A 43,181-nucleotide genomic window follows, 5' to 3' on the forward strand; every position below is an offset into this window, starting at 1 on the left:
GCTTCACAGGCCCCTGCGCCGTCCGGACCTTGCGAATCTCGAAGTCCAATGCATCCCCTGAACTGGGGTGTTGCAACGACTCCTAGAACCCAAGCACCTCCGACCGGCCCTTCGGCGTTCGCGGGGACGGGCGGGTGGTGTGCCGCGCTCCCGGTGTGGATCCATTCTGCCGTGGCCGGCCGCCCCGGGTCACCCTCTCCGGGGATGATCTTCGTCGCGGATTCCCCGCCTAGCGTGGTGGCGGGCGGCCCTCGGCAGGAGGGCCCGGACGCGAGGATCGGATCGGCATGACGCGGGAACGGCGGCTGGACGCACCCATGGGGGAACTGGCCCGGGAGCTGGTGGGGATGATGGCCGAGGACGGTGCGAGCGCCCGGCTGGCGAACAGCCCCGACCTGGCCGAGCAGGCGGCTTGGCGGCGGCTGACCGCCCGGCACGGGGACCGGCTCGCGGAGATCATGGCGGAGCACGGCTGGCCGAGCGAGCGCACCGTCGGCCCCGAGGCCGCCCGGGCCGCCTGGCTGGTGGCGCAGCACGCGGACCGCCGGCTCGACGTGCAGCGGACCGCCGGCTCGACGTGCAGCGGCGGGCGGCGGAGCTGATGGCCGGGGCCGTCGCCCGGGGCGAGGCGAGCGCCCGTGACCTGGCCTTCCTCCAGGACCGGCTGGCGGTCAACGAGGGCCGGGAGCAGCGCTACGGCACGCAGATCGGCGCGGTGGTGGACGACCGCCCGGTGCCGTGGCCGTGCCAGGAGCCGGAGCGGCTGGACGAGCGGCGCGCGGAGGTCGGCATCGAGCCGTTCGACGAGTACACCGCGCGGTTCGCCCCGAAGTAACCGGCAGGTCCGCCGGTCCGGCTTGACTCTTGCGCGCGGCCGCCCGCGCCGCATTGACTGGCCTCCGGCCGGCGCTGCCGGTCGGGGCGGCTGAGCGGATGAAAGGACGATCAGTGCGGCAGTACGCGGAGTACAGCGACCAGTACATCGGCGGCGAGTGGCGGACCTCCGGGGACACCGGCTCGATCACCGTGCTGAACCCGGCGACCGAGCAGGTGCTCGCCACGGTGCCGGCCGGTGGCACGACCGATGTCGACGCGGCGGTGACGGCGGCGCGCCGGTCGGCCCGCGGTTGGGGCGCGACCACCCGCGAGGAGCGGCTGGAGCCGCTGACCCGGCTGCGGGACGGGATCGCCGCCGCGCAGAACGAGATCACCGAGACGGTCGTCGCCGAACTGGGCTCGCCGGTCGGCTTCGCCGGGGCCGTGCACGCCGGGCTGCCGCTGGCCGTGGCCGGCTCCTACGTGACGCTGCTCGCCGATCACGCCTTCGAGGAGCGGATCGGCAACTCGGTGGTGCACGCCGAGCCCGCCGGGGTGGTCGCGGCGATCACGCCGTGGAACTACCCGCTGCACCAGATCGTCGCCAAGGTCGTCCCGGCGCTGGCGGCCGGTTGCCCGGTCGTCCTCAAGCCGGCCGAGGACACCCCGCTGGTGGCCCGGCTGTTCGCCCGGCTGGTGGACGAGGCGGGGTTCCCGGCGGGCGTCTTCAACCTGGTGACCGGCACCGGCGCGGTGGCGGGCGCGGCGCTCGTGGGGCACCGGGAGGTGGACGTGGTCTCGTTCACCGGCTCGACCGCCGTCGGCCGGCAGGTCGCCGAGACGGCGGGCCGGGGGCTCAAGCGGGTCTCCCTGGAGCTGGGCGGCAAGTCGGCCAACGTGGTGCTGCCCGGCGCCGACCTGGCCCGGGCGGTCAAGGCGAACGTCGCCAACGTCTTCGCCAACTCGGGCCAGACCTGCAGCGCGCTGACCCGGCTGCTGGTGCACGAGGACCAGTACGAGGAGGCGGTCGCCCTGGCCGGGCAGGCCGCCGCCCGGTACCTCCCGGGCGACCCGACCGACCCGCAGACCCGGATCGGCCCGCTGGTCAACGCCGGGCAGCTGGCCCGGGTGCGCGGCTACATCGACGGCGCGCTGGCCGAGGGCGCCCGGCTGGTCGTCGGCGGCTCGGAGCCGGTCGACGGGCTGCCCACCGGCTACTACGTCCGCCCGACGGTGCTGGCCGACGTGACCCCGGAGATGACGGTGGCGCAGGAGGAGGTCTTCGGCCCCGTCCTGGCGATCCTCCGCTACCGGGACGAGGACCACGCCGCCGAGCTCGCCAACGGCACCGCGTACGGCCTGGCCGGTGGCGTCTGGGCCCGCGACACCGAGGCGGCCGCCGCCTTCGCCCGCCGCCTCGACACCGGCCAGGTGGACCTCAACGGCGGCCGCTTCAACCCGCTCGCGCCCTTCGGCGGCTACAAGAACTCGGGCCTCGGCCGGGAGCTGGGCCGGCACGGGCTGGAGGAGTTCCTCCAGTACAAGTCGTTGCAGTACTAGGCGGTACCGGGGTGGCGCTGGGTGGGGGTGGCCGGGCGTCGGCGAACAGATGACAGCGAACAGATGACAGATTTCGAAATCTGTCATCTGTTCGCTGTCGTTCGTCCGCTGTCCGCTGTCCGTCCGCCGCCTGCGGTCAGGCCAGGTCGACGCCCGGGTAGAGCGGGTAGGGGGTGAGCAGGTCGGCGGCGCGCTTGGCGATGGCGTCGCGGAGGGCGGTGTCCAGGGCGTAGGAGGCCTTGGACGGGGCGCCGGCCGCGCCGGTGGTGGGAGTGGCGGCGCTCAGGACGGTGTGGATCAGGTCGGCGATCTCGTCCATCTCGGCGGTGCCGAGGCCGCGGGTGGTGAGGGCCGGAGTGCCGAGGCGGACGCCCGAGGTGTACCAGGCGCCGTTCGGGTCCTGCGGGACGGAGTTGCGGTTGGTGACGATGCCCGAGTCCAGCAGGGCCGCCTCGGCCTGGCGGCCGGTCAGGCCGTAGCCGGAGACGTCGGCGAGGACCAGGTGGTTGTCGGTGCCGCCGGTCACCAGCTTGCCGCCGCGGCGCAGCAGTCCCTCGGCGAGGGCCTGGGCGTTGGCGACGACGGCGCGCGCGTAGGCCTGGAACTCGGGGCGGCGGGCCTCCGCGAGGGCGACCGCCTTGGCCGCCATCACGTGCGAGAGCGGGCCGCCGAGCACCAGCGGGCAGCCCCGGTCGACGTGCTCGGCCAGCTCGGACTCGCACAGCACCATGCCGCCGCGCGGGCCGCGCAGGGACTTGTGGGTGGTGGTGGTGACGATGTGGGCGTGCGGGACCGGGTCGTGGTCACCCGTCAGCACCTTGCCCGCCACCAGGCCGGCGAAGTGCGCCATGTCGACCATGAGGGTCGCGCCGACCTCGTCCGCGATCTCGCGCATCCTGCGGAAGTCCACCAGCCGCGGGTACGCGGAGTAGCCCGCCACGATGATCAGCGGGCGGAACTCCCGGGCGCTCTCGCGCAGCGCGTCGTAGTCGATCAGGCCGGTGGCCGGGTCGGTGCCGTAGCTGCGCTGGTCGAACATCTTGCCCGAGATGTTGGGCCGGAAGCCGTGGGTGAGGTGACCGCCGGTGTCCAGGGACATGCCGAGCATGCGCTGGTTGCCGAGCTCCTGGCGCAGCCGCGCCCAGTCCTGCTCCCTGAGGTCGTTGACGTTGCGCACGGCGGCGCGCTCCAGGGCCGGGCTCTCGACCCGCTGGGAGAGGACGGCCCAGAAGGCGGTGAGGTTGGCGTCGATGCCGGAGTGCGGCTGGACGTAGGCGTGGTCGGCGCCGAACAGTTCGCGGGCGTGCTCGGCGGCGATGCTCTCGACGGTGTCGACGTTGCGGCAGCCCGCGTAGAAGCGGCGCCCGACGGTGCCCTCGGCGTACTTGTCGCTGAGCCAGTTGCCCATGGTGAGCAGCACGGCCGGGGAGGCGTAGTTCTCGCTGGCGATCAGCTTGAGCGAGGCGCGCTGGTCGGCCAGTTCCCGGCCGATGGCGTCGGCGATCCGCGGTTCGACGCCGGCGACCACGTCGAGGGCGCTGCGGAAGGCGGTGTCGGCCGCGACGGAGGCGGCGGTGTGGGGCTGCTGCTGGGCCAAGACGGTCTCCTGGTGGGGATGACGGGGCCCAGGCGCTCGGCAAGTTCGCGTGAGGTCCACGGGGCCGCTTCCCGATGGTTGATTCCATCCCTGCGCGCCAGTCACGGCCCACCCGGATCGTACCAATACCGGAAGGACTGTGGCGGAGGTCTCAGAATGCGGGACGCCTGGTCCGGTATGTGCTCGTATGTCCGTTCTTTTGCAACGCCGGTGTTTCAGCGAAATGAAGCCGCCACATTTCCCGAAACAGTTCGGCGGGAATTCTGGGAAGACCCCTCGGAGGTGATTTGCGGAACCTCGGACGCATCCGATCCAATGGCACTCGAACGGCCGCCGGGAAACCCCCGGTGGACGCACCGGAAATGCACACCCGCGCACCCTCATCCATGGGGCGGCGAAGAATTCGGGAGTTACGCCTCATGGCAGTGGCCGACACCGTCCCAGTCCCTGCGGCCGGGCCCTCGCCCACGGCCGGGCCCCCGCCCGCCGCCACCTCGAACCCGCTCCGCCGCGTCCTGCGCGACCGGGTCGGCGCCGCCGCCCTCACCGTGGTGGTGCTCTTCCTGCTGCTCGCCCTCGGCGCCCCGCTGGTCGCCGCCCTGTACGGGAAGAACCCGGTCGACCACTACGGCCAGAACATCCCGGGCCTGCTCAGCGACAACGGCCTGCCGATGCTGCCGAACGGCGGGATCTCCGGCGACTTCTGGTTCGGCCTGGAGCCCGGCCTCGGCCGGGACGTGTTCACCCAGCTACTGTACGGCATCCGCACCTCGCTGCTGATCGCCTTCGCGGCCGCGGCGGTGACCACCGCCCTGGGCGTGCTGGCCGGCGTCGCGGTCGGGTACCTCGGCGGGGTGACGGACCGGCTGTTCGGATTCCTCGCCAATGTGCTGCTGGCCTTTCCGACCCTGCTCCTGCTGCTCGCGCTCAGCCCGGTGATCCAGTCCCGGCTGGTCGATCCGGGCACCGCGGAACCGGAATGGATTCAGTTCCTGGTGCTGATCCTGGTTTTCTCCGCGTTCGGCTGGATTCCGCTGGCGCTTTCCCTGCGGGCCACCGTCCGCTCGCTCCGGGAAAGGGATTTCGTGCAGTCCGCTCGGGCCCAGGGCGCGAGCCGGTTCCACGTCGTCGTCCGCGAACTCCTGCCGAACGTGCGCTCGCAGCTGCTGGTGCACGCCACCATGGCGGTGCCGACCTTCGTCGCCTCCGAGGCCGCGCTGTCCTTCCTCGGCGTCGGCATCACCGAGCCCGTCCCGGACTGGGGGCGGATGATCTCGCGCGGTTCCGAGGTCTTCCGGGCCGACCCCACCTACATGGTGTTCCCGGGGGTGGCGCTGCTGCTGTTCGTCATCGCCTTCAACCTGCTCGGCGACGCCGTCCGGGACGCGCTGGACCCGCGCACCGGCACCGCCCGCTGAACCGTTCCGCCTCCTCCCATCCCCATCCATCACCCCGAGCCCGTCCGGCGCGATCCGCCGGAACGGTCCGCCGGGACAAGGAGAGATTCGCCATGCGCTGGACCAGACCGTCCCTCGCCGTCATCGCCACCGCCCTGCTGGCGACCTCCTGCTCGGCCGGTGCGGGCTCCACCGCCGGCTCCGGGGGCGCCGGCGCCTCCGCCAGGGAGACCTCCCCGCTGACCGCCGCCCTCGGCACCGAGCAGGAGAGCGCCGGGCCGGCCCCGGCCGTCCCCGGCGCCCGGGCGGGCGGCACGGTGAACGTGTACAACAGCGTCGAGTTCCGCCACCTCGACCCGCAGAAGGTCTACGCGGGCGCCACCTACAACGCCTCGCTGCTCTGGGGCCGCCAGCTGACCCAGTACCAGGTCGTGGACGGCAAGGCCAAGCTGGTCGGTGACCTGGCCACCGACACCGGTACCCCGGCGGACGGCGGGCGCACCTGGACGTACCGGCTCAAGCAGGGCGTCGCCTGGGAGGACGGGCAGCCGATCACCTCCCAGGACGTCAAGTACGGCATCGAGCGCACCTTCGGCAAGGGCTACGAGGTCGGCCCCCCGTACTGGCCGCAGTGGCTCACCGGCGAGAGCGACTACGAGGCCGCGCGCGCCAAGTACGCGGGCCCGCAGGCCGGCGACCTGGACGCGATCGAGACGCCGGACGAGCGCACCATCGTCTTCCACTTCCCGCAGCCGCAGGCCGACGTCCCGTACATGGCCGCCCAGTCCTCCTCCTCGCCGGTGCGCCGCGACAAGGACACCGGCACGGAGTACGACCGCCTGCCGTTCGCGACCGGCCCGTACCGGATCGTCGAGCACGTCCAGAACACCCGCATGGTGCTGGAGCGCAACCCCGCCTGGAAGCCCGAGACCGACCCGATCCGCAACCAGTACCCGGAGAAGTTCGTCTTCACGTACGGCAAGGAGGCGCTCAACCTCAACCAGGAGATCCTCTCCGGCCGGGACGGCGGCGCCAACGCCACCACCGCCGCCGACACCCTCTCCGCCGAGCTGTACCAGACCACCGAGACCGACCCGAAGGCGAAGGAGCTGGTGGTCTCCGGCCGGCAGGGCGCCTTCGTCACCCAGCTGATGATCAACAACGAGCGGGTGCCGGACGTCGAGGTCCGCAAGGCGCTGCACCTGGCCTACCCGCGCCAGCAGGCCCGCCAGGTCCAGGGCGGCGCCCGGACCGGCGAGCTGGCCACCACGCTCAGCTCGCCCGCCCTGCTCGACTACCAGAAGTACGACCTCTACCCGGTCAAGCCCGAGGGCGACCCGGAGGCCGCCAAGGCCGCGCTGGCCAAGGCCAAGCAGGCCCCGGCCGGCCTGACGTACGGGTACAAGAACACGCCGACCGGGCAGCGCGTGGCGCAGGTGCTGGTCGAGGGCTTCGGCAAGGCGGGCATCACCGTCGTGCCCAAGCCGATCGACCCCAAGGCCTACCTGGACGAGGTGCACCGCGCGGACTCCCCGTACGACCTGTTCGAGGAGACCAGCTCGGTCGACTGGCCGACCCCGTCCACCCTGATCCCGTTCTCCTTCGACGGCCGGGCCGGCAGCGACATCAACTCCGCGCGCTACCGCAACCCCGAGGTCGACAAGGAGATCGACCGGATCAACCAGATCGGCGAGCCGCGCGCCAAGGCCAAGGAGCTGTACGCGCTGGAGCAGACCGTGATGAAGGACGTGCCGGTGCTGCCGTACGCCTACCCGACGGTCAACCAGCTGCGCGGCAGCAACGTCGGCGGGGCGTTCATCCACCCGATCTACGGGACCGTGTCGCTGGCCTGGCTGTACCTGAAGTCCTGAGTGAAGGGGCCCGCTCCTCGCGTTCTGTGCCCGTTCCATGCCCGTTCTGTGCCCGTTCTCCGCCCGAACGGCGGACGACCGGAAACGACCGGAACGGTCGGAACGGTCGGAACGAGGAGCGGGCCCCTTCCGCCGTCTTCCCCGCCTTCCCCGGCCCCGCCCCGTCTCCCCGTCTTCTCCGCCTCCCCGTCACGTCGACCCCGGATCGGCCATGCTCTCCTTCGTCCTGCGGCGGACCGCCCAGGCCCTCGCGGTCCTGGTCGCGGTCTCCGCCGCCGCCTTCGCCCTCTTCTACGCCGCGCCGGCCGACCCGGCCCGCGCCGCCTGCGGCCCGCGCTGCGACAGCGGGCAGGTCGCGGCGGTGCGCCAGAGCATGGGCCTGGACCAGCCGCTGCTCACCCAGTACACCGACTACCTGGCCGGAGTCGTCGCCGGGCGGGACATCGGCGACGTGGACGGCTCGACCATCCACTGCGACGCGCCCTGCCTCGGCTACTCCTACCGGCTGCACCAGCCGGTCAGCGAGGCCCTGGCGGACCACCTGCCGGTCACCCTGTCGCTGACCGCCGGGGCGCTCGCCGTCCTGCTGGTGTTCGGCCTCGGCACCGGGTTCGTCTCCGCGCTGCGGCACGGGCGGCGCACCGACCGGCTGCTGTCCGCCTTCACCCTGGTCGGCGCCAGCGTGCAGATCTACTTCCTCGGGTACGTGGCCCAGTGGCTGCTGGTGTACTCCACCGGGCTGCTGCCGCTTCCCTCCTACACCTCCCCGGCCGAGGACCTGGCCGCCTGGGCGGGCGGGATGCTGCTCCCCTGGTTCGTCCTCGGCTTCGTCAACTCGGCGGTGTTCGCCCGGCTTTCGCGCTCCCAGCTGCTGGAGACGATGAACGAGGAGTACGTCCGGACCGCCCGCGGCAAGGGGCTGGGACGGTTGCGCGCCCACCTCAAGTACACCTCGCGCGGCGCCGCCGGTCCGCTGGTGCAGCTGATCGGGCTGGAGGCCGGGGCGCTGCTCGGCGGGGCCGTGATCACCGAGACGGTGTTCGGGCTGAACGGGGTCGGGCGGTTCGCCGCGGAGGCCGTCGGCGGGCAGGACCTGCCCGCCGTGGTCGGCGCGGTGCTGCTGGCCGCCTGCTTCGTGGTGCTGTTCGTCGCGCTGGCCGACCTCGCGGTGGCCTGGCTCGACCCGCGTGTCCGGCTGAGCTGAGGGGAGCGTTTCGATGAAGTCCACTGTTCCGGGTGCCGGCGACGGCACCACGCCCGGGGTCGGCGACACCAGGCACGGCGTCGATGGCACCACGCACGGCGTCGATGGCGCCACGCCCGGGGCCGGCGGGAGCGCCGCCGAGCCAGTGCTGAGCGTCCGCGACCTGACCGTCACCTTCGCCGATCCTCGCGGCGGCGCGCCGGTGACCGCCGTCCGGGGGCTCTCCTTCGACCTCGCACCGGGTGAAGTCCTGGGCCTGGTCGGCGAGTCGGGCTCGGGCAAGTCGACCGTCGGGCTCGCCGTCCTCGGGCTCCACGACCCGCGGACCACCACCGTCACCGGCTCGATCCGGCTGGGCGGCCGGGAGTTGGTCGGCGCCGAGGAGTCCCTGCTGCGCGGTGTGCGGGGCGGCGAGGCCGCACTGGTCTTCCAGGACGCGCTCACCTCGCTCAGCCCCTTCCACGGCGTGGGCGCCCAACTCGCCGAGATGTACCGGCTGCACCACCCGGGCGCGGGCCGCGGCGAGGCGGCCCGTCGGGCGGCCGAACTGCTCGACCGGGTCGGCATCCCGGCGGACCGGACCCGCGACTACCCGCACCAGTTCTCCGGCGGCATGCGCCAGCGGGTGATGATCGCGATGGCGCTGATGAACGACCCCCGGGTGCTCATCGCGGACGAGCCGACCACCGCCCTGGACGCCCGGGTTCAGCGCCAAGTCCTCGATCTGCTCGGTGAGTTGCAGCGCGAGCACGGCACGGCGGTCCTGCTGGTCAGCCATGACCTGGGGGTGGTCGCCGGGACGACGGACCGCACGCTGGTGCTGCGCGGCGGGGTCGAGGTCGAATCCGCCCCGACCGCCGAGCTGCTGGCCGCGCCGCGCGAGCCGTACACCCGGGCGCTGGTGGGCGCGGCACTGCGACTGGACTCCGTCCCGGGCACCGCCCTGCCAACGGTCGACGACCCCGCGCCGTCGCGGACCTTCCGGCCGCGCTCCGTCGAGCGGACTGTCGAGCGGGCTGTCGAGCAGTCCGTCGAGCGGGCCGGGCAGCCCGGGCGACCCGGGCGGTGGCTGGTCGAGGTGGACGACCTCTGCGTGCACTTCCCCGGACGGCGGCGCTTTCCCGGGCTGCGGGCCGAACCGGTCCGGGCGGTCGACGGCGTCGGGCTGCGGATCGCGCCCGGCGAGACACTCGGGCTGGTCGGCGAGTCCGGCTCGGGCAAGTCCACCACCTCGCGGGTCCTCGCCGGACTGCAACGCCCCACCGGTGGACGGGTGTTGTACGACGGGCAGGACGCCACCCGGCCGGACCGGGAGCTGCGCAAGCGGCTCAGCCGGGAGATCCAGCTGGTCTTCCAGGACCCGTACGCCTCGCTCAACCCGCGCCGCACCATCGCCCAGACCCTGGACACCCCGCTGCGGCTGCACACCCCGCTGGGCCCGGCCGAACGGCGGGACCGCTCAGCGGAGTTGCTGGAACAGGTCGGGCTGACGGCCGGGCACCTGGACCGCTACCCGCACGAGTTCTCCGGCGGGCAGCGCCAGCGGATCGGCATCGCCCGGGCGCTGGCCCCGCAGCCGCGCCTGATCATCGCCGACGAGCCGGTCTCGGCACTGGACGTCTCGGTGCAGGCACAGGTGCTCAACCTGCTGATGGAGCTGCGCGAACGGCTCGACGTGGCCTTCCTGTTCGTCTCGCACGACCTCGCGGTGGTGCGGCACTTCTGCGACCGGGTGGCGGTGATGCACCGGGGCCGGCTGGTCGAGTCCACCGACCGGGACCGGCTGTTCGAGGCGCCGCACACCGAGTACACGAGGGAGCTGCTGGCCGCGGTGCACTGAGGCGGGTGAGCGGGGCTGGGCTGGGCTGGGCGGGTGACGGGGGCGGCGTGGTGCGGCTTGGTGCGGCGGTCTGGCGGTCTGGTGGTGCGGGGGTGCGGCGGTGCGGTGTAAAGGGTTGGCGCGAGCACGGGGCCGCGGCTCATGATCGAACCCTGACAGGTCCGATCGGAGAGGTGCAGTGGAGATGTCGACCAACGACCGGCCGGCCGTGGACGAGGAGCTCGTCGAGGCGGCCCTGGAGGTGGCCCGGCGGTACGCCCGGGGGGACAACCACACCGTGGCGGCGGCCGGCCGCAACGCCGACGGGCGGATCGTCACCGCGCTGAACGCCTACCACTTCACCGGCGGCCCCTGCGCCGAGCTGGTGCTCATCGGCGCGGCGGCCGGACAGGGGGCGTACGACCTCACCACCGTGGTGGCGGTCGGCGACCGGGAGCGGGGGGTGATCCCGCCCTGCGGACGGTGTCGGCAGGCGCTGCTGGACTACTTCCCGCAGCTGCGGATCATCGTGGCGAAGGGGAGGGAACTGCGCACCGTGCCGGTGCTGGACCTGCTGCCGGAGGCGTACGTCTGGGCCGATCACCAGGACGAGTGAACCGGGGAGGGCGACCCGATCGGCCGACACCGCCGTTCGCGCTTCGTTCGGCTGCGCAAGCGCGGCTCAAGGCGTTAGCGTGCTGGCGATGTGATGTAGGGGACCCATACCTTGCCAGCCGAGGGGACACATTGTCGGACGACCTGCTCATCGCAAAGATCAACCACGGCTTCGACCACCTCGACGCCGACGGCGACGGCCTGCTCACCGAGCGGGACCACGTCCTGATGGGCCAGTCGGTGGCCCGCTCGCTCGGTCACCAGGAGGGCTCGGAGCCGGAGGCCGTGATCGTCCGCGCGTACCTGACGCTCTGGCACGACCTGCACCTCGCCCGGCTGCCCGCCGACACCGAGGCGATCACCCGTGAACAGTTCGTCGCCTCGACCGGGGCACTCGCCGACGACCCGGAGGCGGCGCGCGAGATCCTCGGCGCGCTCGCCGAGGCCTTCCTCACCATCGCCGACACCGACCACAGCGGGACGGTGGACGCCGGCGAGTTCTTCGTCTTCCAGCGCGGCCACTTCGCGGGCCTCTCCCGTGACGACGCCGACGAGGCCTTCCGCCACCTCGACACCGACGGCGACGGCACGCTCTCGGCCCGCGAGTTCACCGACGCGATCATCGAGTACTGGACCAGCCGCGATCCGGACGCGCCCGGCAGCTGGTGGACGGGCAAGCCGCCGCACACGTTCTGAGGCGCGGGCCCGGGGCTCCGCCCGGTGCACGTCCGGTGTCTCGCGTGCCTCCGGCGCCTCCGGGTGTGTCCGACGCGTCCGGTGGGTCCGATGGTGCGATGGTGCCGATGGCCGTCCCCGCGCTCGCGGTTCGCGAGGGGGCGGCCGTCGGGTCCGCTCAGCCGCGGGCGGATGGCTGCGGCGAGCCCGCGTGTGCCTGGCTCGGCGTGCTCGGCGAGCGCCCCGGGCGCCGGCTGACGCTCACCACCAGGCACACGCCCGCCACCACGATCGCGCCGCCCGCGACGGTCGGGCCGGTCAGCGGCTCGGACAGGATCAGCCAGCCCAGCAGCACCGCGACCACCGGGTTCACGTACGCGTAGGTGCCCACCAGGGTCAGCGGGGCGGCGCGCAGCAGCCAGGCGTACGCGGTGAAGGCGAGCAGCGAGCCGAACAGCACCAGGTAGGCGAGGGCCAGCCAGGACCGGCCGGAGATCGTCCCGAGGTCCAGCCCGTGCTGCTCGCCGCGGACCAGTCCGATGAGCAGGTCGCAGAGGCCGCCGGTCAGCATCTGGACGGCGCTCGCGGCGAGCACGTTGCCCGGCATCGGGATCTTCTTGCTCGCGAAGGAGCCGGCGGCCCAGAGCAGGGTGGCCACGAGGATCAGGACCACGCCGACCGGTTTGACGGACCCGCTGATCGCGGGGGCCGACAGGACGCCGAGACCGACCAGCCCGAGCAGCACCCCGGCGAGTTCGGCGGGCTTCGGGCGCTCGCCTCCGCCGAAGGCCGTCAGCACCACCATCCAGAGCGGGACCGCGGCCACCAGCAGGGCGGCCAGGCCGGAGGGGACGGAGGTCTCGCCCAGGACCACCAGGCCGTTGCCGCCGGTCAGCAGCAGCACGCCGACCAGGGCGGCGGAGGCCAGCTGCCGTCCGGTCATCTTCAGACCGGCCGGTCCCTGGCGCACCAGGAGGTAGCCGGTCAGCAGCAGACCGGCGGTGAGGAAGCGGGCGGCGGCGGAGAGGAAGGAGGGCATCGTCTCGACGGCGATCCGGATCGCCAGGTAGGTCGAGCCCCAGACGACGTAGACCACCAGGAGGGCCAGCCAGACCGCGCCGCCGAGGCGAGGGGCCGGGCGGGCGTCGGCGAGCGTGGGTGAGGCGGGGGTGGACTGGGCCCGGGCCCGGGCGTCGGCCCTGGCCGGTCGCGACGAAGCGGATGATGTCATGCGTGTCCCCCTTGGACGGTGCTGGCCGAACATTCGACATGACAGCGTATGAACGGCCCGGTGCGCCAGTCCGTATCGGTGACCGGACCGCAGGACGTACCGTGGGCGCTTCCCTACGAGGAGGTCGAACCCGTGTCCGCATCCGAGGCGCCCCTGCCGTTCTTCGTGTACGGCACGCTCCGCCGTGGTGGCCACAATCACGCCGCCCACCTGGCCGGGCGCTGCGCCGACATCAGGCCGGCGGTGCTGGAGGGAGCCGCGCTGCACGACGGCCCCGGCTTCCCCTACGCCCTGCCGGACGCCACGCCCGGGCGCCGGATCACCGGCGAGCTGGCCACCGTACGCCCGGGCGCGTACGCCGGAGCACTGGAAGCCCTGGACCGGCTGGAGGACTGCCGGGAGGACGGGACCGGGCTGTACGTGCGACGACGGGCGGCGGTGCGGACGGCGACGGGCGAGCTGCGGGAGGCGTGGGTCTACTTCGCCGGGCCTGCCGCCGAGGCCCGGCTGCGGGAGCGGCCGGCGCTGATCGAGTCGGGGGACTGGGCGGAGAGGTGACGGCGGAGAGGTGAGAGGGGGAGGGAAGTGGGGGCAGCGGTGGCGGCGGGGCAGCGGCGACGGACGGGCGGCGACGGACGGCCAACAGCGAACGGATGACAGCAAACAGAAGTTGAAATCTGTTATCTGTTATCTGAAAGTTGTCGACTGTCATTTGTCACCCCGCGAGATCCGGCACCACCCCGCCCACGTACCGCCAGGTAGGCTGCCCCGGCCAGCAGCTTCGCTGGATCACTGGTCCGCAGGATCGAACGACGAGGAGCCACCCGGTGCCCGAGCTGCCACCCCCGATCACCGTCGTCGGGATCGGGGCCGACGGCTGGCCCGGACTCGCCGACACCTCCCGGGCCGCGCTGCGCGCCGCCGAGGTCGTCATCGGCGGCCCCCGCCAACTGGACCTGCTCCCCCGCGACGAGGTCACCGCCGAACCGGTCCCCTGGCCGTCCCCGCTGCGCCCTGCCGTCCCCGGGCTGCTCGCCGCCCACGCCGACCGCCGCGTCGCCGTCCTGGCCAGCGGCGACCCGATGTTCTTCGGCATCGGCCGCACCCTCGCCGAGACCGTCGGCCCCGAGCGCCTGCGCGTGCTGCCGCACCCCTCCTCCGTCTCCTACTCCTGCGCCCGGCTCGGCTGGTCGCTGGAGACCACCGAGGTGGTCAGCCTGGTCGGCCGCCCGCTGGACGCCCTCTCCCTCGCGCTCCACCCGGGCCGCCGCCTGCTGGTGCTCAGCGCCGACGCCGCCACCCCCGCCGCCGTCGCCGCGTTGCTCACCGCCCGCGGCTACGGCACCGCCCGCCTGCGGGTGCTCGAACAGCTCGGTGCCCCCGCCGAACGCCACCTGGACGGCCCCGCCGACGGCTGGCCGCACCCGCCGGGCGACCCGCTGAACGTCATCGCCGTCGAACTCGGCGACGGCCCCCGCAGCTCCCTCGTCCCCGGCCTGCCCGACGCCTCGTACGAGAGCGATGGCCAGCTCACCAAGCGCCACGTACGCGCCGCGACCCTCGCGACCCTCGCTCCCTCCCCCGGCGAACTGCTCTGGGACGTCGGCGGCGGCTCCGGCTCGATCGCCGTCGAGTGGCTGCGCGCCCACCGCGACTGCCAGGCCGTCAGCATCGAGCGCGACCCGGTGCGGGCCGAGCGGATCGCCCGCAACGCCGCCGCGCTCGGCGTGCCCCGGCTCCGCGTGGTGACCGGCCCCGCCCCCGCCGCCCTCGCCGAACTCCCCACCCCGGACGCCGTGTTCATCGGCGGCGGGCTCACCGCACCGGGTCTGCTGGACAGTTGCTGGGACGCGCTGCGCCCGGGCGGCCGGATCGTCGCCAACACCGTGACGCTGGAGTCCGAGGCACTGCTCGCCGAGTGGTACCGGCGCCACGGCGGTGAGCTCGTCAGACTCGCCGTCGCCCACGCCGTCCCGGTGGGCGGCTTCACCGGGTGGCGCCAGGCCATGCCCGTCACCCAGTGGTCCGCCGTCAAGGCCGGTACCCCGCACGACACCCCTCAGGAGAACGTCTCGTGACCGTCCACTTCATCGGAGCCGGCCCGGGTGCCGCCGACCTGATCACCCTGCGCGGCCAGCGCATCCTGGCCCGCGCCGAGGTCTGCCTGTACGCGGGCAGCCTGGTCCCGCGCGAGCTGCTGGACGAGTGCCCGCCCGGTGCCCGGCTGGTCGACACCGCGCAGCTCAACCTGGACCAGATCACCGCCGAGCTGGTCGCCGCGCACGAGGCCGGCCAGGACGTGGCCCGGCTGCACTCCGGCGACCCGTCCGTCTTCTCCGCCGTCGCCGAGCAGATGCGCCGCCTGGACGCGGCCGGTGTGCCGTACGAGGTGGTCCCCGGTGTGCCGGCCTTCGCCGCCGCGGCGGCCGCACTGAAGCGGGAGTTGACCGTCCCGACCGTCGGCCAGACCGTCATCCTCACCCGGATCGCCAAGCGCGCCACCCCGATGCCCGAGGGCGAGGACCTCGCCACCCTGGGCCGCAGCGGCGCCCTGCTGGTGCTGCACCTGGCCGCCGGCTACGTGGACGACGTGGTCGAGCAGTTGCTCCCGCACTACGGCGCCGACTGCCCGGCCGCCGTCGTCGCGATGGCCAGCCGCCCCGACGAGCTGGTGCTGCGCGGCACCGTCGGCGACATCGCGGGGCAGGTCAAGGCGGCGGGCGTGGTCCGCACCGCCGTCATCATCGTCGGCCGCACGCTGGCCGCCGAGCAGTTCCGCGACAGCCACCTCTACTCGGCGGACCGCGAGCGTCCGCACGAGCCCTGCGGCGCCTGATGCGGCACGTCCTGATCCTCGGCGGGACCACCGAGGGGCGGGCCCTGGCCGCCGAACTCGCCCCCACCGCACACCGGGTGACCAGCTCGCTGGCCGGCCGCGTCGCCCGGCCCCGGCTGCCCGCCGGGGAGGTGCGGATCGGCGGCTTCGGCGGACCGGAGGGCCTGGCCGAGTGGCTCCGCGCCGAGCGGGTGGACGCGGTGGTGGACGCCACCCACCCGTTCGCCGCGGGCATCTCGCGGAACGCCGCCCTCGCGGCCGCCGCCACCGGCGTCCCCCTGCTGGTGCTGCGCCGCCCCGGCTTCACCCGGGTCGACGGGGACCGTTGGCTCCCCGTCCCCTCGCTCGCCGCCGCGGCCGAACTGCTGCCCCGGCGCGGGGAGCGGGTCTTCCTCACCATCGGCCGGCAGGGCGTCGCCGCCTTCGCCCACCTCGACGGGGTCCACTTCCTCGCCCGCTCGGTGGATCCGCCCGAGCCTCCGCTGCCGCCCTCCTGCGAAGTCCTGTTGGACCGTGGCCCGTTCACGGTCGAGGGCGAGGAGGCGCTGCTGCGCGAGCACGGCATCGACATGCTGGTCACCAAGGACAGCGGCGGCTCCGCGACCGCCGCCAAGCTGACCGCCGCCCGCGGGCTGCGCCTGCCCGTCGTCATCGTGGAGCGGCCGCCGCTCCCGGAGGACGTTCCGGTCGTCCCGGACGTCCCGGGCGCGCTGCACTGGCTGGGGCAACTGCGGTAACGGGCCCGGTGGTCCCGGTGCCCAGCGGTGCTGGCGGCCGCTCTTCGCCGCGCCTCCCACGCACGACCGGGATATTCGCGGGCAGGCCCGCGAGCGTTCCGGCAGGATGGCCCGATGACCGATGACCAGCGCCCCCAAACCTCCCGCACCGCCGACGAACGCACCACGCTGGCGGGCTTCCTGGACTACCAGCGCGCCACCCTGGCGATGAAGTGCGAGGGCCTCACGGCCGAGCAGCTCCGGACCCCGGTGCTGGCACCCTCCGGACTCACCCTGCTCGGCCTGGTCCGCCACAGCGCCGAGGTGGAGCGCAGCTGGTTCCGCAACGTCCTCAACCAGGAGGACGTACGCGGCTTCTGGGGCCGCCCCGACGGCTCCGTCTCCGAGTTCGACGTCGAGACCGCCGACCCGGACGAGGCCTTCGCCATCTGGCGCCGGGAGTGCGACCACGCCAGGGAACTCGTCGCCGCCGCCGAGTCGTTGGACGTCCTGGGCCACTACGGCGACGAGGTCTTCTCGCTCCGCTGGATCCTGACCCACATGATCGAGGAGTACGCCCGCCACAACGGGCACGCCGACCTCCTGCGCGAGCACCTCGACGGCACCACCGGCGAGTAGCCCGGGCAGGGCCGGTGCGGACAGCGCGCAGAAGGAGTCGACAGGACGTGCGGACCCGCCAGAAGGAACGCGACACCCCCGGGCCGCCGGAGCCCTGGAACGAGATCGTCCCGGGGCTCTGGATGGGCGGTCACTACTACAGGCCGCCCGGCGGCGGGCTGGAACTCGCGGTCGTCCGGCGCGAGTTCGATCTGGTGGTGAGCCTCGTCGGGATTCCCGGGCACGGCCCGGCGCCGGGGGTGGAGCACGTCGTCCGGGAGGTGCCCGACGGCCCGCTCTCGCCCGGTCAGCTGTTCGCCGTCCAGGAGGCGGCCGAGCTCACCGCGGCAGCCGTCGGCCGGGGCCGGCCGACGCTGGTGCGCTGCCACTCGGGCTACAACCGCTCGGGCCTGGTGGTGGCGCAGGCGCTGGTCGACCTCGGGCACGGGCCCGGCGAGGCGGTTCGGCTGGTCAGGGAGCGGCGGTCGCCGTGGGCGCTGAACAACCCGGTGTTCGGGACTACCTGAACACCGGGTTGGCGGTCTCCGCGCTGCTGGCCGGCCTCGAAGGGTGAGGCCGGCCAGCCGAGTGACGATGTGTCAGATGTCGCGGAAGGTCTCGATCTGGGCGCCGATGGAGTTCAGGCGCTCGGCGAGGTCCTCGTAACCGCGGTTGATGACGTAGACGTTGCGCAGGACGGAGGTGCCCTGGGCGGCGAGCATGGCGAGCAGGATGACCACGGCGGGGCGCAGGGCCGGCGGGCACATCATCTCGGCGGCGCGCCAGCGGGTGGGGCCCTGGACCAGCACGCGGTGCGGGTCGAGGAGCTTGACGTCGGCGCCGAGCCGGGTCAGCTCGGTCAGGTAGATCGCGCGGTTGTCGTACACCCAGTCGTGGATCATCGTGGTGCCGTGCGCGGCCGCGGCGATGGCGGCGAAGAACGGCACGTTGTCGATGTTGATGCCGGGGAACGGCATCGGGTGGATGGTGTCGATCGGCGCGGTCAGCTTGGAGGGCCGCACGGTGAGGTCGACCAGCCGGGTGTGGCCGTTGTGCGCCGGGTACTCCGGGGTGCGGTCGTAGTCGAGGCCCATGCCCTCCAGCACGGCGAGCTCGATCTCCAGGAACTCGATCGGCACCCGCCGGATGGTCAGTTCGGAGGAGGTGACGACGGCGGCGGCCAGCAGGCTCATCGCCTCCACCGGGTCCTCGGCCGGGGTGTAGTCGACGTCGCAGGTGATCTCCGGGACGCCGTGCACGGTGAGGGTGGTGGTGCCGATACCCTCGATCCTGACGCCCAGCTCCTCCAGGAAGAAGCAGAGGTCCTGGACCATGTAGTTGGGCGAGGCGTTGCGGATGACACTGACGCCGTCGTGCCGCGCGGCGGCCAGCAGGGCGTTCTCGGTGACGGTGTCCCCGCGCTCGGTCAGCACGATCGGGCGGTCCAGCGGGGCACCGGGCTCGACCGAGGCGTGGTAGGCGCCGCCGGTGGTGGCGACCTCCAGCCCGAAGCGGCGCAGCGCCGTCAGGTGCGGCTGCACGGTACGGGTGCCGAGGTCGCAGCCGCCCGCGTACGGGATGGCGAAACGCTCGGCGCGGTGCATCAGCGGGCCGAGGAACATCAGCACGCTGCGGGTGCGGCGGGCCGCCTCGACATCCATCGCCGCGAGGTCCAGCTCGGCGGGCGGGGTGAGTTCGAGGTCGCGGCCCTCGTTGATCCAGCGGCTCTTGACGCCGATGCTGGTGAGCACCTCAAGGATGCGGTAGACCTCCTCGATCCGGGCGACGCTGCGGATCGTGGTGCGGCCGGTGGTCAGCAGCGAGGCGCAGAGGATCGCCACACAGGCGTTCTTGCTGCTGCGGACGTCGATCGCGCCGGAGAGCCGGGTGCCGCCGGCGACGCGCAGGTGCATCGGGCCGGAGTATCCGAGGGAGACGATCTCGCTGTCGAGGGCTTCGCCGATGCGGGCGATCATCTCAAGGCTGACGTTCTGCTTGCCCTGTTCGATGCGGTTGACCGCGCTCTGGCTGGTTCCGAGGGCCTCTCCGAGCTGCGCCTGGGACCAGCCGCGGTGCTGGCGCGCGGTACGGATGAGGGTGCCGATACGGGTGAGGTAGTCGCCTGTCACTCGCCAGACGATATCTCATGGTTGAGATGACGGCGCACCGAGGGCCCGCCCCGGTGCTCCATTTGTCCGTTTCTCACCCCGTATGGCCGTCAGTTCTTCACATCACCAGGCGATGTTGTCACGCGCCCGTGACACTCGTGACATTGTCACGGCCCGAACCGCCGCCCGCGCGGAGCCCGGCCCGCCGTCACGCCCCCAGCGGCTCCGCCCGGCCGACGACGGTGCCCGCCCGGTCGATGCAGATGACGTCCACCGCGACCGGCGAGCCCCGCAGCACCCCGAGCGCCGTGGCCCGGGCCGCCTCGGCGACCAGGTCCCCGAGCGGCACGCCGGCCGCCCGGCACAACTGCACCGCCTCCAACGCGGTGTTGGCTCCGGCGACCGCCCCTGCCAGCGCCTCGTCCGCCCCGCCGCGGCGGGCCAGTTCGGCCAGGTACCCCTTGTCCACCTGGGAACGCGCCGAGTGCAGGTCCAGGTGGCCGGCCGCGAGTTTGGACAGCTTGGCGAAACCGCCCGCGATGGTCAGCCGGGGCACCGGGTGGCGCTTGAGGTACTTGAGCACGGCGCCGGCGAAGTCGCCCATGTCCAGCAGCGCGTCCTCCGGCAGTGCGTGCTCCGCGACCGCCACCTTCTCCGAGGTCGAACCGGTGCAACCGGCCACGTGGGTGCGGCCCGCCGCCCGGGCCACGTCCACGCCGCGGCGGATCGAGTCGATCCAGGCCGAGCAGGAGTAGGGGACGACGACCCCGGTCGTGCCGAGGATGGACAGGCCGCCGAGGATGCCGAGCCGGGGGTTCCAGGTGGAACGGGCGATCTCCTCGCCGTGGTCGACCGAGATCTCGACCACCACGTCCCCGCTGCCACCGTGCGCGGCGGCCACCTCGGCGACGGCGTCCCGGATCATCTGCCGGGGCATCGGGTTGATCGCGGGCTCTCCGACGGGCAGCGGCAGGCCGGCCTTGGTGACCGTTCCCACCCCGGGGCCGGCCCGGAACACCACCCCGGTGCCGGGTTCGCCGGACCGCACGGTCGAGCGGATCAGGGCGCCGTGGGTGACGTCGGGGTCGTCGCCCGCGTCCTTGACCACCGCCGCCATGGCGGTGGTTCCTCCGCGGCCGCCGGCCCCGATCCGGTCCTCCGCGCCGATCCGGTCCTCCGCGCCGGTCGGTTCCTCCCCGGCGGTCAGGTCCCCGGCGGTCAGGTCCTCGACGGTCAGCGCGTGGGCGGTCAGCTCCTCGGCGGCGAGGGTGAAGGCGGGCTGCTGCCCCTTGGGCAGGGTGATGACCACCGGGTCGGGGAACTCGCCGGTGAGCAGCGCGGTGTAGGCGGCCTTGGTGGCGGCGGTGGCGCAGGCCCCCGTGGTCCAGCCGGGCCGCAGGCCGCTGCTCTTCAACTGGCCCGCCCGGCCTCCCGCTCCGGCCCCGGTTCCGGCTTCCGCCCCGGCTTCCGCTGCGGTCACCTGTGCCCCGTTTCCGACGGCACCCGCGCCGTCCTGCTCCACTCGGGCGACCACGCCGGCCGCCGTCGTCGATCCTCCCCCAGGCGGCCGGGCGGGGAGCGACCGGGGTGGGCCCGTCAGGGCCGGTGGACGGGCTGCGGAGGAACGGTGGCCCGCGTTCCCGAAGAGTTCGCCGCACGGGCCTCGCCCACCGTGCCTACCAGTGAGTAATCTGGCGGTCCGCCAGAAGCGGGTTCATGACACACGTGGGCCCGGCCGGGGGTCGACTGCCCCCGCCGGGCCATCAGTATGTGGGGGTTTTTGTGGCAGGGATGAGTCGGCGTACGTTCCTCACGGGCACGTCGGTGGCCGCCGCCTGGTCGGCCTTGTCGCTGGGCGGCGCGCGGTTCGCCTCGGCAGCGGCGCGCGACCAGGCGCTGGCGACGACCGCCGCACGGGCGGTCACGGTCGCCGGGACCACGCTGGAGCAGGTGGCCACGCCCGTCGGCAGCGGCGGCTACAAGCGCCTGGCGGCCGGACCGGGCTGGCCGCTGGTGGTGCGCGGCGACCTGGCGGCGGGCAGCGCCGGACGGGACGACCGCCGGACCGGCCTGGCCAGCTTCGTCCAGTTCAGCGACCTGCACCTGGTGGACACCGAGTCCCCGGTGCGCTTCGAGTACCTGGCCAAGTTCAACGGCAGCGCGTACCGGCCGCAGGAGGCACTGAACGCGCGCGGCGTCTCGGCCCTCGTCGAGCGGGTCAACTCGCTGGCCGGCGGCCCCTACACCGGCATGCCGTTCAGCATGGTGATGGCCACGGGTGACAACACCGACAACCACGAGCTCGCCGAACTCGACTGGTACCTCAAGGTCATGGGCGGCGGTCGGCTGGCCCAGAACACCGGTGACCCGAGCCGCTACGAGGGTGTGCAGAACTCCGGCAGCGCCACCTACTGGAACCCCGAACTCGCCTACAACGACGGCTACAAGGCGAAGGGCTTCCCGCAGATACCCGGGCTCCTGTCCGCCGCCGGCCGCCCCTTCGACGCGCCGGGCCTGCGCACGCCCTGGTACACGACGGTCGGCAACCACGACGACAGCATCGAGGGCTCCCTGCCGGACCTCGGCCTGCTGAACGACCTGTACGCCGGCCAGTACAAGCTGGAGGGCTGCGACGACGCGACCGCCGCCCAGCTGATGGACTCGCTGCGCCGCGACCCGGCGGGCGCCGTGCTGCTGCTGGCGAAGCTGATCGCCACCGGCGACCTGGTGCGCAAGGTCACCCCGGACGAGCGCCGCCGGCCGTTCACGCTCAAGGAGTTCGCCAAGGCCCACCTGAACCCGGCGGTCACCGGCGCCGGCCCGTACGGGCACGGCTTCACCTCGGACATGGCGAACAGCGGCAAGCTCTACTACACCTTCCGCATCTCGGAGAAGGTGGTCGGCATCAGCCTGGACACCACCAACCAGGCCGGGTTCGCCGACGGTTCGCTGGGCACCGCGCAACTGCGCTGGCTGGAGCAGCAGTTGCAGGCGCACAGCGGGCACTGGTACGACGCCGACGGGCGCAAGGTGACCGGCGGGAGCACGGACGAGCTGATCCTCGTCTTCAGCCACCACACCAGCGGGACGATGGGCAACCTGCTGCCGGACCCTCGCAACATCTTCGAGGGGCGGCACGACGGCAACGAGCTGGTGGCGCTGCTCCAGCGCTACCCGAACGTGGTCGCCTGGGTGAACGGGCACACCCACATGAACAAGATCACGCCACACGGCCACGCGGTGCCGGAGCGGGCGTTCTGGGAGATCAACACCGCCTCGCACATCGACTACCCGCAGCACGGGCGGATCATCGAGATCGCGGACAACGGGGACGGCACGCTCTCGCTGTTCACCACGCTGATCGAGTCCTCCGCGCCGTACGGGACGGACTTCGGCAGCACCTCGGACGCCAACCTCGCGGCGCTCTACCGGGAGCTGTCGTACAACGACCCGAACGGCCGCCCGACGGCGCTGCTGGGCACGGGCGGGGACCACAACACCGAGCTGTTGATCACCAAGCCGACCCGGTGACGGCCGGAGGGAGAAGGCGGGTGACGGCCGAGCGGCGGATGACGACTGACAGCTGACAACTAACAGATGACAGATGACAGATGACAGCGAACAGATTTCATCATCTGTTCGCTGTCGTCTGTTCGCTGTCATCTGTTCCTCGTCAGCCGCTTCCCGTCATCCCTCCGGGTAGCGCCGCGGCGTCCAGACGACCTCCACGCCGCCGCCGCGCTCGACGGCCCGGGTCTGCGAGGAGCCGATCAGCAGGATGGTCCGCATGTCGACCAGCGCCGGGTCCAGCTCGCCGAGCCGGACGATCCGGACCCGCTCGGTCGGACCGCCGACGTCCCGCGCCATCACCACCGGGGTCTGCGGCTCGCGGTACTCCAGCAGCAGGTCCCGGGCGAGTCCGACCTGGGTGGTGCGGGACTTCGAGCCCGGGTTGTACAGCGCGAGCACCAGGTCCGCCTCGGCCGCGGCGCGCAGCCGCTTCGCCACCACGTCCCAGGGCTTGAGCCGGTCCGAGAGGGAGATCGTCGCGTAGTCGTGCCCGAGCGGCGCACCGGCCCGGGAGGCCGCCGCGTGGGCGGCGGTCATCCCCGGGAGCACCCGCACCGGGACGTCCCGGTAGGCCTCCTCGCAGGCGACCTCCAGCACCGCGGTGGCCATCGCGAACACACCCGGATCCCCCGAGGAGACCACCGCGACGCGGTGCCCGCGCCGGGCGAGGTCCAGGGCGAACTCGGCCCGCTCCGACTCCACCTTGTTGTCCGAACCGTGCCGCTGCTGCCCCGGCCGCTCCGGCACCCGGTCCAGGTAGGTGGTGTAGCCGACCAGGTCGGTGGCCTCGGACAGCGCACCGCGCGCCTCGGCGGTCAGCCACAGCGGCCCGGCCGGCCCGGTGCCGACCACGGTCACGCTGCCCATGCCGTCCGACAGCCGGACCTCCGGCTCCAGCGGCGCCACCTTGCTCGGCAGCACCGCGACCGAGAAGTACGGCACCGTCTCCTCGTCGACCTCCGCGAGCGGCGCCACCCGCTCCCCCGCCATGAAGGCCCGCTCCACGTACTGGGCGTCCGCCAGCCGCCCGGCCCGCTCCAGGGCCCGGCGGACGGTCGGGAAGGTGCGCCCCAGCTTCATGACCACGGCGGAGTCGGCGGCCGCGATCCGCGCCGTCAGCTCCTCCTCGGGCAGCGTGCCGGGGATGACGGTGAGCGTCTCCTCGGCCTCGGTCAGCGGGCGGCCCAGCCGGGCGGACGCCGCGCTGAGCGAGGTCACGCCCGGCACCACCTCGGTCGGGTAGCGGTGCGCGAGCCGCTTGTGCATGTGCTGGTAGGAGCCGTAGAAGAGCGGATCGCCCTCGGCGAGGACCACCACGTCGCGCCCGGCGTCCAGGTGGGCGGCCAGCCGGGCGGCGGCCTCCTCGTAGAAGTCGTCCAACGCCCCGCGGTAGCCGCCGGGGTGGTCGGTGGTCTCGACGGTGAGCGGGTAGACCAGCTTCTCCTCGATCTGGCCGCCCGTCAGGTAGCGCTCCGCGATGGAGCGCGCGATGGAGCGGCCGTGCCGGGCGCTGTGGTACGCCACCACGTCGGCCTTGCTGATGAGTTCGGCGGCCCGGACGGTCACCAGCGACGGGTCGCCCGGGCCGAGCCCGACCCCGTACAGCCGGCCCGTGGATTCCTGATCGGCCGTCACTCTTCCTCGCTCGCAATCGCGTTGATGGCGGCTGCGGCGATCGCGCTGCCGCCGCGCCGGCCGCGCACCACCAGGTGCTCCAGGCCGGACGGGTGCTCGGCCAGGGCCTGCTTGGACTCCGCGGCACCGATGAAGCCGACCGGGACGCCGATCACCGCGGCCGGTCGCGGCGCGCCCGCCTCGATCATCTCCAGCAGCCGGAAGAGCGAGGTCGGCGCGTTGCCGACGGCGACCACCGCGCCCTCCAGCCGGGGCAGCCACAGCTCCATGGCCGCGGCGCTGCGGGTGTTGCCCATCGCGCGGGCCAGTTCGGGCACCGACGGGTCGGTGAGGGTGCAGATCACCTCGTTGTCGGCGGGCAGCCGCTTGCGGGTGACACCGCTCGCGACCATGTTGACGTCGCACAGGATCGGCGCACCGGCGCGCAGCGCGGCACGCGCGGAGGCGACCACACCGGGCGAGTACACCAGGTCCTCGACCAGGTCGACCATCCCGCAGGCGTGGATCATCCGCACCGCGACCTGGGAGACGTCCGCCGGGAGGGCGGCCAGATCGGCCTCCGCGCGGATGGTGGCAAAGGACTGGCGGTAGATGGACGCGCCGTCCTTCTCGTACTCGATCACTTCGTGGTCCTCCTGGCCTCGGCTACCGCCTCGGCCATCTCCTCGTTCGTCACGTCGGCGGGCGTCGCACCGACCGCCGCACCGTTCACCGTCACCCGGTAGCCGCGCCCCGTGGCGAGCACGTCCACCCACCGCCCGGCCGGGTGGCCGCAGCGCCGTTCACAGCCCGACCAGTGGACGGGAAGCCGGGCGCCCACGGGATCGGCGGCACCGGCGTCCAGCGCCCGGGCCGCGTCCGCACGGACGTCGGCCAGCGACTTGGCGCAGCCCGGCAGCCCGGTGCAGGCGGTGGCCCGCTCCCACGGCGAGCCGGGCTCGGTGCGGAACCCGGCCTCGGCGAGCGCGGGCAGCCGCTCGGCCGGTGCGCCGGGCAGCACCACGCCGCGCCAGGGCGTCAGCCGCAGTTCACCGGCCGAGGCGGCGACCAGTGCCCGCCACTGTCCGGCGTCCGCCCGGCCGAACCGCAGACCCACCGAGAGCCCGCCGGGCAGCGCGCCGACGGCCGGCGCCGTGCCGGCGAAGGCGGGCAGCGGCACGGAGCCGGCCGGCAGCAGATCGGGCACCTCGCGCAGGTGCCAGGCCTTGCGGGCGTGCGTCCGCAGCGCCGTCAGGAAGGAGCGGGCCGCGTCCAGCACGGCCGTGACCTCCTGCCCGGCCGCGACCGGGTGTCCGCGTTCGTCGCGCCCCAGGCGCAGCAGCCGGGTGCCGTTCGGGCCTGCGATCAATGTCACATCGGCGTCGAGCGCGGCGACGTCGCCCCGCCCGTCGTCCAGCGCGAACAGGAACTTGCCGGAGAGCCCGGCCGCCCAGTCGCTCGCGCACAGCCGGGCGTCCAACTCCCGCACCCAGGAGTGCACATCGGCGTGGCCGGCGGCTCCCTCGGAGGCGACCCCCTCGGCGGCGGCCTCGTCGGTGGTGTCCAGCCCGGCCGTCGGCGAGGCGACGATGTTGCGGACCCGCTCGTGGGTGTCCGAGGGCAGCAGTCCGACGGCGCGCAGCCGGTCGGCGAGCTCGGACGCGCAGTGCGGGGCCAGGCCGCGCAGCTGGACGTTGCCGCGCGAGGTGGTCTCCAGTTCGCCGTCACCGAGGGCCTCGGCCGCCTCGGCGAGCGCGAGCGCCTGACTGTTCGTCAGAAGCCCGCCGGGCAGGCGGATTCGGGCCAGGGAGCCGTCGTCGGCCGCATGCAGACGAAGCGCTCCGGGGCAGGCGTCCGCACGCCCCCGGTCGGGCACCTCCCGGTCGGGTCCTGCGGCGCCCGGCGCGGTGGCGTCGGGTGTCGGTGGCATGGCGGCGAGCATACAGATGATCCGATCGCTTGCCTCCGTTCACCGCGTCACACCCGGGCTCCGCACCGCGCGCGGGTGCCGGAGGTTCCGAAAGCTCGCCCTCCCCCAGCTCAGCCGCAACCCGTACGATGCTGGCGGGCGGTCCCCGCGGACCGTCCGCACGCCAGCGACGGCGCAGGGGAGGAAACCGGTGCGAACCCGGTGCGGTCCCGCCACTGTGACCGCGGTTCACCGGTAGACCGGTCGGCCGCGGGAGCCAGGAACTCCTGCCGTCCTCCACCGGCCCGGGGCGCGGACCCCGAGGAAGGCAGAAATGTCCCAGCGCTGTCGCATGCCCGCGCCCGCGTCCCCGGCCGCCGTCACGGCCGCTCGGGCCGCCGTTCCGACCGCCCCGGTCGGCACCCCGGCGCCGCCGGTCGACCCCTCGGCCGCCCCGGCGTCCGCCCCGGTCCAGTCCCCGGCCACCCTGGCCATCCACGAGGCCGGGAGGGCCTTCGCATGATCCTGCTGCTGTCGACGTCCGACACCGACCTGCTCAGCGCCCGCGCCTCCGAGGGCCCGGTGCGCTACCGGCTCGGCAACCCCGCCCGGCTCGCCCCCGAGGACCTGCCCGGCCTGCTGGAGGGCACCGAACTCGTCGTGGTCCGGCTGCTCGGCGGGCGCCGAGCCTGGCAGGAGGGCCTGGACGCGCTGCTGGCCGGCCCCCGCCCGGTGGTCGTGCTGACGGGTGAGCAGGCCCCCGACGCCCAGCTGATGGAGCTGTCCACCGTCCCGGCCGGCATCGCCGCCGAGGCCCACGCCTACCTGGCCCACGGCGGCGCGGCCAACCTGGCCGAGCTGGGCTCCTTCCTCTCCGACACCGTGCTGCTGACCGGCCACGGTTTCGCCCCGCCCGCCTCCGCCCCGGCCTGGGGCCCGCTGGAGCGCGAAGCCCGTACGTCCGAGGGCCCGACGGTGGCGGTGCTCTACTACCGCGCCCATCACATGAGCGGCAACACCGCCTTCGTGGAGACCCTCTGCCGGGCGATCGAGGACCAGGGCGCCCAGGCCAGGGCCTACTACTGCGCCTCGCTGCGCGGCGCCGAGCCCGAGCTGCTGGCCGCCCTCGGCGAGGCCGACGCGATCGTCACCACCGTGCTCGCCGCCGGCGGCACCCGCCCGGCCGACGCCCAGGCCGGCGGCGACGAGGAGGCCTGGGACGCGGGCGCGCTGGCCGCCCTCGACCGCCCGATCCTCCAGGCCCTGTGCCTGACCTGGTCGCGCGCCCAGTGGGAGGGCAGCGACGACGGCCTGTCCCCGCTGGACACCGCCACCCAGATCGCGGTGCCCGAGTTCGACGGCCGCCTGATCACCGTCCCGTTCTCCTTCAAGGAACTGGACGAGGACGGCCTCACCGTCTACGCCGCCGACCCGGAGCGCGCCGCCCGCGTCGCCGGCACCGCCGTCAAGCACGCCCGGCTCCGGCACGTCCCTGCCGCCGAGCGCCGGCTCGCCCTGGTGCTGTCCGCGTACCCGACCAAGCACGCCCGGGTCGGCAACGCCGTCGGCCTGGACACCCCGGCCAGCGCGGTGCGGCTGCTGGAGCGGCTGCGCGCGGAGGGGATGGACCTCGGGAACGACCTCCCCGCGTTCGACGACGGCGAGGGCGGCCACGAGGGCGACGCCCTGATCCACGCCCTGATCGCGGCCGGCGGCTACGACCAGGACTGGCTCACCGAGGACCAGCTGGCCCGCAACCCGGTGCGCATCCCCGCCGCCGACTACCGCCGCTGGTACGCCACCCTCCCCCAGGGCCTGCGCGAGCAGGTCGAGGAGCACTGGGGCCCGGCGCCCGGCGAGCTGTACGTCGACCGTTCGCAGAACCCGGACGGCGACATCGTGCTGGCCGCGATCCGCTCCGGGAACCTGCTGGTGCTCATCCAGCCGCCGCGCGGCTTCGGCGAGAACCCGGTCGCCATCTACCACGACCCCGACCTGCCGCCGAGCCACCACTACCTGGCCGCGTACCGCTGGATCGAGGCCTCGCGGGAGGACGGCGGCTTCGGCGCCCACGCCGTGATCCACCTCGGCAAGCACGGCAACCTGGAGTGGCTGCCCGGCAAGACCGCCGCGCTGTCCGCCGAGTGCGGCCCGGACGCCGTCCTCGGCGACCTGCCGCTGGTCTACCCCTTCCTGGTCAACGACCCCGGCGAGGGCACCCAGGCCAAGCGCCGCGCCCACGCCACCCTCGTCGACCACCTCGTGCCCCCGATGGCCCGGGCCGACTCCTACGGCGACATCGCGCGCCTGGAGCAGCTGCTGGACGAGCACTCCAACATCGCCGCGATGGACCCGGCCAAGCTGCCCGCGATCCGCGCCCAGATCTGGACCCTGATCCAGGCCGCCAAGCTCGACCACGACCTCGGGCTGGAGGAACGCCCCGAGGACGACGGCTTCGACGACTTCCTGCTGCACGTCGACGGCTGGCTCTGCGAGGTCAAGGACGCCCAGATCCGCGACGGCCTGCACGTCCTCGGCCAGGCCCCGGTCGGCACCGACCGGGTCAACATCGTGCTCGCCATCCTGCGCGCCCGGCAGATCTGGGGCGGCGTCAGCGCGCTGCCCGGCCTGCGCGAGGCGCTCGGCCTGGACGAGGCGGCGCTCACCCTGGGCGCCACCGACGCGGCCGAGGCCGAGGCCCGCGCCCTGGTCGAGGCCATGGAGGCCGCGGACTGGGCGCCCGAGGCGGTCGAGAAGGTCGCCGCGGGCTTCCCGGAGGCCGTCGGCGAGGTGCTGGCCTTCGCCGCCACCCAGGTGGTGCCGCGGCTGGCCGCCACCACCGACGAACTGGACGCCGTGCTGCACGCGCTCCAGGGCGGCTTCGTGCCGGCCGGTCCGTCCGGCTCGCCGCTGCGCGGGCTGGTCAACGTGCTGCCGACCGGCCGCAACTTCTACTCCGTCGACCCGAAGGCCGTCCCCAGCAAGCTCGCCTGGGAGACCGGCCAGGCGCTCGCCGCCTCGCTGGTGGAGCGCTACCGGGCCGACAACGACGGCGCCTACCCGCCCTCGGTCGGGCTCTCGCTCTGGGGCACCAGCGCGATGCGCACCGCCGGCGACGACATCGCCGAGGCCTTCGCCCTGCTCGGCGTCCGGCCGGTCTGGGACGACGCCTCGCGCCGGGTCACCGGCCTGGAGCCGATCCCGCTCGACGAGCTGGGCCGCCCCCGGATCGACGTCACGCTGCGCATCTCCGGCTTCTTCCGGGACGCCTTCCCGCACGTGGTCGCCCTGCTGGACGACGCGGTGCGCCTGGCCGCCGCCCAGGAGGAAGCCGACGGGGACAACTTCGTCCGGGCCCACGTACGGGCCGACCTCGCGGTGCACGGCGACGAGCGCAAGGCCACCGTCCGCGTCTTCGGCTCCCGCCCGGGCACGTACGGGGCCGGCCTGCTCCAGCTGATCGACAGCCGGGACTGGCGCACCGACGCCGACCTGGCCGAGGTGTACACGGTCTGGGGCGGCTACGCGTACGGCCGCGGGCTGGACGGCCGCCCGGCCCGCGAGGAGATGGAGACCGCCTACAAGCGGATCACCGTCGCCGCGAAGAACACCGACACCCGTGAGCACGACATCGCCGACTCGGACGACTACTTCCAGTACCACGGCGGCATGGTGGCCACCGTGCGCGCCCTCACCGGCAAGGCGCCGACCGCCTACATCGGCGACTCGACCCGCCCGGAGACGGTCCGCACCCGCACCCTGACCGAGGAGGCCGCCCGGGTCTTCCGCGCCCGGGTGGTCAACCCGCGCTGGATCGAGGCGATGCGCCGCCACGGCTACAAGGGCGCCTTCGAGATGGCCGCGACCGTCGACTACCTGTTCGGCTACGACGCCACCACGGGTGTCGTCGCGGACTGGATGTACGAGAAGCTGACCCAGGAGTACGTCCTCGACCCGGTCAACCGGGAGTTCCTCGCGGGCGCCAACCCGTGGGCGCTGCACGGGATCAGCGAGCGGCTGCTGGAGGCGGCGAGCCGCGGGCTGTGGGAGCAGCCGGACCCGCAGCTGATCGAGCAGTTGCAGGCCGCGTTCCTGGAGACCGAGGGGGACCTGGAGGGTGGCGAGGGCTGAGCCCGTAGAAGGCCGAGCCCGTTAGGGGGCGGGGCGCGAAAGCGGGGCGATGGGCACCGGCGCGGAAGCCGACGGCGGGTTAGGAACGCGGGACGGGAGGCGAAAGCCGGGCGGTGGGCGCCGCATCCGGTCGATCCGGACACTGGTGGTGCACGCTCCCGAAGCGGACAATACGGGTCATGTCGCGCCGCCCCGCCCCCACCGGCCCCGCCACCACCAGCCCGGCCCCGGACACGCCCACCGGTCCCGCCCCGGACACGCCCGCCGTCCGGGAAGGGCAGCCGCGCGCGCCGCACCCGTACCGCGCGCGGGTCGGGGCACTGGCGGCCGGGGCGGTGCCGGTGCTCGCCTTCCCCGTGCCCGGACAGGCCTGGCTGGCGTGGGTCGCGCTCGTCCCCGGACTGCTGCTGATGCGGCGGGCGCCCTCGGGGCGGGAGGCGGCGGTGCGCGGCTGGTGGTTCGGCGCGGGTTTCATCCTGACCGCCATGTACTGGCTGGTCCCGTCCGTCGGGCCGGGGCTGCCGGTGCTCGCGGTGCTGTTCGGGGCGCTCCAGAGCGCCGTCGGGTACACCGTGCACCGGTTGCTGCACCCCGAACCGACCGTCCGTCGGGCACTGCTCGCGCTGCTGCTCGTGCCGGCGGTCTGGGTGACCACCGAGTACGCCCGGTCCTGGCCCGCGCTCGGCGGGCCGTGGGCGCTGCTCGGCGCCACCCAGTGGCAGCACCCGGCCGTCCTCGGGCTGGCCTCAGCCGGCGGGATCTGGCTGGTCAGCGCGGCGGTGGCGGCGGTGAACACCGGGGTGCTGATCGCGCTGACGTCCGCGCACCGGCGGCCACGGGCCGTCGCGGCCGGGGCCGCCGCAATGGTGCTGGCCTCCGGTCCGCTGCTGTTCGCGCTGCGTGCGGCGCCAGCCGGGGACGGGACCGTCACGGTGGCGCTGGTCCAGCCAGGTGCCGTGGAGGACCCGCAGGGCCGGTTCGAGGCGAGCGAGCGGATCACCGCCGACCTGGTCGGGCGGCCGGTGGACCTCGTCGTCTGGGGCGAGAGCAGCACCACCGCCGACCTGGACCGCGACCCGGCGGCGCTGGAGGCGCTGCGCCGGCTCGCCGCGACCACCGGCGCCGAGGTCGTCGCCGGGGAGGACGCGCGCAAGGCGGACGGGCGGATCTCCAAGGACGCGGTGCTGCTCTCCCCCGCCGGGGTGGTGGACCGCTACCGCAAGATCCGGCTGGTGCCGTTCGGCGAGTACATCCCCCTGCGGCCGGTGCTCGGCTGGATCGCCGGGGTCAGCCGCGCGGCGGGCGAGAACCGGGCTCCCGGCTCGTCCTTCCACGTCCTGCCCGCCACCGACCGGACGGGCTCGCCGCTGCCGGTCGGGGCGCTGATCTGCTTCGAGTCGGCCTTCCCCGACATGGCCCGCACCGCCGCGACGGACGGGGCCCGGGTGCTGGTCTACCAGTCGTCGACCTCGACCTTCCAGCGCACCTGGGCGCCCGAGCAGCACGTGTCGCTGGCAGCGATCCGGGCCGCCGAGACCGGCCGGCCCGCCGTGCAGGCCTCGCTGACCGGAGTCTCGGCGGCCTTCGACGCCCAGGGGCGGGAGCTCGCCCGGCTCGGCACCGACGGCACCGGCGCGCTGACCGTCCGGCTGCCGCTCACCGCGCCGGGGGCGCTGACCTGGTACGACCGGATCGGTGACGTGGTGCCGCAGGGGGCGCTGGTGGTCAGCGCGGGGGCGGCGGCCGGGCTGGCCTCGGCCCGGTGGCGCCGCTCGCGCGTCCTCCGGGGTGCCGGTCAGCCCTCGGCGCCGGCCGTGTAGACGCCGAACGCCGCTCCCTGGGGGTCGCGCAGCACGGCGATCCGCCGGCCGCCCGGCAGACCGGTGGCGGGCATCAGCACGTCGCCGCCGAGCGCCGCCGCCCGGCTGACGGTGTCGTCGACGTCGGCGACCGCGAAGTACGGCAGCCAGTGCGGCGGCACCTGGGACGGGAAGCGGTCGTCCATCGTCAGCATGCCGCCGAAGTCCTGGCCGTCCAGGCCCCACTGGGGGTAGTGCTCGGACGGGGTGACGGACCAGCCGAAGACCGCCGGGTAGAAGGCGAGTGCGCCGTCCGGGTCACGGGTGAGCAGTTCCACCCAGCCGAGCGAGCCGGGCTCGTTGAACACCCCGGCCCCCTTGAAGGCGCGGCCCTGCCAGAGGATGAACACCGCGCCGGAGCGGTCGGCGGCCACCGAGAAGCGGCCGAAGTCGGACACGTCGGTGGGGTCCTTCAGGATCCGGCCGCCGGCTTCCCTGATCCTCGTGGCGGTCGCGTCGGCGTCGGCGACCGCGAGGCCGACCGTCCAGGCGATCGGCTGCTGCGGGGCGTAGCGCGGGGTGATGGCGGCGGCCGGGGCGTCCCGGACCAGCATCTGGGTATATCCGCCGTCCCCCGGGCGGGCCGTGTCGTCCGCCCGCCAGCCGAACAGTTCGGTGTAGAAGGACCGGGCGGCGGCCGGGTCGGAGGTGCCCAGCTCGGTCCAGCAGGGGGCGTTGGTGGTCACGGAGGTCTGCTTCATGACGTCTGTCCTCGCAGCTTGCTCGGGACTCCCGTTGCTCGGGACTCCCGGGTTCTCGGCGCCTCGGCCCCCGCACACCTCCCGGCCCAGCATGCGGCGCGCGGGCGGCGGGTGGCGGGCGGTGTTGGGCCGAACGGGGGTGGCGAACGGATGACAGCTGACAGATTTCGAAATCCGTTATCTGTTATCTGTTATCTGTCAGCTGTCACTTGTCATCCGTTACTCGTGACCCGTCATCTGCCATCGCCGGCCGCCCGTCAGCCGTCGCTCCTCCGCCGCGCACGGCCCGGGCCACCGGTATCCACAGCTCCGCCTCGGCGTCGGCGGTCCCCGGGACCGAGCGCGTCCGGAGGATCTCCGGACCCGGCCGCGCCTCGTAGGGGTTGGACGGGAACCACTGGGCGGCCACGTCCCCCCACATCTCCTGCAGGGCCTGGGGGAACGGCCCCACGTTGGTGAACACCGCCCAGGTGCCGGCCGGGACCCGGAGCACGTCGAGGTCCGCCGGGACGTCGGCGCCCTCGCGCGCCACCACCGCGTGCCAGTAGTCGAGTTCGGACCCCTCCTCGCGGTTCGGCGAGAAGCCGTCGCTCACCGACACGATCCCGTCCGGGTCCTCGCCGGACAGCGCCGCGATCCGCTCGACCGCCTCCTTGCCGAGCCCCTTGACGAACTCGGCGATCCCCGGGTTGATCCCCCGGTAGATCAGGGTGACCCGGGCCTTCCTGCCCACGATCCTGAAGTCCGGCCTCTCGACGATCCGGTACTCCATGCTGCTGCTCCCCTCCACGACGAGCCGGAAGGACATCCGGGGCTGCGAGACGAGCACCGCGCCGTCGCGCCGGGCCTCACCCGGCCCGACGCCGTGCATGGCCCGGAACGCCCGGGCGAACGCCTCGCCCGAGGAGTACCCGTACCGGACCGCGACGTCGAGCAACGTCCGCTCGCCGCCCAGGACTTCGGCCCCGGCGACGGTCAGCCTGCGGCGTCGGACGTACTCCGACAGCGGCATCCCGGCGAGCATCGAGAACAGCCGCCGGAAGTGGTACTCCGACGTCATCGCGATCCGCGCCAGCTCGGCCACGTCGACCTCGCCGTCCAGGTCGCGTTCGATCCGGTCCATCGCCCGGTTCAGGTGCTCCAGCACGCCGCCCCGCCCTTCCCTTGTCGCACTCCACCGTAGGAAGGACCCACCCTGCCGTACCCGACCATCGGTGCCCGCTCCGGTCGGGTACCCGTGGTCGGGCGGCGGACGGTGCCGTGCCGGACGAAAACGGGGTGGGCGAACAGATGACAGCTGACAGATTTCGAAATCCGTTATCTGTTATCTGTCAGCTGTCATCTGTCGATTGTCACCCGTCGTCCGCCCCCGGCTTCAGCCGTGGCTCAGATCAGCCCCTGGGCCAGCATCGCGTCCGCGACCAGCTCGAAGCCGGCGATGTTCGCGCCGACCACGTAGTTGCCCAGCTGGCCGTACCGCTCGGCGGTGGTGTGGCAGGAGTCGTGGATGTGCTTCATGATCCCGGCCAGCCGCTCCTCGGTGTACTCGAAGGTCCAGGAGTCGCGCGAGGCGTTCTGCTGCATCTCCAGCGCACTGGTCGCGACCCCGCCGGCGTTCGCCGCCTTGCCCGGACCGAAGGCCACCCCGGCCTCCTGGAGCACCCGCACCGCGTCCGGGGTGGTGGGCATGTTGGCGCCCTCGGCGACGGCCAGCACCCCGTTGCGCACCAGGGCCAGGGCGTCGGCCTCGGCGAGCTCGTTCTGGGTGGCACAGGGCAGCGCGACGTCACAGGGCACGCTCCACACACCCGGGCCCTCGACGAACCGGACGTGGCTGCCGCGCAGCCGGGCGTACTCGGAGATCCGGCCGCGCCGCACCTCCTTGACCTCCTTGAGCAGGTCGAGGTCGATGCCCTTCTCGTCCACCACGTAGCCGGAGGAGTCCGAGGCGGTCAGCACCGTCGCACCGAGCTGCTGCGCCTTCTCGATCGCGTAGACCGCGACGTTGCCGGAGCCGGAGACGACCACCCGGCGCCCGTCCAGGCCGTCGCCGCGGCTGCGCAGCATCTCGGCGGTGAACATGACGCAGCCGTAGCCGGTGGCCTCGGTGCGGACCTGCGCGCCGCCCCAGCCGAGGCCCTTGCCGGTGAGCACGCCGCTCTCGTACCGGTTGGTGATCCGCTTGTACTGGCCGAACAGGTAGCCGATCTCCCGGCCGCCGACGCCGATGTCCCCGGCCGGAACGTCCGTGTACTCGCCGAGGTGGCGGTACAGCTCGGTCATGAAGGACTGGCAGAACCGCATGATCTCGGCGTCCGAGCGGCCCTTGGGGTCGAAGTCGGAGCCGCCCTTGCCACCACCGATGGGCAGACCGGTGAGGGCGTTCTTGAAGATCTGCTCGAAACCGAGGAACTTGACGATCCCGAGGTTCACCGAGGGGTGGAAGCGCAGTCCGCCTTTGTACGGGCCGAGGGCGCTGCTGAACTCCACCCGGAAGCCGCGGTTGACGTGGATGTCACCGGAGTCGTCCGTCCACGGCACCCGGAACATGAGCTGCCGCTCGGGCTCGCAGATCCGCTCGATGATCCGGGCGTCGAGGAGTTCCGGGCGGTGGGCGAGCACCGGGGCCAGGGTCTCCAGGACCTCGTGGACGGCTTGGTGGAACTCGTCCTCGCCCTGGTTGCGGCGGACGACGTCCGCGTAGAGCGCCGCTATCGCGCGCTGCTCGGCTTCGAAGGCGGCGGGGGAGGAACCGGGGATGGCGGGGGTCGTCGGCATCTGGTCAGGACCCTTCCGTGGTCGTCGGTTGGTTGCGCAGAGTCCCCGTGGACCGGGGGGACGTGTCCAAGGGAACGGTGGAAGTCTCGCAGTGTCCACACCGCGAGTTCCTCGGCATCCACATGCTGGAAGGCCCGGCAGGACATCTGGGGCTGATGAGGTGTTGTGCGCCTACCTGGGCGAACCCGGTTGGAGCGTCCACTAACCGGTCGAACCGGAACCGCCCCGCGCACCCGTCCGCTCCGCCCGCCGCCGCACCGTCCGCAGCCCCGCGTACGCCGCCAGCGGCAGGGCCACCAGCAGGGCGGCCCAGAAGGCCCCGTGCCCCCACAGCCTCGCGACCGCCCCGAACGGCTCCTCGAACACCGGGATCCGCAGCGCCTCCACCGGCCCCAGCGGTCCGGGCCAGGCCCCCAGGAAGAGCGTGGCCGGGACCCAGACCGCGAACAGGCCCCGGGCCGTGGCGGGCCGCCCGAGGGTGCTCACCAGCGACACCACCGCCAGCAGCAGGACGAACCCGGCCTGGTAGGCCGCGCCGCTCTGCCCCGTCCCCCAGGAACCGGGGGTCGGGTGCGCCCCGGTGGCCGCGAGCCGGACCTCGACCGCCGCCCACAGCAGCAGGACCAGCACCGCCGTCGTGCCGAGCGCGAACCGCGCCCGGTCGCGTACGCCCGCGCCGCCCGGGCGCCACCGGTCGGACGGCGCGCCCCACACCCGCCCGGCGGTGGCCGCCCCGGAGGAGCCCGCCGCACGCCGCGCGTCCAGCCGCCGCCAGGCCTCCCGGACCTGACGGCGGGCCTCCTGGGCGGGCTTCAGCAGCCGGCCGCACGCCCGCTCCACCAGCACGAGCGCGACCACGGCCGCCACCACCGCCGCGACGCCGGCCCAACTCCCCATCCCGCCCTCGAACACGACCACCCGGTCGGCCACCGGCCGCGGGGCCTCCAGCGCCGTCATCGGCGGCCCCAGCCGCAGGTAGCCGATCGTGAAGGCCCCGGCCCCGGTGAGCAGCGCGGTGCCGATGCCCACCCGGGCGGGGAAGAAGGCGATCACGACGGCCGCGACCAGGGCCGCGCCGAGCTGGCCGACCACCTGGCGGGCCGCCTGGTCGCCGGCCGTCCGCAGCCGGCCGCCGAAGGCGCCGGTGGGCGAGAGGCCGAGCTTCTCCCCCGCCTCGATCGGGTAGCGGAGCACCGCTCCCGCCCACAGCAGCAGCCCGAAGGCGAGGAGCAGCAGCAAAGCGGCCCCGGCCCGGCGCGGCAGCGCGGTGCGGGCGTGTGGCCACCATGCCGCCGCCCGGGCCCGCCAGTCCACCGGCGGGCGTCGGCGCCGGTCGCGCCACAACCGGGCCAGCCTCCCGTCCCGTCGCACCCCGGCCCCGGCCCCCGCCTCCGTCCGTGCTCCGGCCCCCGCCTTCGCACCCGCCTCGGCCTCCGGCTGCTCGGGCCGTGTCCGGCCGCGCCGCCGCAGGGCCTCCGCCGCGACCAGCGCCGCGAGCCCGGCCGACTGCGCCGGGTCCGCGCTCACCGCCCGGCGCCGCAGTGCCGACCAGCGGCGCCGGACCACGTGCCGGGCGGTGGGCGCCGCCGGGTCGGGCTCCGGTCCGCGGGCCACCGTCCGCACGGCGGTGCGGGCTCCCGTGCCTGCGGCCAGCGCCCCGTCCACGACGGTGGCCGCGACCAGGGCAGCGATCTCCTGCACCCGCCCTGGCAGCGGCAGCCGGTGCAGGGCGGCGGGCAGCGGCGAGAGCCGGCCCAGCAGCCGTTCGCGCTCCTCGGGCCGGATGCTCAGCCAGACCGCCTGCCGGTGCGCGTCCTCGCGCTCCTCCGGGCTGAGCCCGTCACCGCCGCGACGGCCGCCGCCGACGGTGCGCGCCAGCCGGTCCACCTCGGCCAGCACCTCCGGCAGTGCGGCCAGCGCGAGCAGCCGCGCGCAGTGCTCGTCCGCGCACTCGGGGTGGAAGCAGTCATAGCGGGCGGCCACGGCCGGCGCGCCGCCCCGGACCAGCTCGTCGATGAACTCGGCACCGTCCGGCCCGGTGACGACGCGTTCCAGCCCGGCGGTGTCGATCGGACGGTCGCGGTAGTGCGGGACGGCGCCCGGGGCGAAGGCGGCGCCGAGGGCCAGCACCGCGACCGCCGCGACGCACTCGCGCCGGGAGCCGGGTGCCCTGGCCGCCTCGGCGAGGTAGTGCAGGTCGAAGGTGGTGTCCTCGACCTCGTCCCGCAGCCAGTCGCGCAGCCGTTCCGCTCCCCCGGTGGAGAGCCAGCGGGCCGCCGCGCCGGAGTTCGCGAGCAGCGCCTCGGTGAGCCGGGCGGGGTCGGTGAACGGGTTGCCGAGGAAGGTGACCGGCCGGTGCGCCCGGGCCCGCGCCTGCGGCCGGCGGCGGATCACCTCGGGGGTGCCGCCGGCCAGCCAGCTGCGGACCTGCGGCGCGGTCCAGCGGTCCTCCGGCTTCTTGGTGAACAGCCCCTGGAGGAGCAGGAGTCGGCGCGGGTCGCGGACGGCGGCGAGGTCCACCTCCTCGCCCATGACCAGTTCCAGCTCCAGCTCCTGGTCGGCCGGGCGACCGCCGTCGGCGCCGACGAAGCGGGGGCGGCCGACGAACAGCTCGTACAGCACGTTGCCGAGCCCCCACCAGGGCCCGGCCTGGTGGTTGTTGCCGGCCAGCTGCTCGGGGGCCATGTAGGCGACGGTGACCATCATCGCGGAGCTGAACCGGCGGCTGGCGGTGAGCCGGTCGACGCCGCCGAAGTCGGCGATCACGAACTCCGCGGAGCCGTTGCCGGGGCGCACCAGGATGTTCGCGGGCTTGAAGTCCAGCGGATTGCGCTTGATCCGCCGCTGCCAGAAGTCGAGCAGGGCGACGAGCTCGTGGACGATCCGCTCGGTGGTCCGCCCGTCGGTGTGGCCGCCCTCCCGCCACAGCTCGGCGATGTACGCGGCGAGGGTGACCGGCAGGTACTCCATGGCCACCCAGTCGACCAGGGCGCCGTGGTGGCCGACCCGGCCGAAGTCGATCAGGTGCGGGACGTGCCGGCGGAAGCCGTCGTTGCGCAGGTGGGCGAGCAGGTCGTGGTCCATCCGCCCGCCGGCGACGGCGACCTTGACGGCCGCGTCGCCGCCGCCGTCGGTGCGCCGGACGTACCAGACGACGCCCTCGGAGCCGGCCCCGACCCGGCCCAGCGGGACGAAGCGCTCGCGCAGGGCGTCCGGGAAGGCGCCTTCGAACGGGCCGTCCTCGGCCGGGACTTCACCGGGCACCGGCTCGGGAGCGGCCGGTCCTCCGGGCGGCGGTCCGCCGCGGTGGCCGCCCGGAGCGGGGCCGCCGGGCCCTACGTTGTCCTGCCAGGAGGGGGCGGTGGCTCCCGGGCGGGGGCGGACCCGCGTCGGGGCGTGCGGGTCGAAGCGGGGCGCCGCGCCCGGTGCCCGGAGGGTGGCCGCGTCCGGGTCGAACCCGGCCTCCACCTGCTCGGAACCCGGCGCCACCGAGTCGGCCCCCGGCTCCGCGTCCGGCTTCCGGCGGGTCGCGGCCTCGGGGTCGTAGCGCGGTCCGCTGCCGGGCATCCGGCGGGTCGCGGCCTCCGGGTCGAAGCGCGGCGGGGCGGCGGGCGCCCGGCGGGTCACGGCCTCCGGGTCCACCCGGGTCGGCGGGACGGCCCCGAGCCGGGACGGCCGCTGCGCCGGCGCACCGACTCCGGCACCCGCCTCGGGACCGGCCCCCGAGCCGCGCCGGCGTTCCCGTGGCCGCCGCTCCACCCTGGTCGCGGGCGGCTCTCCCGGATCTCCGCCGGCCGGGTCCACGCCCCTCGTCGTGCCCATGCGACGCTTCCCTCCCCCGCGGGCCCGGACCGGTACGAGGCCGTCGAGCGAGGGCGCACCGGTGCCGGGAGGTGAATGTGACGCGCCATCATCCCGTATGCGGGGCAGCGGTGTCGGACGCTTTCGCGGATCAGGACCGAGCCGCCGCAGGACCGGTACCGAAGCTCTACCACCAGTACGGGAACGGGACCTCGGGGAGCCGTGGCCCGGCTGCCGGATCCGACGAGCGGACGGGACGAAAAGGGACCAGGGGGACGTCACGGGACCCAGCCCGGCCGCGGACCGCGGCCGCCGGGGCGGTCAGTCCTCCTCGACCGGACGCCCCTTCGGCTCCTCCACGATCCGCCGGGCGATCTCGACCGGCCGCACCGGGCGCCCGAAGTGCCAGCCCTGCGCCCAGTCGCAGCCCATGCTCCGCAGCCGCTCGGCGTCCCGGTGGGTCTCCACGCCCTCGGCGGTGACGTTCAGCCCGAGCGTGTGCGCCATCGACACCAGTCCGCTGACGATCCGCCAGCCGGTGGACTCGTCCTTGCCCGGTTCGTGCAGGTCACCGACGAAGGAGCCGGCGATCTTCAGCCCGGAGACCGGAAGGTCGCGCAGGTAGGCGAGGTTGGACCACCCGGTGCCGAAGTCGTCCACGGCCAGCGACACCCCGAGGTCGACCAGCCCGTGCAGGGTGCGCAGCGCCTCGTCCTCGGGCCCGACCACGGTCGACTCGGTGATCTCCAACTGGAGCCTGGCCGGGTCCAGTCCGGTGCTGCCGAGGATCCGGCCGAGGTCGGTGACCAGCGCGGCGCTGCGGGCCTGCCGGACCGCCAGGTTGACGTTGAGCTGCGGCGCCGCGTCGCCGAACCGCTTGATCCAGTCCGCGGCCTGGCCGCAGGCCTGTTCGAGCACCCAGCGGCCGAGCGGCATGATCAGCCCGGTCTCCTCGGCGGTGGTGACGAACTCGTCCGGGCCGAGCACGCCGAGCTGCGGGTGGCGCCAGCGCACCAGCGCCTCCACGGCGGCCAGCCGGCCGTCCGCGAGGCGGTAGAGCGGCTGGTAGTCGATGAAGAACTCGCCGCGGTCGAGGGCGGCGGGCATCCGCACCGACACCGCGTAGCGGCTGACCGCGCGGGCGTTCTCCTTGGGGTCGAACAGCGTCCAGCGGCCGCGGCCGGCCTCCTTGGCGCGGTAGAGCGTGAGGTCGGCGGCGCGGACGGCGGCGCCGGGGGTGGTGGTGGACACCCGCCGTTCCAGCACGCCGACGCTGGCGCCGACGGCGAGCTTGTGGTCGCCGATCAGCACCGGCCCGGCCAGTGCCTTGAGCACCGTCTTCGCGGCGGCCACCGCCTCCTGCTCGCCCCGGCACTTCTCCAGCAGGACGACGAACTCGTCGCCGCCGAGCCTGGCCACCAGGTGGCCGAGCGGGCTGAGGGCGGCCTTCAGCCGCGCGGCGACGGCGGACAGCAGCTGGTCGCCCATGTCGTGGCCGAGGCTGTCGTTGACCACCTTGAAGCCGTCGAGGTCGACGTAGCAGAGGCCGAAGCGGGCCCCGGGCTCGGGCTCCTCGAACAGCTTCTCCAGCCGCTCGAAGAAGGCCGCGCGGTTGGGCAGGCCGGTCAGCGGGTCGTGGGTGGCCTGGTGGCGCAGCCGCTCCTGGAGCCGGTAGCGGTCGGTGACGTCCTCCAGCATCGCGACCTGGTACTGCGGCGCGCCGTCCTCGTCGCGGATCAGCGAGACGGTGAGGTGGGTCCAGACCACCTCGCCGTCCTGGCGGTAGTACGGCTTGTCGAACTGGAAGTACTCCCGCTTGCCGCCGATCAGCTCCTCGTACGCCTCCCAGACGCCGGGGGTGTCCTCGGGGTGGACGAGGTCGTCGACCCGGCGGCCGACCAGGTCCTCCGGCCCCGCTCCGAACAGCTCCTGCACGGCCTTGTTGACGGCCAGGATGTTGCCGTCGGTGTCGCCGATGGCGATGCCGATCGCGGCGCTCTCGAACAGCGCCCGGAACCGGGCCTCGGAGTCGCGCAGGGCCCGCTCGGCCTCCTTGCGGGCCGCGTCGGCGGCGGTGCGGATCGCCTCCTGCTCGCTCAGCGTGCGCTCGCGCAGGGCGGCGGCCCAGCCGGCCGCGAAGGCTCCGGTCAGGGCGGGGCCTCGGTCGTCGTGGACGGGCTGCGTCTGGAGCAGCTCGACCGCCCTGGCCAGCAGCACCGGGTCGGTGAAGTGCGCGTCGACCAGCTCGGCGCCGACCTGCGCGGCCAGCCCCGGCTCGAACGGTTCGTCCTCCTGGGCGCGGTGCAGCAGCGCCGCGGTGCGCGAGACCAGCCGGCCGAGCACGCCGGGGTGGACGGCGATGCCGTGGTCGGCGGAGAGCAGTCGGGCCCACTCCTCGTGGAAGCGCTCCGCGTTGCCGCGCACCGGGGTGGTACTCATCTGCTGAACCTGGTTCCTCTGCTGTACCCGCCGGTTCCGGCGGGCGCGACGACGGGCGCGGTGACGACTGCCCGGGAGGTGCGGCGGCCGTTGGTCCCGCCGCCGCCCCATCCCGGCACCGTCGCCCCGGCGGCCACCGCGCGGGGCGCGCGGCCGTCGGTGCCCCGTTCGTCGCGTCCGCTCAAGGGCGGATCCCCACGCCCGCGACCCCGGCGATCCGTTCGGGGTGCTCCCCGACCGTACCGGGCTGGTCCGGGCGCCACAGCGGCAGGTGGACCACGCCCGGCTCGACCAGCTCGAAGCCGGAGAACATCGCGGTGATCTGCTCGTGGGTGCGCATGGTCAGCGGGGTCGGCGTCCGCTGGTAGAGCTTCTGGTGGTCCTCCGCCTGGTCCGGGCGGCTCTCCAGGGCGGCGTGCGAGAGGACGAGCGCGCTGCCGGGCGGGAGCGCGTCGCGGATCACCCCGATCAGCTTCCACGGGTCCTCGTCGTCGCTGACGAAGTGGGCGACGGCCACCAGCAGCACGGCCACCGGCTCGCCGGCCGCCAGCAGCTCGACGACCTCGGGACGGGCCAGCAGGTCGGCGACGTCGCGCAGGTCGGCCTGGACGACGGCGCTGGCGCGGTCGTCCTCCAGCAGCAGGCGGCTGTGCGCGACGGCGACGGGGTCGCGGTCCACGTAGACGACCTCGGTCTCGGGGCGGATCGCCCGCGCGATCTCGTGCACCGCGCCGAAGGTCGGGATGCCGGAGCCGATGTCCAGGAAGCGGGTGACGCCCTGCTCGGCGAGGAACGTCACGGCGCGGCGCAGGAAGGCGCGGTTGGAGCGCATGATCTGCGGCAGTTCCGGCCACATGGCGATGGCCTTGCGGGCCATCTCCCGGTCGACCTCGAAGTTGTGCGATCCCCCGAGGTAGTAGTCGTAGACGCGGGCGGCGTTCGGTTTGTCCAGGTCCGTACCCTCCGGTACCCAGCTCGGTCGCCGCATGCCTGTGACTCCTTCATTCCGGTTCCGGGACTGCAGCGCCTGGGGATGCTGCCGTGACTGATGAGACTACAAGCACAGAAGATCCTCTCCCGCACCTCGAACGGCTGCAAGCGGAGTGCGCCCCTCCTTGCGGGCGGGCGTTTCCGGAACGTTCACCTCCGGTCATGGTCGGCGTCGCGGGCCGATTCGGCAAGGGTCCACCGGCGTTCACCCCTCGGGCCGACCGGGCCCGACTAGATGAATGAGTCCGATGTCCTTAGTGGTCATACGCGATGAGTGACCGCTTGATCGTGGCCCCTGCGGTCCAGTTATGCCAGATCGCAGCGGC

Annotated in this window: 30 protein-coding genes, 1 pseudogene and 2 riboswitches; of the genes and pseudogenes, 18 read left to right on the forward strand and 13 right to left on the reverse strand. The window is 73.9% G+C overall.

From position 1 onward, the window contains the following. The first annotated feature begins 317 nt into the window (after positions 1–317). Both ACZ55U_RS33600 and ACZ55U_RS33605 read left to right on the forward strand, forming a co-directional pair. A pseudogene (locus tag ACZ55U_RS33600) lies at positions 318–835 on the forward strand (DUF6624 domain-containing protein). A 113-nt stretch (positions 836–948) separates the two neighbouring features. Next, positions 949–2,376 carry an aldehyde dehydrogenase family protein gene (locus ACZ55U_RS33605; protein WP_465532365.1) on the forward strand — a complete coding sequence of 476 codons (1,428 nt, stop codon included), beginning with the start codon at positions 949–951 and terminating at the stop codon, positions 2,374–2,376. A 136-nt stretch (positions 2,377–2,512) separates the two neighbouring features. Here ACZ55U_RS33605 and ACZ55U_RS33610 read toward each other — a convergent pair whose 3' ends face one another. After that, positions 2,513–3,973, reverse strand: a complete 1,461-nt coding sequence (locus ACZ55U_RS33610) for a glycine hydroxymethyltransferase (RefSeq protein WP_465532367.1) — start codon at positions 3,971–3,973, stop codon at positions 2,513–2,515. 19 nt (positions 3,974–3,992) lie between these two features. Continuing rightward, a riboswitch (ZMP/ZTP riboswitch) is annotated at positions 3,993–4,088 on the reverse strand. Positions 4,089–4,392: 304 nt separating this feature from the next. Between ACZ55U_RS33610 and ACZ55U_RS33615 the strand changes: the two genes are divergently transcribed. The 6 genes from ACZ55U_RS33615 to ACZ55U_RS33640 all read left to right on the forward strand — a co-directional run bounded on the left by ACZ55U_RS33615 (position 4,393) and on the right by ACZ55U_RS33640 (position 11,575). Further along, entirely contained in the window at positions 4,393–5,391 is a 999-nt protein-coding gene (locus ACZ55U_RS33615) for an ABC transporter permease (protein ID WP_465532369.1), read from the forward strand. 92 nt (positions 5,392–5,483) lie between these two features. Next, positions 5,484–7,241 carry an ABC transporter substrate-binding protein gene (locus ACZ55U_RS33620; RefSeq protein WP_465532371.1) on the forward strand — a complete coding sequence of 586 codons (1,758 nt, stop codon included), beginning with the start codon at positions 5,484–5,486 and terminating at the stop codon, positions 7,239–7,241. Positions 7,242–7,452: 211 nt separating this feature from the next. Then, the gene (locus tag ACZ55U_RS33625) at positions 7,453–8,445 is read left to right on the forward strand and encodes an ABC transporter permease (protein ID WP_465532373.1); all 993 of its coding nucleotides are present in this window, start codon (positions 7,453–7,455) and stop codon (positions 8,443–8,445) included. Between the two features lie 13 nt (positions 8,446–8,458). Further along, positions 8,459–10,285: a dipeptide ABC transporter ATP-binding protein gene (locus tag ACZ55U_RS33630; RefSeq protein WP_465532375.1), complete on the forward strand. Its 1,827-nt coding sequence runs from the start codon at positions 8,459–8,461 to the stop codon at positions 10,283–10,285. Between the two features lie 184 nt (positions 10,286–10,469). Further along, entirely contained in the window at positions 10,470–10,880 is a 411-nt protein-coding gene (locus ACZ55U_RS33635; protein ID WP_465532377.1) for a cytidine deaminase family protein, read from the forward strand. Between the two features lie 131 nt (positions 10,881–11,011). Next, complete coding sequence (locus ACZ55U_RS33640; RefSeq protein ID WP_465532379.1) at positions 11,012–11,575, forward strand: EF-hand domain-containing protein; 564 nt, start codon at positions 11,012–11,014, stop codon at positions 11,573–11,575. Between the two features lie 157 nt (positions 11,576–11,732). On the opposite strand, the gene ACZ55U_RS33645 is transcribed toward ACZ55U_RS33640, so the two are convergent. Further along, complete coding sequence (locus tag ACZ55U_RS33645; RefSeq protein ID WP_465532381.1) at positions 11,733–12,785, reverse strand: EamA family transporter; 1,053 nt, start codon at positions 12,783–12,785, stop codon at positions 11,733–11,735. 132 nt (positions 12,786–12,917) lie between these two features. Between ACZ55U_RS33645 and ACZ55U_RS33650 the strand changes: the two genes are divergently transcribed. From ACZ55U_RS33650 to ACZ55U_RS33675, 6 genes are all read left to right on the forward strand, one after another. Beyond that, entirely contained in the window at positions 12,918–13,343 is a 426-nt protein-coding gene (locus ACZ55U_RS33650) for a gamma-glutamylcyclotransferase family protein (protein WP_465532383.1), read from the forward strand. A 269-nt stretch (positions 13,344–13,612) separates the two neighbouring features. After that, complete coding sequence (gene cbiE / locus ACZ55U_RS33655; protein WP_465532385.1) at positions 13,613–14,863, forward strand: precorrin-6y C5,15-methyltransferase (decarboxylating) subunit CbiE; 1,251 nt, start codon at positions 13,613–13,615, stop codon at positions 14,861–14,863. After that, positions 14,860–15,621: a precorrin-4 C(11)-methyltransferase gene (cobM, locus tag ACZ55U_RS33660; RefSeq protein ID WP_465532387.1), complete on the forward strand. Its 762-nt coding sequence runs from the start codon at positions 14,860–14,862 to the stop codon at positions 15,619–15,621. The genes cbiE and cobM overlap by 4 nt, the downstream gene beginning before the upstream one ends. Then, positions 15,618–16,358, forward strand: coding sequence for a cobalt-precorrin-6A reductase (locus ACZ55U_RS33665; protein WP_465532421.1), 741 nt, complete (start codon positions 15,618–15,620; stop codon positions 16,356–16,358). The genes cobM and ACZ55U_RS33665 overlap by 4 nt, the downstream gene beginning before the upstream one ends. A gap of 114 nt (positions 16,359–16,472) precedes the next feature. After that, positions 16,473–16,976 (forward strand): DinB family protein, encoded by a 504-nt coding sequence (locus ACZ55U_RS33670; RefSeq protein ID WP_465532389.1) that lies wholly within the window; start codon positions 16,473–16,475, stop codon positions 16,974–16,976. Positions 16,977–17,023: 47 nt separating this feature from the next. Continuing rightward, positions 17,024–17,482, forward strand: a complete 459-nt coding sequence (locus tag ACZ55U_RS33675) for a protein-tyrosine phosphatase family protein (protein ID WP_465532391.1) — start codon at positions 17,024–17,026, stop codon at positions 17,480–17,482. A 72-nt stretch (positions 17,483–17,554) separates the two neighbouring features. Here the strand turns inward: ACZ55U_RS33675 and ACZ55U_RS33680 are convergent, their stop codons facing one another. Beyond that, positions 17,555–19,084: a UDP-N-acetylglucosamine 1-carboxyvinyltransferase gene (locus tag ACZ55U_RS33680; RefSeq protein ID WP_465532393.1), complete on the reverse strand. Its 1,530-nt coding sequence runs from the start codon at positions 19,082–19,084 to the stop codon at positions 17,555–17,557. 187 nt (positions 19,085–19,271) lie between these two features. Next, positions 19,272–20,543, reverse strand: coding sequence for a cobalt-precorrin-5B (C(1))-methyltransferase (locus tag ACZ55U_RS33685; RefSeq protein WP_465532395.1), 1,272 nt, complete (start codon positions 20,541–20,543; stop codon positions 19,272–19,274). A gap of 311 nt (positions 20,544–20,854) precedes the next feature. Here ACZ55U_RS33685 and ACZ55U_RS33690 point away from each other — a divergent pair, with 311 nt between their 5' ends. After that, positions 20,855–22,594, forward strand: a complete 1,740-nt coding sequence (locus tag ACZ55U_RS33690; RefSeq protein ID WP_465532397.1) for a TIGR03767 family metallophosphoesterase — start codon at positions 20,855–20,857, stop codon at positions 22,592–22,594. 156 nt (positions 22,595–22,750) lie between these two features. Here the strand turns inward: ACZ55U_RS33690 and ACZ55U_RS33695 are convergent, their stop codons facing one another. The 3 genes from ACZ55U_RS33695 to ACZ55U_RS33705 are packed head-to-tail and all read right to left on the reverse strand — an operon-like array spanning position 22,751 to position 26,189. Further along, a complete protein-coding gene (locus ACZ55U_RS33695; RefSeq protein WP_465532399.1) occupies positions 22,751–24,268 on the reverse strand; it encodes a precorrin-2 C(20)-methyltransferase in 1,518 nt (505 codons plus the stop codon). Continuing rightward, entirely contained in the window at positions 24,265–24,891 is a 627-nt protein-coding gene (locus tag ACZ55U_RS33700; protein ID WP_387756688.1) for a precorrin-8X methylmutase, read from the reverse strand. Before ACZ55U_RS33700 ends, ACZ55U_RS33695 begins: the two co-directional genes overlap by 4 nt. Next, positions 24,888–26,189 (reverse strand): hypothetical protein, encoded by a 1,302-nt coding sequence (locus ACZ55U_RS33705; RefSeq protein ID WP_465532401.1) that lies wholly within the window; start codon positions 26,187–26,189, stop codon positions 24,888–24,890. The genes ACZ55U_RS33700 and ACZ55U_RS33705 overlap by 4 nt, the downstream gene beginning before the upstream one ends. 168 nt (positions 26,190–26,357) lie before the next feature. Further along, a riboswitch (cobalamin riboswitch) is annotated at positions 26,358–26,443 on the forward strand. Positions 26,444–26,490: 47 nt separating this feature from the next. Here ACZ55U_RS33705 and ACZ55U_RS33710 point away from each other — a divergent pair. From ACZ55U_RS33710 to lnt, 3 genes are all read left to right on the forward strand, one after another. Beyond that, positions 26,491–26,679 (forward strand): hypothetical protein, encoded by a 189-nt coding sequence (locus ACZ55U_RS33710; RefSeq protein WP_465532403.1) that lies wholly within the window; start codon positions 26,491–26,493, stop codon positions 26,677–26,679. Next, positions 26,676–30,287: a cobaltochelatase subunit CobN gene (gene cobN, locus ACZ55U_RS33715; RefSeq protein ID WP_465532405.1), complete on the forward strand. Its 3,612-nt coding sequence runs from the start codon at positions 26,676–26,678 to the stop codon at positions 30,285–30,287. The genes ACZ55U_RS33710 and cobN overlap by 4 nt, the downstream gene beginning before the upstream one ends. Before the next feature lie 179 nt (positions 30,288–30,466). Further along, complete coding sequence (gene lnt / locus ACZ55U_RS33720) at positions 30,467–32,107, forward strand: apolipoprotein N-acyltransferase (RefSeq protein ID WP_465532407.1); 1,641 nt, start codon at positions 30,467–30,469, stop codon at positions 32,105–32,107. Here lnt and ACZ55U_RS33725 read toward each other — a convergent pair. The 6 genes from ACZ55U_RS33725 to ACZ55U_RS33750 all read right to left on the reverse strand — a co-directional run bounded on the left by ACZ55U_RS33725 (position 32,083) and on the right by ACZ55U_RS33750 (position 42,853). Beyond that, on the reverse strand, positions 32,083–32,847 hold the full coding sequence (locus ACZ55U_RS33725; protein ID WP_465532409.1) for a VOC family protein: 765 nt from the start codon (positions 32,845–32,847) through the stop codon (positions 32,083–32,085). The two genes, lnt and ACZ55U_RS33725, sit on opposite strands and share 25 nt — an antisense overlap. A 205-nt stretch (positions 32,848–33,052) precedes the next feature. After that, complete coding sequence (locus ACZ55U_RS33730; protein WP_465532411.1) at positions 33,053–33,994, reverse strand: AraC family transcriptional regulator; 942 nt, start codon at positions 33,992–33,994, stop codon at positions 33,053–33,055. Between the two features lie 239 nt (positions 33,995–34,233). Next, positions 34,234–35,625: an NADP-specific glutamate dehydrogenase gene (gdhA, locus tag ACZ55U_RS33735; RefSeq protein ID WP_465532413.1), complete on the reverse strand. Its 1,392-nt coding sequence runs from the start codon at positions 35,623–35,625 to the stop codon at positions 34,234–34,236. Between the two features lie 201 nt (positions 35,626–35,826). Continuing rightward, the gene (locus ACZ55U_RS33740) at positions 35,827–39,447 is read right to left on the reverse strand and encodes a protein kinase domain-containing protein (RefSeq protein ID WP_465532415.1); all 3,621 of its coding nucleotides are present in this window, start codon (positions 39,445–39,447) and stop codon (positions 35,827–35,829) included. Between the two features lie 300 nt (positions 39,448–39,747). Beyond that, complete coding sequence (locus ACZ55U_RS33745) at positions 39,748–41,865, reverse strand: putative bifunctional diguanylate cyclase/phosphodiesterase (protein ID WP_465532417.1); 2,118 nt, start codon at positions 41,863–41,865, stop codon at positions 39,748–39,750. 181 nt (positions 41,866–42,046) lie between these two features. Continuing rightward, positions 42,047–42,853 (reverse strand): SAM-dependent methyltransferase, encoded by an 807-nt coding sequence (locus tag ACZ55U_RS33750; protein WP_465532419.1) that lies wholly within the window; start codon positions 42,851–42,853, stop codon positions 42,047–42,049. Positions 42,854–43,181 lie beyond the last annotated feature (328 nt).

Source organism: Kitasatospora sp. NPDC034533 (genome assembly GCF_055575155.1).

Coding starts and splice junctions, on each gene's coding strand:
- ACZ55U_RS33645 (WP_465532381.1), bottom strand. CDS start 12,785: ATGACATCATCCGCTTCGTCGCGACCGGCCAGGGCCGACGCCCGGGCC.
- ACZ55U_RS33740 (WP_465532415.1), bottom strand. CDS start 39,447: ATGGGCACGACGAGGGGCGTGGACCCGGCCGGCGGAGATCCGGGAGAG.
- gdhA (WP_465532413.1), bottom strand. CDS start 35,625: ATGCCGACGACCCCCGCCATCCCCGGTTCCTCCCCCGCCGCCTTCGAA.
- ACZ55U_RS33750 (WP_465532419.1), bottom strand. CDS start 42,853: ATGCGGCGACCGAGCTGGGTACCGGAGGGTACGGACCTGGACAAACCG.
- ACZ55U_RS33615 (WP_465532369.1), top strand. CDS start 4,393: ATGGCAGTGGCCGACACCGTCCCAGTCCCTGCGGCCGGGCCCTCGCCC.
- ACZ55U_RS33670 (WP_465532389.1), top strand. CDS start 16,473: ATGACCGATGACCAGCGCCCCCAAACCTCCCGCACCGCCGACGAACGC.
- lnt (WP_465532407.1), top strand. CDS start 30,467: ATGTCGCGCCGCCCCGCCCCCACCGGCCCCGCCACCACCAGCCCGGCC.
- ACZ55U_RS33690 (WP_465532397.1), top strand. CDS start 20,855: ATGAGTCGGCGTACGTTCCTCACGGGCACGTCGGTGGCCGCCGCCTGG.
- ACZ55U_RS33635 (WP_465532377.1), top strand. CDS start 10,470: ATGTCGACCAACGACCGGCCGGCCGTGGACGAGGAGCTCGTCGAGGCG.
- ACZ55U_RS33705 (WP_465532401.1), bottom strand. CDS start 26,189: ATGCTCGCCGCCATGCCACCGACACCCGACGCCACCGCGCCGGGCGCC.
- ACZ55U_RS33620 (WP_465532371.1), top strand. CDS start 5,484: ATGCGCTGGACCAGACCGTCCCTCGCCGTCATCGCCACCGCCCTGCTG.
- ACZ55U_RS33630 (WP_465532375.1), top strand. CDS start 8,459: ATGAAGTCCACTGTTCCGGGTGCCGGCGACGGCACCACGCCCGGGGTC.
- ACZ55U_RS33745 (WP_465532417.1), bottom strand. CDS start 41,865: ATGAGTACCACCCCGGTGCGCGGCAACGCGGAGCGCTTCCACGAGGAG.
- ACZ55U_RS33725 (WP_465532409.1), bottom strand. CDS start 32,847: ATGAAGCAGACCTCCGTGACCACCAACGCCCCCTGCTGGACCGAGCTG.
- cobN (WP_465532405.1), top strand. CDS start 26,676: ATGATCCTGCTGCTGTCGACGTCCGACACCGACCTGCTCAGCGCCCGC.
- ACZ55U_RS33625 (WP_465532373.1), top strand. CDS start 7,453: ATGCTCTCCTTCGTCCTGCGGCGGACCGCCCAGGCCCTCGCGGTCCTG.
- ACZ55U_RS33710 (WP_465532403.1), top strand. CDS start 26,491: ATGTCCCAGCGCTGTCGCATGCCCGCGCCCGCGTCCCCGGCCGCCGTC.